Source organism: Marinobacter sp., assembly GCF_052094685.1.
Classification (GTDB): Bacteria; Pseudomonadota; Gammaproteobacteria; order Pseudomonadales; family Oleiphilaceae; genus Marinobacter.
In genome coordinates this window covers 1-55,554 of the sequence record NZ_JBQDKB010000004.1, presented here as the reverse complement: position 1 = coordinate 55,554, position 55,554 = coordinate 1, and the positions used below count along the sequence as shown (strand labels likewise).

The 55,554-nt window shown below is 52.2% G+C and carries 56 protein-coding genes, 1 tRNA gene and 1 pseudogene (1 of these 58 only partly in view); 24 read left to right on the top strand and 34 right to left on the bottom strand.

What is annotated here, in order from left to right:
- The 4 genes and pseudogenes from lolA to cobA form a co-directional block, all read left to right on the top strand.
- Positions 1–604 carry the 3' portion of an outer membrane lipoprotein chaperone LolA gene (gene lolA, locus ACTH3S_RS01730; protein WP_441807296.1) on the top strand. 44 nt of this gene lie to the left of the window's left edge, so the window shows 604 of its 648 coding nt (coding positions 45–648); its start codon lies off the left edge, out of view; its stop codon occupies positions 602–604.
- A 1-nt stretch (position 605) separates the two neighbouring features.
- On the top strand, positions 606–1,943 hold the full coding sequence (locus ACTH3S_RS01725) for a replication-associated recombination protein A (protein WP_441807295.1): 1,338 nt from the start codon (positions 606–608) through the stop codon (positions 1,941–1,943).
- A 102-nt stretch (positions 1,944–2,045) separates the two neighbouring features.
- Positions 2,046–3,320 (top strand): serine--tRNA ligase, encoded by a 1,275-nt coding sequence (gene serS, locus ACTH3S_RS01720; RefSeq protein ID WP_441807294.1) that lies wholly within the window; start codon positions 2,046–2,048, stop codon positions 3,318–3,320.
- Positions 3,321–3,415: 95 nt separating this feature from the next.
- Positions 3,416–4,174: pseudogene (gene cobA / locus ACTH3S_RS01715) on the top strand (uroporphyrinogen-III C-methyltransferase); the annotation flags it as partial.
- Positions 4,175–4,272: 98 nt separating this feature from the next.
- Here cobA and ACTH3S_RS01710 read toward each other — a convergent pair.
- Entirely contained in the window at positions 4,273–5,349 is a 1,077-nt protein-coding gene (locus tag ACTH3S_RS01710) for a 3-deoxy-7-phosphoheptulonate synthase (RefSeq protein WP_441807293.1), read from the bottom strand.
- A gap of 174 nt (positions 5,350–5,523) precedes the next feature.
- Here ACTH3S_RS01710 and ACTH3S_RS01705 point away from each other — a divergent pair, with 174 nt between their 5' ends.
- Together ACTH3S_RS01705 and ACTH3S_RS01700 are read left to right on the top strand one after the other, a co-directional pair.
- Positions 5,524–7,347 (top strand): DUF1631 family protein, encoded by a 1,824-nt coding sequence (locus tag ACTH3S_RS01705; RefSeq protein ID WP_441807292.1) that lies wholly within the window; start codon positions 5,524–5,526, stop codon positions 7,345–7,347.
- A gap of 34 nt (positions 7,348–7,381) precedes the next feature.
- A complete protein-coding gene (locus ACTH3S_RS01700; RefSeq protein ID WP_441807291.1) occupies positions 7,382–7,795 on the top strand; it encodes a PilZ domain-containing protein in 414 nt (137 codons plus the stop codon).
- A gap of 55 nt (positions 7,796–7,850) precedes the next feature.
- Here the strand turns inward: ACTH3S_RS01700 and ACTH3S_RS01695 are convergent, their stop codons facing one another.
- From ACTH3S_RS01695 to gloB, 7 genes are all read right to left on the bottom strand, one after another.
- Positions 7,851–8,636, bottom strand: coding sequence for an enoyl-ACP reductase FabI (locus tag ACTH3S_RS01695; protein WP_441807290.1), 786 nt, complete (start codon positions 8,634–8,636; stop codon positions 7,851–7,853).
- Positions 8,637–8,702: 66 nt separating this feature from the next.
- Entirely contained in the window at positions 8,703–10,319 is a 1,617-nt protein-coding gene (locus ACTH3S_RS01690) for an ABC transporter ATP-binding protein (RefSeq protein ID WP_441807289.1), read from the bottom strand.
- 10 nt (positions 10,320–10,329) lie between these two features.
- Entirely contained in the window at positions 10,330–11,355 is a 1,026-nt protein-coding gene (locus tag ACTH3S_RS01685; protein WP_441807288.1) for an ABC transporter permease, read from the bottom strand.
- A gap of 1 nt (position 11,356) precedes the next feature.
- On the bottom strand, positions 11,357–12,442 hold the full coding sequence (locus tag ACTH3S_RS01680) for a microcin C ABC transporter permease YejB (RefSeq protein ID WP_441807287.1): 1,086 nt from the start codon (positions 12,440–12,442) through the stop codon (positions 11,357–11,359).
- A 15-nt stretch (positions 12,443–12,457) separates the two neighbouring features.
- Positions 12,458–14,305: an extracellular solute-binding protein gene (locus ACTH3S_RS01675; RefSeq protein WP_441807286.1), complete on the bottom strand. Its 1,848-nt coding sequence runs from the start codon at positions 14,303–14,305 to the stop codon at positions 12,458–12,460.
- A 24-nt stretch (positions 14,306–14,329) separates the two neighbouring features.
- Positions 14,330–16,039 carry a LysM peptidoglycan-binding domain-containing protein gene (locus ACTH3S_RS01670; RefSeq protein WP_441807285.1) on the bottom strand — a complete coding sequence of 570 codons (1,710 nt, stop codon included), beginning with the start codon at positions 16,037–16,039 and terminating at the stop codon, positions 14,330–14,332.
- A 155-nt stretch (positions 16,040–16,194) separates the two neighbouring features.
- On the bottom strand, positions 16,195–16,989 hold the full coding sequence (gene gloB, locus ACTH3S_RS01665) for a hydroxyacylglutathione hydrolase (RefSeq protein ID WP_441807284.1): 795 nt from the start codon (positions 16,987–16,989) through the stop codon (positions 16,195–16,197).
- Positions 16,990–17,114: 125 nt separating this feature from the next.
- On the opposite strand from gloB, the gene ACTH3S_RS01660 reads away from it, so the two are divergent.
- From ACTH3S_RS01660 to ACTH3S_RS01645, 4 genes are all read left to right on the top strand, one after another.
- A complete protein-coding gene (locus ACTH3S_RS01660) occupies positions 17,115–17,906 on the top strand; it encodes a class I SAM-dependent methyltransferase (protein WP_441807283.1) in 792 nt (263 codons plus the stop codon).
- Between the two features lie 46 nt (positions 17,907–17,952).
- The gene (rnhA, locus tag ACTH3S_RS01655; RefSeq protein WP_441807282.1) at positions 17,953–18,396 is read left to right on the top strand and encodes a ribonuclease HI; all 444 of its coding nucleotides are present in this window, start codon (positions 17,953–17,955) and stop codon (positions 18,394–18,396) included.
- Positions 18,397–18,428: 32 nt separating this feature from the next.
- Positions 18,429–19,139 carry a DNA polymerase III subunit epsilon gene (gene dnaQ / locus ACTH3S_RS01650; RefSeq protein WP_441807281.1) on the top strand — a complete coding sequence of 237 codons (711 nt, stop codon included), beginning with the start codon at positions 18,429–18,431 and terminating at the stop codon, positions 19,137–19,139.
- A 144-nt stretch (positions 19,140–19,283) separates the two neighbouring features.
- Entirely contained in the window at positions 19,284–20,990 is a 1,707-nt protein-coding gene (locus tag ACTH3S_RS01645) for a chemotaxis protein (RefSeq protein WP_441807280.1), read from the top strand.
- Between the two features lie 78 nt (positions 20,991–21,068).
- Here ACTH3S_RS01645 and ACTH3S_RS01640 read toward each other — a convergent pair whose 3' ends face one another.
- Complete coding sequence (locus ACTH3S_RS01640) at positions 21,069–21,383, bottom strand: SCP2 sterol-binding domain-containing protein (RefSeq protein WP_441807279.1); 315 nt, start codon at positions 21,381–21,383, stop codon at positions 21,069–21,071.
- A 229-nt stretch (positions 21,384–21,612) separates the two neighbouring features.
- Here ACTH3S_RS01640 and sohB point away from each other — a divergent pair, with 229 nt between their 5' ends.
- Both sohB and ACTH3S_RS01630 read left to right on the top strand, forming a co-directional pair.
- Positions 21,613–22,677 (top strand): protease SohB, encoded by a 1,065-nt coding sequence (gene sohB / locus ACTH3S_RS01635; protein ID WP_441807278.1) that lies wholly within the window; start codon positions 21,613–21,615, stop codon positions 22,675–22,677.
- A gap of 22 nt (positions 22,678–22,699) precedes the next feature.
- A complete protein-coding gene (locus tag ACTH3S_RS01630; protein ID WP_441807277.1) occupies positions 22,700–23,698 on the top strand; it encodes a YhdH/YhfP family quinone oxidoreductase in 999 nt (332 codons plus the stop codon).
- Between the two features lie 145 nt (positions 23,699–23,843).
- On the opposite strand, the gene ACTH3S_RS01625 is transcribed toward ACTH3S_RS01630, so the two are convergent.
- From ACTH3S_RS01625 to metH, 4 genes are all read right to left on the bottom strand, one after another.
- Positions 23,844–24,350 carry a DUF934 domain-containing protein gene (locus ACTH3S_RS01625; RefSeq protein WP_441807276.1) on the bottom strand — a complete coding sequence of 169 codons (507 nt, stop codon included), beginning with the start codon at positions 24,348–24,350 and terminating at the stop codon, positions 23,844–23,846.
- Complete coding sequence (locus ACTH3S_RS01620; protein WP_441807275.1) at positions 24,343–25,995, bottom strand: nitrite/sulfite reductase; 1,653 nt, start codon at positions 25,993–25,995, stop codon at positions 24,343–24,345. The genes ACTH3S_RS01625 and ACTH3S_RS01620 overlap by 8 nt, the downstream gene beginning before the upstream one ends.
- Positions 25,996–26,392: 397 nt before the next feature.
- Positions 26,393–26,629: a DUF2970 domain-containing protein gene (locus ACTH3S_RS01615; protein WP_441807274.1), complete on the bottom strand. Its 237-nt coding sequence runs from the start codon at positions 26,627–26,629 to the stop codon at positions 26,393–26,395.
- A gap of 33 nt (positions 26,630–26,662) precedes the next feature.
- Positions 26,663–30,361 (bottom strand): methionine synthase, encoded by a 3,699-nt coding sequence (gene metH / locus ACTH3S_RS01610; RefSeq protein WP_441807273.1) that lies wholly within the window; start codon positions 30,359–30,361, stop codon positions 26,663–26,665.
- Positions 30,362–30,604: 243 nt separating this feature from the next.
- Between metH and nfuA the strand changes: the two genes are divergently transcribed.
- The 3 genes from nfuA (at position 30,605) to ACTH3S_RS01595 (ending at position 33,053) form a co-directional block, all read left to right on the top strand.
- Complete coding sequence (gene nfuA, locus ACTH3S_RS01605; protein WP_441807272.1) at positions 30,605–31,192, top strand: Fe-S biogenesis protein NfuA; 588 nt, start codon at positions 30,605–30,607, stop codon at positions 31,190–31,192.
- Positions 31,193–31,428: 236 nt separating this feature from the next.
- Positions 31,429–32,628, top strand: a complete 1,200-nt coding sequence (locus ACTH3S_RS01600; RefSeq protein ID WP_441807271.1) for a DUF445 domain-containing protein — start codon at positions 31,429–31,431, stop codon at positions 32,626–32,628.
- 83 nt (positions 32,629–32,711) lie between these two features.
- The gene (locus tag ACTH3S_RS01595; RefSeq protein ID WP_441807270.1) at positions 32,712–33,053 is read left to right on the top strand and encodes a hypothetical protein; all 342 of its coding nucleotides are present in this window, start codon (positions 32,712–32,714) and stop codon (positions 33,051–33,053) included.
- Positions 33,054–33,055: 2 nt separating this feature from the next.
- Here ACTH3S_RS01595 and ACTH3S_RS01590 read toward each other — a convergent pair whose 3' ends face one another.
- From ACTH3S_RS01590 to ACTH3S_RS01570, 5 genes are all read right to left on the bottom strand, one after another.
- On the bottom strand, positions 33,056–33,382 hold the full coding sequence (locus ACTH3S_RS01590) for a TusE/DsrC/DsvC family sulfur relay protein (RefSeq protein WP_441807269.1): 327 nt from the start codon (positions 33,380–33,382) through the stop codon (positions 33,056–33,058).
- A gap of 3 nt (positions 33,383–33,385) precedes the next feature.
- Complete coding sequence (tusB, locus tag ACTH3S_RS01585) at positions 33,386–33,670, bottom strand: sulfurtransferase complex subunit TusB (RefSeq protein ID WP_441807268.1); 285 nt, start codon at positions 33,668–33,670, stop codon at positions 33,386–33,388.
- A 36-nt stretch (positions 33,671–33,706) separates the two neighbouring features.
- Positions 33,707–34,057, bottom strand: coding sequence for a DsrE family protein (locus ACTH3S_RS01580; RefSeq protein WP_441807267.1), 351 nt, complete (start codon positions 34,055–34,057; stop codon positions 33,707–33,709).
- A gap of 2 nt (positions 34,058–34,059) precedes the next feature.
- Entirely contained in the window at positions 34,060–34,476 is a 417-nt protein-coding gene (gene tusD / locus ACTH3S_RS01575) for a sulfurtransferase complex subunit TusD (protein ID WP_441807266.1), read from the bottom strand.
- Positions 34,477–34,595: 119 nt separating this feature from the next.
- Entirely contained in the window at positions 34,596–35,315 is a 720-nt protein-coding gene (locus ACTH3S_RS01570; RefSeq protein ID WP_441807265.1) for a Bax inhibitor-1/YccA family protein, read from the bottom strand.
- A 257-nt stretch (positions 35,316–35,572) separates the two neighbouring features.
- On the opposite strand from ACTH3S_RS01570, the gene ACTH3S_RS01565 reads away from it, so the two are divergent.
- Positions 35,573–35,663: transfer RNA gene (locus tag ACTH3S_RS01565), tRNA-Ser, on the top strand.
- Positions 35,664–35,937: 274 nt separating this feature from the next.
- On the opposite strand, the gene ACTH3S_RS01560 is transcribed toward ACTH3S_RS01565, so the two are convergent.
- Positions 35,938–36,309 carry a hypothetical protein gene (locus tag ACTH3S_RS01560; RefSeq protein WP_441807264.1) on the bottom strand — a complete coding sequence of 124 codons (372 nt, stop codon included), beginning with the start codon at positions 36,307–36,309 and terminating at the stop codon, positions 35,938–35,940.
- A 328-nt stretch (positions 36,310–36,637) separates the two neighbouring features.
- Between ACTH3S_RS01560 and ACTH3S_RS01555 the strand changes: the two genes are divergently transcribed.
- From ACTH3S_RS01555 to ACTH3S_RS01540, 4 genes are all read left to right on the top strand, one after another.
- A complete protein-coding gene (locus ACTH3S_RS01555; RefSeq protein ID WP_441807263.1) occupies positions 36,638–38,242 on the top strand; it encodes a DUF4041 domain-containing protein in 1,605 nt (534 codons plus the stop codon).
- Positions 38,243–38,372: 130 nt separating this feature from the next.
- Positions 38,373–38,573, top strand: a complete 201-nt coding sequence (locus ACTH3S_RS01550) for an addiction module protein (RefSeq protein WP_441807262.1) — start codon at positions 38,373–38,375, stop codon at positions 38,571–38,573.
- On the top strand, positions 38,573–38,869 hold the full coding sequence (locus ACTH3S_RS01545) for a type II toxin-antitoxin system RelE/ParE family toxin (protein ID WP_441807261.1): 297 nt from the start codon (positions 38,573–38,575) through the stop codon (positions 38,867–38,869). Before ACTH3S_RS01550 ends, ACTH3S_RS01545 begins: the two co-directional genes overlap by 1 nt.
- Positions 38,870–39,241: 372 nt before the next feature.
- Positions 39,242–39,460 (top strand): hypothetical protein, encoded by a 219-nt coding sequence (locus ACTH3S_RS01540; protein WP_441807260.1) that lies wholly within the window; start codon positions 39,242–39,244, stop codon positions 39,458–39,460.
- 73 nt (positions 39,461–39,533) lie between these two features.
- Here the strand turns inward: ACTH3S_RS01540 and hemH are convergent, their stop codons facing one another.
- The 4 genes from hemH to ACTH3S_RS01520 form a co-directional block, all read right to left on the bottom strand.
- A complete protein-coding gene (hemH, locus tag ACTH3S_RS01535; protein WP_441807259.1) occupies positions 39,534–40,643 on the bottom strand; it encodes a ferrochelatase in 1,110 nt (369 codons plus the stop codon).
- A 45-nt stretch (positions 40,644–40,688) separates the two neighbouring features.
- Positions 40,689–41,117 (bottom strand): TIGR01244 family sulfur transferase, encoded by a 429-nt coding sequence (locus ACTH3S_RS01530; RefSeq protein WP_441807258.1) that lies wholly within the window; start codon positions 41,115–41,117, stop codon positions 40,689–40,691.
- A gap of 96 nt (positions 41,118–41,213) precedes the next feature.
- A complete protein-coding gene (locus ACTH3S_RS01525) occupies positions 41,214–41,678 on the bottom strand; it encodes a DUF6691 family protein (protein ID WP_441807257.1) in 465 nt (154 codons plus the stop codon).
- Between the two features lie 4 nt (positions 41,679–41,682).
- A complete protein-coding gene (locus ACTH3S_RS01520) occupies positions 41,683–42,120 on the bottom strand; it encodes a YeeE/YedE family protein (protein ID WP_441807256.1) in 438 nt (145 codons plus the stop codon).
- 341 nt (positions 42,121–42,461) lie between these two features.
- On the opposite strand from ACTH3S_RS01520, the gene ACTH3S_RS01515 reads away from it, so the two are divergent.
- On the top strand, positions 42,462–42,878 hold the full coding sequence (locus tag ACTH3S_RS01515; RefSeq protein WP_441807255.1) for a phasin family protein: 417 nt from the start codon (positions 42,462–42,464) through the stop codon (positions 42,876–42,878).
- 39 nt (positions 42,879–42,917) lie between these two features.
- On the opposite strand, the gene ACTH3S_RS01510 is transcribed toward ACTH3S_RS01515, so the two are convergent.
- The 10 genes from ACTH3S_RS01510 to ACTH3S_RS01465 form a co-directional block, all read right to left on the bottom strand.
- A complete protein-coding gene (locus ACTH3S_RS01510) occupies positions 42,918–43,547 on the bottom strand; it encodes a TetR/AcrR family transcriptional regulator (RefSeq protein ID WP_441807254.1) in 630 nt (209 codons plus the stop codon).
- An 18-nt stretch (positions 43,548–43,565) separates the two neighbouring features.
- Positions 43,566–44,378 (bottom strand): exodeoxyribonuclease III, encoded by an 813-nt coding sequence (xthA, locus tag ACTH3S_RS01505; protein ID WP_441807253.1) that lies wholly within the window; start codon positions 44,376–44,378, stop codon positions 43,566–43,568.
- 93 nt (positions 44,379–44,471) lie between these two features.
- Complete coding sequence (locus ACTH3S_RS01500; RefSeq protein WP_441807252.1) at positions 44,472–45,215, bottom strand: hypothetical protein; 744 nt, start codon at positions 45,213–45,215, stop codon at positions 44,472–44,474.
- Positions 45,212–45,733 (bottom strand): DUF2878 domain-containing protein, encoded by a 522-nt coding sequence (locus ACTH3S_RS01495; protein ID WP_441807251.1) that lies wholly within the window; start codon positions 45,731–45,733, stop codon positions 45,212–45,214. Before ACTH3S_RS01495 ends, ACTH3S_RS01500 begins: the two co-directional genes overlap by 4 nt.
- A complete protein-coding gene (locus tag ACTH3S_RS01490; protein ID WP_441807250.1) occupies positions 45,730–47,004 on the bottom strand; it encodes a class I SAM-dependent methyltransferase in 1,275 nt (424 codons plus the stop codon). Before ACTH3S_RS01490 ends, ACTH3S_RS01495 begins: the two co-directional genes overlap by 4 nt.
- Complete coding sequence (locus ACTH3S_RS01485; protein ID WP_441807249.1) at positions 46,992–47,876, bottom strand: DUF1365 domain-containing protein; 885 nt, start codon at positions 47,874–47,876, stop codon at positions 46,992–46,994. The genes ACTH3S_RS01490 and ACTH3S_RS01485 overlap by 13 nt, the downstream gene beginning before the upstream one ends.
- 2 nt (positions 47,877–47,878) lie before the next feature.
- A complete protein-coding gene (locus ACTH3S_RS01480) occupies positions 47,879–49,144 on the bottom strand; it encodes an NAD(P)/FAD-dependent oxidoreductase (protein ID WP_441807248.1) in 1,266 nt (421 codons plus the stop codon).
- Positions 49,141–49,941, bottom strand: a complete 801-nt coding sequence (locus tag ACTH3S_RS01475; RefSeq protein WP_441807247.1) for an SDR family NAD(P)-dependent oxidoreductase — start codon at positions 49,939–49,941, stop codon at positions 49,141–49,143. Before ACTH3S_RS01475 ends, ACTH3S_RS01480 begins: the two co-directional genes overlap by 4 nt.
- The gene (locus ACTH3S_RS01470; protein WP_441807246.1) at positions 49,938–50,405 is read right to left on the bottom strand and encodes a nuclear transport factor 2 family protein; all 468 of its coding nucleotides are present in this window, start codon (positions 50,403–50,405) and stop codon (positions 49,938–49,940) included. Before ACTH3S_RS01470 ends, ACTH3S_RS01475 begins: the two co-directional genes overlap by 4 nt.
- The gene (locus ACTH3S_RS01465; RefSeq protein ID WP_441807245.1) at positions 50,402–51,358 is read right to left on the bottom strand and encodes an acyl-CoA desaturase; all 957 of its coding nucleotides are present in this window, start codon (positions 51,356–51,358) and stop codon (positions 50,402–50,404) included. Before ACTH3S_RS01465 ends, ACTH3S_RS01470 begins: the two co-directional genes overlap by 4 nt.
- Before the next feature lie 119 nt (positions 51,359–51,477).
- Here ACTH3S_RS01465 and ACTH3S_RS01460 point away from each other — a divergent pair, with 119 nt between their 5' ends.
- Complete coding sequence (locus tag ACTH3S_RS01460) at positions 51,478–52,521, top strand: NAD(P)/FAD-dependent oxidoreductase (protein WP_441807244.1); 1,044 nt, start codon at positions 51,478–51,480, stop codon at positions 52,519–52,521.
- On the opposite strand, the gene ACTH3S_RS01455 is transcribed toward ACTH3S_RS01460, so the two are convergent.
- A complete protein-coding gene (locus tag ACTH3S_RS01455) occupies positions 52,511–53,995 on the bottom strand; it encodes an HD domain-containing protein (RefSeq protein ID WP_441807243.1) in 1,485 nt (494 codons plus the stop codon). The genes ACTH3S_RS01460 and ACTH3S_RS01455 overlap by 11 nt on opposite strands.
- A gap of 113 nt (positions 53,996–54,108) precedes the next feature.
- On the opposite strand from ACTH3S_RS01455, the gene ACTH3S_RS01450 reads away from it, so the two are divergent.
- Both ACTH3S_RS01450 and ACTH3S_RS01445 read left to right on the top strand, forming a co-directional pair.
- Complete coding sequence (locus ACTH3S_RS01450; protein WP_441807242.1) at positions 54,109–55,329, top strand: PP2C family protein-serine/threonine phosphatase; 1,221 nt, start codon at positions 54,109–54,111, stop codon at positions 55,327–55,329.
- Positions 55,330–55,343: 14 nt separating this feature from the next.
- The coding region (locus tag ACTH3S_RS01445; RefSeq protein WP_441807241.1) for an STAS domain-containing protein at positions 55,344–55,554 on the top strand (211 nt) is incomplete at its 3' end.

Genomic DNA, 55,554 nt, shown 5'->3' with positions numbered 1-55,554 from the left:
CCTTTTGTTCAGCAGCTCATTGATGGCCGCCGACAACCAGGATTCGGCGGAAGAATTGGCTACTATGCTAACAAGCTATGAAACCTACCAAGCTGACTTTATTCAAATTGTGGTAAACGACAGCGGCAACAAGGTTCAGGAAACCCGCGGCTCCCTGAAGGCCAAGCGGCCGGGTCTATTTTACTGGGAAACCCGTGCGCCCATGTCGCAGTTTGTCGTCAGTAATGGGAGCAGTGTTGAAGTCTATGATCCAGACTTGGAGCAGGTCACCGTACACAACTTGGACGATCGGGTTCAGACCACGCCTGCACTGCTGCTAAGTGGAGAGGTTGATAACTTGGAGGAAACCTACCGGGTGTCCAGTCGTCAGGTTAACGATGATACCCAGGAATTTACACTGGAACCGAAAAGCGAAGATTCGCTGTTCGTGTCTTTGCGGCTGACGTTCTTCAAGGAGGAGCTTCAGGAGATGCGTATGCAGGATTCTCTTTCACAGCTTAGCGTGTTGAGCTTTGATCACATTCAGCTTAACGACCCCGTCGACGAGAGTGCCTTTGCGCTTGAGTACCCGGAGGACGTTGACGTAATCCGAGACGAAGGCTGAAATGCAGAATAACCTGTTCACAGAGCAGGTCGGGTTCCGGCCTCTAGCGGCGCGTATGCGCCCGGAATCCCTTGAGGACTATGTGGGGCAGATGCACCTCGTAGGGCCGGGGAAGCCGCTCCGTAGAGCCGTGGAGCAGGGGCAACTCCACTCTATGATTCTCTGGGGCCCGCCGGGGGTTGGTAAAACCACTTTTGCAAGACTTTTGGCGAGCGTTGGTGATCTCAGTTTTGAGACGGTTTCTGCGGTTTTAAGTGGCGTTAAGGACATTCGCGCGATTGTTGAGCGAGCGCGCAACCGCAAGCAGTCTCAAGGCCAAGACACGCTATTGTTTGTGGACGAGGTGCACAGGTTCAACAAGAGCCAGCAGGATGCATTTCTGCCACACATTGAAGATGGCACCTTCATTTTTGTCGGTGCTACCACTGAAAACCCCTCCTTCGAACTCAACAGCGCTTTGCTCTCCCGTACCCGTGTGTATGTGCTCAAAAATCTCGAAGAAGCTGATATTCTCCGCATGCTCAGCCGGGCTTTGACGTCAGAGGATGGCTTTAGCGGCCAACTTGCAGTGTCTGACGAGGTGCTGAATGTGATGGCATCGGCATCTGGTGGCGATGCCAGGCGAGCGCTGAACATTCTTGAGATTTCTGCCGATTTGGCGGAGCCAGACAGCGACGGTAAAAACCGAGTTAACCCGGAGCATCTTGAGCAGGTGATGCAAACCAGCTTGCGGCGTTTTGATAAGGGCGGAGACGTTTTTTACGACCAAATCTCAGCCTTGCATAAATCCGTCAGGGGCTCCGATCCAGATGGCTCGCTGTACTGGTTGTGCCGTATGCTTGATGGTGGGTGCGACCCTTTGTACGTCGTTCGCCGTTTGGTGCGCATTGCGAGTGAGGATATTGGCAACGCCGATCCCCGCGCTCTGCAGCTGAGTATGGATGCCTGGTTTGCCCAAGAACGGTTGGGGAGCCCTGAAGGTGAGCTGGCCTTGGCTCAGGCCGTAACGTATCTTGCGCTTGCGCCGAAAAGCGACGCGGTTTACAAGGCGTTCAACCAGTGCATGGCAGATATACGGACGGATCCGGATTACGAGGTTCCCGTGCACTTGCGTAATGCGCCCACAAAGCTGCTGAAAAGCATGGGGCACGGCGATTCCTATCGTTATGCGCACCATGAACCGGATGCATTTGCCGCTGGAGAATCCTACCTGCCCGACGCCATCCACCAGCGCAGGTACTATGAGCCAGTCAACCGTGGTTTAGAGATCAAGCTCTCCGAAAAGCGCCAGCGGCTGGATGCCCTTAATGAACAAAGCCCCAGAAAACGCCATACCTGAGCTCGCTGCAAGGTAGCCCGTCAGCGCTAGCCACCAGCGTTGGCACAGGTATAATGGCGAATTAATTTACATACATCGAAAACCGGAAAATCCAGGATAACCATGCTCGATCCCAAACTCGTCCGTAACCAGACTGAAGAGATCGCCCGACGGCTGGCCATCAAAAACTTCGTTTTTGACATTGCCGCCTTTGAGAAACTTGAAGAGCGCCGCCGAGCCATTCAGGTAAGCACGGAGACCCTTCAGGGCGAGCAGAACAAAAAGTCGAAGTCCATTGGTAAAGCCAAGGCTGCTGGCGAAGACATTCAGCCGTTACTGGACGAAGTGGAGAGCCTGAAATCCCGTAAGTCGGAAGCTGAAGAAGAATTGCGCACCTTGCAAGAAGAGCTCAACAACTTTCTTGCAGGTATTCCCAACCTACCGGACGATAGCGTAACCACGGGTGACAGCGAGGACGACAACGTTGAAGTTCGTACCTGGGGTACGCCTAGATCCTTTGATTTCGAGCCAAAAGATCACGTGGAACTGGGTGATGCCCTTGGTGGACTGGATTTCGAAACTGCCACGCAACTTGCCCACTCACGATTTGCGGTGATGCGAGGGCAGGTGGCGCGCCTGCACCGTGCACTCGCGCAATTTATGCTAAACCTGCACACCGATGAACACGGTTATTCCGAAACCTATGTGCCTTACTTGGTAAATGCGGATGCGCTGTATGGCACCGGCCAACTGCCGAAGTTTGAGGAAGACCTGTTCAAGATGCAGGGAGAGCACCCGCTTTATTTGATCCCAACGGCGGAAGTGCCGGTTACCAACCTGGTTTCAGATACCATTCTTGATGCTGCAGAACTGCCCATGAAAATGGTGTGCCATACGCCTTGTTTCCGTAGTGAGGCTGGATCTTACGGTCGTGACACTCGCGGCATGATTCGCCAGCACCAGTTCGACAAGGTTGAGTTGGTACAGGTGGTTCGCCCTGAAGACTCAGATGCGGCGCTGGAAGCATTGACCGGGCACGCTGAAAAAGTTCTTCAACTGCTTGAGCTTCCGTATCGGGTGGTAGCCCTGTGCGGCGGCGATATGGGCTTTTCTGCTGCAAAAACCTATGACTTCGAAGTCTGGCTACCGGGGCAGAATAAGTTCCGGGAAATCTCGTCCTGCTCTAACACTCGGGATTTTCAGGCTCGCCGTATGTCTGCGCGCTGGCGCAACCCGGAAACAGGCAAGCCAGAGCCGGTACATACCCTGAACGGTTCTGGCCTAGCGGTAGGCCGTGCTTTGGTGGCCGTTATGGAAAACTATCAGCAGGCTGACGGCAGTATTCTTGTACCCGATGTGCTCAAGCCTTACATGGGCGGTATTGAGCGTATTCAATGACAAATAGGGCCCAACAAGTCGTAGGCGCGGGCGTTGGCGTAACACCCGCGCCGGTTCGCTACAGGGCTAACCCGGTTACTTCAAACCCGAACAGCTCCGCGGGAGAGGTGGCGCTTGTGGGGGCCGGCCCAGGCGATCCGGAACTGCTTACACTGAAGGCTTGGCGCCTTATTACGTCGGCAGAGGTGGTGCTTTATGACCGGTTGGTATCACCGGACATTCTTGCACTGATTCCCGAAGCAGCTGAAATGATCCATGTGGGAAAAGAGCGGGCTAACCACGCGTTACCGCAGGATCAGATCAATCAGCGGTTGGTGGATCTGGCGAAAGAAGGTTATAAAGTGGTTCGGCTGAAGGGTGGGGACCCGTTTATATTTGGCCGTGGTGGTGAAGAAATTGAAACTCTGGCTGCGGCTGGCATACGATTTCAGGTAGTGCCGGGCATTACGGCAGCCTCCGGTTGTGCGGCTTATGCGGGTATTCCCTTGACCCACCGTGATTACGCCCAGTCCGTACGGTTTGTAACTGGTCATCTAAAAAACAACACCTGCGATTTGCCCTGGAAGGACTTTGTCCAGAACAACCAAACACTGGTGTTTTATATGGGGCTGGTTGGCTTGCCGATTATCTGCGAGCAATTGGTATCACACGGCATGGCGCCAGACATGCCGGTGGCGTTGATTTCTAAAGGTACAACCCGGGATCAGCAAGTGGTTACCGGTAATTTAGAAACGATTGTGCTACGGGTAAGCGAGGAAAAGGTGCAGGCACCCACGCTCGTTATAGTTGGCCACGTGGTTGCGTTGCGAGATCGGCTGGATTGGGTAGGCGGCCTGCCGATACCGACTGCTTAATATGTGATGTTAGTCATAAACAAAAACGGGGAGCTTTAAGCTCCCCGTTTTTGTTCGTATAATGGCGCTAAGCTCACTACATTTTCCTATGTCAGGATTTAGCCTGCAATACGGCCTGGCAGAACATCCTTAAGCCTGTTACGCATATCGCGAATGGCTTTTTCTGTGGTTTCCCAGTCGATACAGGCATCGGTCACTGATACGCCGTACTTTAGTTCTTCCAGATTTTCGGGAATAGACTGGTTGCCCCAGTTGATGTTGCTTTCAATCATCAGGCTCTGTATAGACGTGTTGCCTTCCTGGATCTGATGGCTAACGTCCTGCATAACCAGCGGCTGAATAGCTGGGTCTTTGCTGGAATTGGCGTGGCTGCAGTCCACCATGATGGACTTGCGCAATCCCGCTTTATCAAGCGCTTGTTCGCAAAGGGTTACGTTGACTGAGTCGTAATTTGGCTTGCCACCGCCTCCTCGCAGAACCACGTGTCCGTATTGGTTGCCCTTGGTGCGGATAATGGCCACTTGGCCTTGTTGATCAATGCCCAGGAAATTGTGGGAATAAGAAACAGACTTCATGGCGTTTACAGCAACATCCAGGCTGCCATCGGTGCCGTTCTTGAAGCCGATCGCCATTGAAAGACCACTGCTCATCTCACGGTGAGTTTGGGATTCCGTGGTCCGGGCACCAATCGCTGACCAAGCAATTGTATCTTGCAGATACTGAGGCGAGATTGGGTCGAGAGCTTCGGTTGCGACCGGCAGCCCGAGCTCGTTGATGTCGAGCAGAAGGCGGCGACCCAAGTGCAGGCCGCGTTCGATATCAAACGTGTCGTTCAGGTGCGGGTCGTTGATCAGGCCTTTCCAGCCAACCGTTGTTCGTGGTTTTTCAAAATACACACGCATAACAATGAGCAAGGTGTCGCTGACTTCATCCGATAGTTTTTTGAGTCGTGCAGCGTAATCCCGTGCCGCCTCAGTATCGTGAATAGAGCAGGGGCCTACGACTAGAAACAAACGATGGTCTTTACCGTCGATAATGTCGTAAATCGCCTGACGGCCATTGGCAACGGTTTGTGCTGCATTGCCGGCGAGCGGCATGTCTTGTTTGAGCGTTTCAGGGGTAATCAGTGCTTCCTGACTCGCCACGTTCAGATTCTCAAGTTTATTGCCGGACATGTTCTGCTGTTTCCCCGATTCTTACCATTGCCGCCCGGCTGTTTTGTTCAATAATCCAGCAGGACTGAAAATTAGCGCGATTGGCGCCGGACCCGGTTGTGGTCAACCCCGGCGAGTTGGTTATACTGCTTTATTTACTGGGCCTTTTCAACGCTTCTTGAGCACGGGGAATGGATGTCACACAGCAGGCCGAAGTCGCACCAAGTGGCCTCACGAAAGGCAGCCGCCAAGAAAATTGACGATGTGCTCGCCGGCATTCGTGTCCCGGACCTGCCTTATCCTGCAGGAAAGCTGGCGCCAGAATCCGTAAGTGACTGGCAGCCTTTATTGTTTTCGTGCTGGACAGAACAACGAGACGAGCGCGTAACTCACGTTCTACGCTCCGTACATCTCAACTGGTCCGTGCGTCAAATCAATGCCGCCTATGTGGCCGATCGCATCATGGACGTATTCCTGAAAACCAGTGGGCTGCACACCGCGCTTGTCAGTCGTATTGCACGGTTGCGGTTTTATCTCGCTTGGCGCATGAACCTTGACGGCCACCAGGCGTTTAGTGACACATTACTTGTTTGGCTCGACAGCTTTCAGGAGTGGCGGGGGTGGAGTAACTCTGGCGGGCGTTCATCCAAGTCTCTGCTTGATCAGTTGGATGCGTTGGTTATCGCAGTTTCTGTAGGTTTTGAATCTGGCACTACCGAGGCTGTCGATGTCTTTTGTGGGCAGTGGCAGGATGATTCTGTAAAGCGTAACGCTCAGACAGGTAAGCTGCGCGAGCGTTTGTTGGCAACCGAACAGGGTGCGGCACGCCAGAGACGAGCAGATCAAACATCACGGGCGCTGATTGGCCGTGCTCTGCAGGGGCGAAAGTTGCCACAGCCGGTACTCCATTTTATCTTTGATCGCTGGCAAGGGTTGCTGAAACAAGCTGTATGGGACGCTGGTGTTAACGGTGAGACCTGCCGGCACGGCAACAAGCTGCTTGAATGGCTGGTTTGGGTGGGCGACCCATCGCTGTCTGATAAGGACCGAGACCGGTTATATCATGTGGGTGAGCATCTAGGTGACCGGCTTGTGGAGGTGTGGAACCGCGTATTTGATCGTCCGCTTACGCCCAATGCACTGGCCGGAATCGGCACCGTTATGATGTCAAGATTGCGTGGAGAGACCCCCGAACTGGTTGATGCCCTATCGAAAACTGACAACTTTCCATGGAACCCGGTCTGGCTTGGTTTTGAAGCGATACCGCTGGAGGCGTTCGAGCCTTTTGAGGGCCGATGGTTTGTTGAGGGTGAAGGCGCGGCCGAGCAGCGTCGGTACTTTTTCGCCCTACTTGAAGAGACCGCTGAAATCCTTTGGACAAACGGCGGTGGGGTGAAACTTGGCCTTCAGCCCTGGCAAGAGTTCTGTCAGGCACATAGTGGTGGAGGCATTCGTCCTCTGCCGGCTCAGACACCGTTTGGTGAGGTGCTTGAGGACACCGTAGAGTTGTTGGCGGGAGCATGTGAAAAACAGCGTAAACAGCGCGAGCAAGCGGCTGAAGCAGCTAGAGCTCGTGCAGATGCTCTGCGAAGAGAGAGAGAGGCGGTAGAATTGAAGCGCCAGGAGCAAGAAGCTGCGCGAAAAGCAGACTTGGAGCGCCAGCGTAAGGACGCAGAAGAAAAGCGGTTGGCTAACGAACAAGCCGAACATGAACGTGTGTATAGAGAAAAAACACTACTGGCACAAAAGCATGTGGCCGAAATCAGTCTTGGTGGATGGGTTTTGGTGGATGCCGACCGGCCGGAGAAAGAAGCCAGCAGGCTCAAGTTGGCCGTTCGCACGAACGCGTCCCGTAAGCTGATATTTGTCGATAAGTTGGGGCTCAATCGCCGTGAATTCCTTGACGATGAACTGGTGCTGGGCATTGTTGAGGGCAAAATTCGTGTATTGGGTGGTGCGGCTGAATTTGATGACACGCTAAGCCAAGTGGTAGGCCGGATTCGTGGCGGACGAAGCTGATGGGTCAGTTAACAAAAAGAAGCCAGGACGAGCAATGAAAGAGACTGATTATACGTTTGGAACACTGGATGGGGCGACTACTGGGCCAGACAATCGCATGCAGTACCGTTTGACAGCTCGTGCACGGGTAACTCTGGAGCTAGAAGCCAGTTTCCCCGGAGGTGAGCACGTGCCATGCACACCGGGGCGTGAGATGGTTTGCGAGATTCGTGATATTTCTACAAATGGGCTAAATCTGATCTCCAGTGAGCCGCTTTCTCCCGGTGCTCTGTATCCAGCTACTGTTTCATTAAGCGCTCAGGCAGAACCCTTTTTCCTTACGTTAGAGGTGGTCTGGTGCTGTGCTGATGAGCCAGATTACTTGGCGGGGGTTCGGATAATCGAATCCGATCAGACAGCGTATGTAGAGTGGGTAGAAGCTGTCGCAAATGCTATGGCAGCGCCTTAGCTAGCAAAAAGCCAGCGTGTAGCTGGCTTTTTGCATGAAACGTAACTCGAGCTGCTTATTCTTCGAGTTCGCCCATGCCGGTAATGTTGAACCCGGCATCCACGTACATAATTTCACCGGTAATACCGCTGGCCATATCGGAAGTCAGGAAGGCTGCGGCGTTGCCCACTTCATCTGTGGTCACATTCCGACGTAGCGGAGCGCGCCTGGCGTTTTCGGAGAGCATCTTGCGGAAGCTTTTGATGCCAGAAGCCGCCAGTGTCCTGATTGGCCCTGCAGAAATACCGTTCACACGGATACCATCACGGCCCAGGCTTGCTGCCATGTAGCGCACGTTGGATTCCAGCGACGCTTTGGCGAGGCCCATCACGTTGTAGTTCTGAAGCACTTTCTCAGCGCCCAAGTAGCTCAACGTGAGCAGGGAGCTGCCTTCGTGCATCATGGAGCGTGCGCCCTTGGCCAGGGCAACAAAGCTGTAGGAGCTGATATCGTGGGCAATTCTGAAGCCTTCACGAGTTGTTGCATCCACGTAGTTGCCGTCTAGTTCATGCCCGGGCGCAAAGCCAACAGCGTGAACGATGATGTCGATGTTGTCCCAGTGCTTGCCCAGCTCTTTAAAAACATTCTCGATTTCTTCATCGCTGGCTACGTCGCAAGGGAAGGTCAATTCGCTACCCCATCCTGCGGCGAATTTTTCTACTCTAGGCTGAAGCTTTTCATTCTGGTAGGTGAAGGCTAATTCCGCGCCTTCGCGGGCAAAGGCGTCCGCAATGCCGTATGCAATAGACAGTTTGCTGGCTACGCCAACAATCAGCGCTTTCTTGCCACTGAGTAATCCCATGGGTGATTCTCCCTGTGTTCCTGATTTTGGTGCATTATCCCCGAAGTATCCCGGCAGGCGTAACGCTCAAATAGTCGTAGTGATAGTGACATCTTTCTGATGATAGAAAAACGCCGCGTGAAGTAACTCTTGTGTGTACTGTTCGGCCGGCGCCCGGAAAATGTCACCAGCATCTCCGTATTCCACAATATCTCCCTGCCGGAGCACCAATAACTGATGACTGAGTGCCCGAACAACGGCCAGATCGTGGCTGATAAAGATATAGCTTAGACCATAGCGCGCCTGAATATCCTGAAGTAGTTCTATGACCTGTTTCTGAACCGTGCGATCCAATGCCGATGTGGGCTCATCCAGAATCATAAGGTCTGGCTGCAGAACCAGGGCCCGGGCAATGGCAATGCGTTGACGCTGCCCTCCAGAAAACTCGTGCGGGTAGCGGTGCCTTGCCTCAGGATCCAGGCCCACATCGCGCAGTGCAGTTATCACTTTCTGATCATGGTGTTCGTGGTTTTCAGAATCATGAATTTCCAAGCCTTCCCGAACGATTTCAGCAACGGACATGCGTGGGCTTAGGCTGCCAAATGGATCCTGAAAAACAATCTGAACCCTGCGCCGCCAAGGTCGAAATGCGTTTTGGTCTAGTCCCGCCAGTTCCTGCCCATCTAACTCTATACTGCCAGTGCTGGCGGTTAATTTTACAAGGGCGTGGCCTATAGTGGTTTTCCCGCTACCACTTTCACCCACAATGCCAAGAGTTTGGCCGCGATTGAGGCTGAAGCTGACACGTTTAACCGCATGGAAATAATCTTTCACTTTGCCGAACAGCCCTTTGCGGACAGTAAATCGTACATCCAGGTTACTTACATTCAGCATAGGTTTGTCACCTATGGCCTGAGCTAGGGGCGCCTCGGGCGGCTCAGCGTTTAGAAGCTTGCGGGTGTAAGCGTGGTTGGGCGATGCAAACAAGGCTGACGTTTCCTGCTCTTCAATCAGTTTACCATGCTCCATAACCGCCACCCGGTTGGCGTAGCGGCGCACGATCGTGAGATCGTGAGTAATCAGCAAAATAGCCATGCCAAGCTTCTGCTGCAAATCTTGCAGTAATTCCAGTACCTGTTTCTGAACCGTTACGTCTAGAGCCGTGGTTGGCTCGTCAGCGATCAATAAATCTGGCTCGTTGGCCAAAGCCATGGCAATCATCACCCGCTGTTTCTGACCGCCGGAAAGCTGGTGAGGGTAGGAGCCGAGGCGACTTTCTGGGGTCTCGATGCCCACCAGCTGCAGCAGCTCCAAGCAGCGTTTTTTGGCTTGAGGGCCGCGCATGCCTTTGTGAAGCTCAAGGGTTTCGCTGATCTGCTTCTCCACGCTATGCAGTGGGTTCAGGGACGTCATGGGTTCCTGGAAAATCATGCTGATCTCCCGCCCGCGAACCTGGCGCATCCGTTTTACCGATGCCTGAAGCAGATCTTCGTCCCGGTAACGGATTTCGCCGCTCGGGTAGCTCGCATGCCGCTCATCCAGCAACCGCAGAATAGATAAGGCAGTGACAGATTTACCGGAACCGCTTTCGCCAACCAAGGCCAGAGTCTCACCCGGTTGCAGACTGAGTGATAGAGAGTCCACTGCCTTTTGGCCCTGATTAAAGCAGATTGAGAGATTGGTTATCTCTAATAACTCGTTCATATCCCTTCTCTCATCCATTTTTGCGTGGGTCGAAGGCATCACGCACGGCTTCACCTACAAAAACCAGCAGGGTCAGCATCAGTGATAGAGACACAAATGCCGATATACCCAGCCAGGGAGCGTGTAGGTTGGCCTTGCCTTGGGCAATAAGCTCCCCGAGGGACGGCGAGCCCGAAGGCAAACCGAAGCCCAGAAAGTCCAGAGAAGTGAGGGCGGTAATTGCGCCGGTGAGAATGAACGGCAAAAACGTCAGCGTTGCCACCATAGCGTTGGGCAAAATATGCCGGAACATGATCTTCCGATTATTAAGTCCCAATGCTCGGGCCGCTTTCACGTATTCAAAATTTCGGGCTCTCAAAAACTCTGCTCGAACCACATCCACTAGCCCCATCCAGCTGAACATCAACATGATGCCCAAAAGCCACCAAAAGTTCGGCTGCACTATGCCGGAAAGGATAATCAGAAGGTATAGAACCGGCAGGCCGGACCAAATTTCGATAAAGCGCTGGCCGATCAAATCAATCTTACCGCCGTAGAAACCCTGTATGGCACCCACGATCACCCCAACGATACAGCTGGCAATGGTGAGTGTTAGCCCGAACAAAACGGATATACGGAAACCATAGATCACCCGCGCAGCAACATCACGGCCTTGATCGTCCGTGCCTAACCAATTTTCAGCGCTCGGTGGTGCAGGCGAGGGCACATCAAGGTCGTAGTTAATGGTGTCGTAGCTGAAGCGGATAGGGGGCCAAACCATCCAGCCATTGGCTAGAATTTCGTCAGCGATGAAAGGATCCCGGTAATCTGCATTCGTAGGCAAAAACCCGCCAAAGGTCTCTTCTGGAACATTCTCCACGACTGGAAAATACAGCGTGTCTTGGTACGAAATAACAAGCGGCTTATCGTTTGAGATCAACTCCGCTACCAGTGTCAGCCCAAAAATCGCCAGAAATGCCCATAGCGACCAGAAGCCGCGGCGGTTGTTTCGGAAGTTTCGTAGACGGCGTTTCTGAATCGGGGTTAGCGCCTTCACGTTACGCCCCCTCCCGGCTTTCAAAATCTATGCGGGGATCAACCAGCACGTAGGTGATGTCGCTGATCAACTTGAGCGCCAAGCCCATCAGAGTGAATATAAAGAGGGTGCCGAAGATGACTGGATAATCTCGGTTCAAGGCGGCTTCAAAGCCCAGAAGGCCAAGGCCATCAAGGGAGAAAATAACCTCAATCAGCAGCGAACCCGTAAAGAACAGGGAAACCAGCACGCCTGGCAGGCTGGCAATCACAATTAGCATGGCGTTGCGGAATACGTGGCCATACAAAACCTGGTTTTCGTCTAGGCCTTTGGCTCTAGCCGTTACCACATACTGCTTGCCGATTTCGTCAAGGAACGAGTTTTTCGTAAGTAGGGTGAGGGTGGCAAAGCCGCCGATCACGTTAGCGGTTACCGGCAGTGCAAGATGCCAGAAATAATCTCCGGCCTTTTGATACCAGTTGAGCTGATCGAAGTCTGAAGAGGTAAGTCCTCGCAGTGGAAACCAATCGAAGTAGCTGCCGCCAGCAAAGAGAACGATCAGCAAAATGGCGAATAGGAAACCGGGGATAGCATAGCCGATCACGATGGCAGAACTGCTCCACACATCGAAACGGGAACCGTCTGAAACCGCTTTTCGGATTCCCAAGGGTATGGAAATAAAATAGATAACCAGCGTGGACCAGAGACCCAGAGAAATAGAAACAGGCATTTTATCGAGAATCAGCTCGGTCACGCTTCTATCGCGAAAGAACGAATCGCCAAAATTGAAGGTGGCGTAGTCTTTGAGCATTTTGAAGAAACGCTCATGAGCCGGTTTATCGAAGCCATACATCACTTCGATTTCTTTCAGCATGTCATCGGGAATGCCGCGGGAGCCTCGCCGATCACTGGAGGCACTGGAAACCTCTGCGCCTGTGTCGCCACCAGAAGCCCGTGCCAAGGCATTGCCACCATGGCCTTCCATCTCTGCAATCAGCTGCTCAACAGGGCCGCCAGGGGCTGCCTGTACGATCACAAAGTTGAGCAGCAGAATGCCGATCAGAGTAGGGATTATCAGCGCCAGGCGCCGGAGTATATAGATGCCCATTTAGCGGCAGCTTCCTCAGGGCTCAGCCCACCAGTTATCGAGGTCCGTACCGTTTTTGGGTGTTGTCTTCGGATGCTTCAGGTGGCTCCAGTAGGCGACACGATCTTTTGCCAGGTGCCAGAGGGGAACTACGTAATATCCGTTAAGCAAAACCCTGTCGAGAGCGCGGGTGCGTTGCACCAACTCATCCCGGTCTGGGGCTTGTATCACCAAGCTCACGAGCTGATCGACCACCGGATCGCTCACCCCGGCGTAGTTGCGAGAGCCGTTGGCGTTTACCGTGGATGAGTGCCAGTACTCTCTCTGCTCATTGCCTGGGGAGTCGGATTGGCCGATGCTCTGAGTGATCATGTCGTAATCGAATTCACGCACACGTTGAACGTATTGGTTGCTGTCTACCAAGCGCACTGACACATCAATGCCGAGCCTGGCCAGATTGTTTTTAAAAGGCAGCACAACTCTTTCAAAGGTTTTCTGGAACAGCAGGATCTCGAACGTAAGAGGCTTGCCGGTTTCGACGTGTATCATCTTGCCATCACGAACCTCATAGCCGGCTGAGCGCAAAAGACCCATGGCCGTGCGTAAGTTATGCCTGAGGCCTTGCTTACCATCAGTGGTGGGTGCTTTAAACGGCTTGGTGAAAATATCTTCATCTAGCTGCCCCCGGTACTTTTCGAGAATGTCCAGCTCCCGGCCCGATGGCAATCCAGTTGCAGCCAGTTCACTGTTCTCAAAGTAACTGTTGGTGCGGGCATATTGGCCATAGAACAGGTTTTTGTTAGTCCACTCGAAATCAAAGCCGTAGGTCAGTGCTTCCCGGACTCGCGGGTCTTTAAAAACATTTTTTCGGGTGTTGAACACGAACCCCTGCATGCCAGTGGGACGGTGGTGTTCAATGGCTTCCTTAATGATCGCGCCGTCATCAAATTTATCGCCGGTGTAGGCCGTGGCCCAGTTTTTGGCTGATGTCTCTACCCTGAAATCAAAGCTGCCGGCTTCGAAGGCCTCTAGCGCAACTGTGTCGTCGGTATAGTAGTCGTAGCGAATTTGGTCGAAGTTAAACCTGCCTTTTCGAACCGCAAGGTCTTTTGCCCAATAATCATCCAGCCGTTCATACACAATAGAGCGACCAGCTTCAAAGTTGCCTATACGATAGGCACCACTGCCCACGGGAGGCGTAAGGCCGTTCTTCCCAAACTCTCGATCCTCCCAGTAGTGGGCGGGCAAAATGGGTATTTGTCCGAGAATCAGAGGCAGTTCGCGGTTGCTCGTTTTCTTGAAATCAAAGCGAATACGGTGGTCGTTTTCAACCGTCACCTTGCTCACATCCGCATAATAATTCCGGTAAAATGGGTGACCTTTGGTGGTTAGGATTTGGAATGAAAACTTCACGTCTTCTGCAGTGATGGGTTCGCCATCCTGAAAACGAGCTGCTTTTCTTAGATTGAAAACCACGTAGCTACGGTCTTCTGGTGTTTCTAGCGATTCAGCAATGAGACCATACATGGAAAATGGCTCATCCGCTGAGTATTCAAGGAGGGTGTCGTAGAGATAGTTACTAATTCCCGCTGCAGCCACGCCACGAATATCGAATGGATTGAAAGAATCAAAACCGTTGGCGACTATCGCCATTTTCAGAGCGCCGCCTTTGGGTGCCTCGGAGTTGATGTAATCGAAGTGGCTGAACCCTTTAGGGTATTTTGGCTCCCCATGCATGGCCATACCATGAACAGCTTGTGGAGCCAGTTCTGAGGCTTGGGAAGCAGGTGCTGAGCTGTTGGCAAAAACAACACCGGGGCTGGTCAGCAGGGCCAAGAATGAAAAAACCGATGCAAGACTTGAGACTGTTCGTATTGTTGTCATAGGTCTCTCGTAAACCGATGATTTTTAGGGGCTGTTCCGAATGTCAACGTAGAGTACCAGACTTTGCCAGGGTTGCAGATAACGAGAGGTGTTCAGATCGTTCCAGCTTGCGATGTCCCGCACATTCACCGAAAAACGATTGGCAATGCGCGCTAAGGAATCACCTTCGCGTACGCGGTACCCCACCTTACGAACCATGGCTTTACCGCGAGTGCTGCCGGCCGATGCAAGGGTAGGTTGAGCAGTCTTTGACCAGATTACCAGTTCTTTGCCGGGAATAAGGGGGTCACCAGGCGCCATGCCGTTCCACGCAGAGACTTGCCGCACGGTAGTCCGATGCTCGCGAGCAATATCCCAGAAGGTGTCGCCCCGGCGTACGGTGTAGCGCAGTTTGTTGCCGTCCCGTTTTTTGGCTTGTTTACGTTCAAGTCGTTTGGATGCGCTCAGCGCATAAGTGTCGGAGTTTTTGGAGGCCGATGGAATCATCAGCCGCTGACCAATACGGATAAGGTCGCTATTGAGACTATTCACCTGCAGGAGCACCGCAGGCGTGGTGGAGAATTTGCGAGAGATGGTGTTTAGGCTATCGCCGGACTTAACCACATAATTGCGCCAGGACACTCGCTTGTCTGCGGGAATGTCTGCCAGGGCCGTACGGAAAGTATCGGCATTCTGATGCGGTACCAGCAGGCGGTGAGGCCCTTCCGGCGACGTCGCCCAGCGGTTATAGGAAGGGTTGAGTAGATAAATCTCGTCAATATCCACACCTGCGAGTTCGGCAGCCTGGGCCAAGTCTAGCTGCCCACCTGTGTCGACCACATCGAAATACGGCTCGTCCTTCAGTGCGGGAAGCTCAATGCCATAGGCTTGTGGGTCGTCAAATATTTTTGCCAAAGCGATTAGCTTGGGTACGTAATGCCGGGTTTCTTGTGGCAACTGCAAAGACCAAAAATCTTGTGGTTTATTGCTTTTTCGATTACGGCGCATGGCTATGGAAACCGTGCCGCCGCCGCTGTTATAGGCAGCCAAGGCCAGGGTGTAATCGCCATCAAACCGGTTGGTCAAACGGTCGAGATAGGTGAGGGCCGCGTCAGTAGCGGTAATTACATCGCGACGGTCGTCGTGCCACCAGCTTTGGGTAAGGCCGAAGTACTTGCCGGTAGATGGTATGAACTGCCAGAGTCCAGCGGCACGGCCATGGGAATAAGCGAACGGGTCGAAGGCACTTTCAACAATGGGCAGCAGGGCAAATTCTGCAGGCAAGCCTCGCTTTTCTGTTTCGTTCACTATGTGGTGCAGGTATCGGCTGCCGCGTTCGACTACCCGATTGATATAGTTTGGGTGTCGCGCGTACCAGTTCAGTTGTTCCTGAACGCGTTTGCTGTCCACGTCATGGTCAAGAACGAAACCAGCCCGCAGCCGATCCCACATATCCGCCTGTTCAGACGTCTCATCCGCAACCTTCTGTTCGGGATTGTCGAGTTTCTCTCGAGCTTCCCGTGCTGCTGCCTTGAGTTCTGGCGCTATGGCGTCATCAAGCGGTTCGTCCCGCATGGAATCGCTGTCTTCGCCGGTTTCAACGGATTCTTTCAGTCCCTCGTCGCCGGCCGCAAGAGTTACCTCGTCTGAATCAAGGGGGCTTTCTGAGGCTGTGTCTGCTGCTAGATAAAGAGAACTGCAGCCGCCTGCCAGGGTGCCAAGAAACATTAGCAGGGGTAATCGTTTAACCGACATAGGCGATTTCCGGATCTGATTTAATGCTGGGTTTTATGTCTAAAAACCCGGCATATTTAGTAAGTTACGAGCAAGAGGTTAAACAATTCTATGGGAGCGTCTTTCCAGTGGTCAACAGCTCTCTCGTTACGGTGGTGAGAGAAAATGTTAACTGCTCAGAAATTATCTTTGCCGTGTCGTATGGCAGCGAAAATTGCACGCTCAGAATCTGCTGGCAGGCCTTGCTCTGAACAGTACTGTTTCGCCGCCGTCACGACGGCAGGATCGTCCCAACGCAAAAACGGGTTGAGCTGTTTCTCATCCGCAAGAATTGAAGGCACGGTCGGTTCGCCGTTATCTCGGCGCTTCATACACTGACGTTCAAAGGCTTCGAGTTTACTGTCGCCTGGTAGCCAGCTCCGGGCGAAGCGAAGGTTGGCCAGAGTGTATTCATGGGCACAATATACCGCCGTGGTGTCAGGCAGTTCCCTGAGAGACCTTAGGGACTCCATCATCTGGGCTGCGGTGCCTTCAAAAAGGCGGCCACAGCCACAGACGAAGAGCGTGTCGCCACAAAAGAGGGCCGGGCGACCGGCAATTTCAGCATCGGTAAAGAACGCAATGTGATCCAGAGTATGCCCAGGCACACTCATGACTTGGAATGTGACATTTTCCCACACGGCTTCATCGCCCGGGTGAACAAAGCTGGTGCTACCCTTAAAAGGTGAGTCGGCCGGCCCGATGACACGGGAATCAGGATAGTCCTGAACCAGTGCCTTTACGCCGCCTACGTGATCCGGGTGATGATGGGTAACCAAAATGGTATCAAGTGTCAGCCCATGCTCAGCAAGGTAGTCTTGTACTGGTTTGGCCTGGCCTGGATCTACAATCAGCGCTTTACCTGTGTCTGGGTCTGCAAGACACCATATATAGTTGTCACTGAATGCCGAGATGGCAGAAATGGTGAGCATCAGATGTCCCCGTATGTGCTTGGCAAGTGTGCCTGATATGATAGAGCATTAACTCCATAGTCCCAACAACCTCTGAGCTTGAGACCCTCCCAAAGGTTCCTTGCTAACGCGGGAGTAAAGGCAGTGTGAAGAAAAGCCAGGTCGTTGATTATTCATCTCGGAACGAGAGCTTTGAGAACTGGTTTCAGACGCCCCTGGGGCGAGCGTTGCTGGCAGATCAGCGCGGCTTTCTTGAGCGCAGGCTCGCCCGTCTGACGGGAGCGAGGCAGCTTCAAGTAAGTGTTAGTCACCGGTTGCCCCTTACCAGTGGCACTGATTTTTCACAGAAAATAATGACCACGCCTAGGTGCTTCACCGGCATACCCGATGGGGTCGTGGTGTGCGATGCGGACGAGCTGCCATTCCCCGGAGGCTCTATGGATTTGGTTGTGCTTCATCATACTGCTGATTTTTCTGATTATCCTCATCAGGTTTTGCGAGAGGCTTCGCGGGTTTTAAGGGGCGACGGCACCATCGCTCTGATTGGTTTTAACCCCGTTAGTTCTTGGGGGGTGCGCAGAGTTATCTCGCGGCACCATACTGGACCTTGGGGCGGGCGCTTTCTTTTGAGGGGGCGTATGGAAGACTGGCTGCGCCTGCTTGATTTCCAGATCGAGGTGTCTGTGACACGACTTTTCCGTTTGCCTTTCCAGCGCCATGGCCGCAAGGCTTCGGGCCATTTCAGCGAGCGGTTATCCCGTTACGGATTCCTTCCGGTTGGCGCGTATTACTGTATCCTTGCGAAAAAACGGGTTTGCGCCCCGATTTCACAACGGAGCTCATGGCGCCAGAGCAAAGTCATGGGGTTGTCGGGAAGCGGCACAGTAGGCGCATCCAGAGGCTGTCCCTCACAGACCCTTAACCACTCTGAAGAGTGATCGGCCATTGCTAGGCCACCATACCAAGATAGAGGCTAGAATTTTAATGTCCGAAAAGGTGATTGTGTATACCGATGGCGCCTGCAAAGGTAATCCGGGGCCCGGCGGCTGGGGCGTTGTGCTCCGCTACGGCGGTTCTTGCAAAACCCTGCATGGCGGTGAGCGCCAGTCCACGAATAACCGAATGGAGTTGATGGCTGCGATTCAGGGCTTGAAAGCGCTTAATCGCGGCTGCCAAGTCGAGTTGTATACAGATTCTCAGTATGTGCGTAAAGGCATTACCGAGTGGCTTTCTGGCTGGAAGCGAAACGGTTGGAAAACCGCGGCGAAAAAGCCGGTGAAAAACGATGACCTGTGGCGCGAGCTTGATTTGGAAACCGCAAAGCACGAGGTTAACTGGCATTGGGTTAAAGGCCATGCGGGTGTGCCAGATAACGAGCTGGCAGACGAGCTTGCGAACAAAGGGGTTGCCGAGCTGATCGGCAGCTGAAACGCGCTCTGAACTTAACTTGTGTGGGGCATATGAGACAAATTGTACTGGATACCGAAACAACGGGGATAGATCCCGCCGAAGGGCACCGAATTATCGAGATTGGTTGTGTTGAAATGATGGAGCGCCAGCTAACCGGCCGCAACTATCATGTTTACATCAATCCAGAGCGGGAAGTTGAAGCAGAAGCCATTACTATCCATGGGATTACCAATGAGTTTCTTTTAGATAAACCAAAGTTTGCTGCTGTCGCGGATGAGTTTTTTGAGTTTATCAAAGGCGCTGAACTGGTTATCCACAACGCTGCGTTTGATATCGGCTTTATGGATTCGGAGTTTGCCCGGGTGAAGCCTGTGCGTAAAACCGCCGACCATTGTGGGGTTGTAGACTCTCTTGCCCTTGCTCGGGCAAAGCATCCAGGTCAGAAGAACAATCTGAACGCCCTGTGTAAACGCTATGGCGTTGACAACAGCAACCGGGAACTCCACGGCGCGTTGCTGGATGCGGAAATTCTAGCGGAAGTATACCTTTTGCTCACAGGCGGACAAACTGCATTATCCCTTGATGCTGGGTCTGAAAGCGCGGGTGGGTCCGGAGGTCTCCGCAGATTGAACTCGGACCGGCCTGAGCTGGCTATCATTAAGGCGACCGAAGCTGAGAATGAAGCTCATCAGGCATTCATGGCCACCCTTGAGCAGAAGGCAGGCGGAACAGTCTGGAGCAAGTTGGAAGGCGCAGAATGAGAACTGTGTCTGCCTGTACCAATTGTTACACTCCAGCCTTGTTGAGGTCCTTGATCTTTATGTTATAAGTAATGGCTGGTTCGTCATTTTTTGGTCATGCAACAAGGTCGGGAGGGGTTAGCCGACTCATAATAGGAAGCGTTTATGGTTCAATCGTCTCTGGCGACGAAATCGCAGTCGTTTGATCTGGTCAAAAGTGAAATTGAGCAGACCATCAAACAGGCAGAATCTAGTCTTGAGCGCTTTCAGGAAAACCGTGAGAGTGGGGAGGATCTGCAGAACTGTCTGGATTTCTTGAATCAGCTTCGCGGCATCTTTATGTTGGTCGAGCTTCGCGGCGGTACGCTGCTATGCCAAGAAGCGGTTACTATGGCAAACGATGTTCCGGTCGGCGCAAACGACGACAAGAACATTCTGCTCACCACCTTGAACAACGCGCTATTTATTCTTCGTCGCTACGTAGAATACTACCACCAGCAGCGTGCGGATCACCCCGAACTGTTGCTGCCAGTTATCAACGAACTGCGTGAAGCCCGCCGTGAAAAGCCCTATCCGGAATCCTGTTTCTTTGAAGTAGATGTAAAAGACCAGCCTGATTTTTGCTCGGGCCTGTCGGTTTCTATTTTTGAGGGTACAGACGCTGAATATGAAATTGTTGCCCGGCGCATGCGCCTGACGTTCCAGGTGGCCCTGCTGGGCATACTCCGTGATCGTAACCCAGTGGTCAGCCAGAAGCTTATAGGCCGCGCCGCGCGGGGGCTTTTCCGTTTGTGTCAGGGGGCGCCTATGGGGCAGATGTGGTGTCTGGTCGCAATTGCAGCAGACACTATGGTAGATCGTGCCATGACGTTCACCAAAGCCCGCAAGCGTATGTTTATGCGTATCGAAAAGTATGCGCGGGAAATGGTTTATGTGGGAAAGATTACAACGGCTAAAGACGCGCCTGACTCGATCATTCGTGATCTTGTTTACCTGGTTTACCGAAGTGGTTCCGGCAACCCTGAGGCTGCTCGTGTTCTGTCTGCTTTCCAGTTAACTCCCGCAGAGTTTTCAGATTCCATCCTTGAGGCCCACTCACGACGTTTGTATGGCCCGGGCACGGATGTGCTCGAATCTCTTTCCGAAGCCTTGCAGGATGAGCTCAATCAACTCAAAGATAAACTCGATATCATAGAGCGTGGCATTGAGCCTGATTTGGCTGAACTTTCATCTATTGCGGATACCTTGGAGCGTCTTGGCAATACATTGGTCATGCTGGATCTTAATCGGCTAGCAACCATTGCCCGCGAAGAAGCGGTTAGGCTTCGCGCGTGGGAAGCTGAATCCCGGCTGCCCGGCGAGGAAGAGCTTTTTCGCCTCGCAGACTCGGTACTGGGTATTGAAGATGCGGTTATGCAAATTGTTAGCCGCGGCATCACAGCAGAAACAGACGCGCTGGCCGGCAGTGAGCGAAGCCGTGAGGAGTCCATTTATCTTAAAGAAGCGGTCTATGTGGTGGCCGACGAAGCTCGTGGTGCACTCACGTTAGCCAAGCGCGCCATCACAGCTTTTGTAGAATCGGACTACGACAAGCTTCACCTTGCCAATCTGCCAGCCACTTTGCACAGTATTTGGGGTGGGCTGCAGTTGGTAAACGACCCAGGCGCGGCCCACGTACTTGAGCGTGCAGCTGCGTCTATTCAGGAGCGTTTATTGGACGCCCGTGAAGCGCCGGAAATTCAGGTATTGGAAGCGCTGGCAGATGCTCTGACATCCCTTGAGTACTATATTGAAAGCATTGGTAAGCGTGAAGAGAGTAATGCTGATTTGCTTCGGCTAGCGGAAACATCGCTGGATGAAGTGGGGTTGTAACGTTGCTCTGATGATATGGCTTTGGATAATAAAAACCCGCGCGATGCGCGGGTTTTTTATGAGCTCAAAGGGGCGGTATTAGCCCATGTTGAACAGCTCACCCAGCTTAGTAGCCAGCATCATGTCGCCTTCGGCGCGAAGCTGGCCTGCCATGAAAGCTTGCATGCCGTCTGTTTCGCCGGACACGATACCTTCAAGGGTTTCAGCATTCATGATCAGGGTTACCGAAGGGTCAGCGTGAGCGCCTTCATTTAGTTTGCAAGTGCCGTCGTTGATAACCAAGTTGTAGCTCTTGTCATCTTCGATATCAAACTGGAATACAAGGTCTAGGCCCTGAGCTGCGTCTGCGTTGAAATTTTTCTCAAGTTTCTCAAAGATTTGATCTACAGACATTATTTTACCCTTATTTGATGGTTGTCTTGTCGTGATAACGGCTTTACGTGCCTGGCTTTCGCAGCCTTGGCGTTAGCCGGGTAGAGCCGACTTCGCAAATCGACTTTATGGTGAGACGTTATCCCTGTCAAGCTCGATCGAACGCTTGTTTTAATTTTTTTGCTCTGCTTATCACCAGAGTTTCGGTAAGTTACACTCTCGTGCTTGCTTAACTGCCTGGAGAAGCGTTTTGGAGTTCCTGACTGAATACGGTTTGTTTTTAGCCAAAGTAATCACCTTCGTTGTTGCGGCCGTGGTGGTTGTGTCCATTATCGTCTCTGCTACTCAGAAAGATCGGGACGATCACGAGGACGATGGTGAGCTGCAAATCCTTAAGCTCAACGACAAGTACCGCAAACTTCGTGAGGCCATTCAGGCACGGCTCATGACCGACCACGAGCGAAAAGCCTGGAGCAAAGCAAGAAAGAAAGAAGACAAAGCCGAAAAGAAAGCTGAAAAAGCAAAGAAAGACGAGGCCGACGCTGTTAAAGATGCGCCAGGGCGCATCTACGTGCTGGATTTTGACGGTGACATCAAGGCCAGCGATACAGACCCGCTTCGCCGTGCTATCTCTGCGGTGCTCAGTGTTGCCGAACCCGGTAAGGATGAAGTCGTTATTCGCCTGGAAAGCGGCGGCGGCCTTGTACACTCCTACGGCCTTGCGGCAGCACAACTTGACCGTATCCGCAGCAAAGGCATCCACCTTACGGCCTGTGTCGATAAGGTCGCGGCAAGTGGCGGTTATATGATGGCCTGTGTAGCAGATCGGATCGTTGCTTCGCCTTTCGCTGTTCTTGGCTCTATTGGTGTCGTTGCTCAACTACCGAACTTTCACCGCTTGCTCAAGAAAAATAACGTGGATTTCGAAATACTGACCGCCGGTGAGCACAAGCGCACCATGACCGTGTTTGGCGAAAATACCGACAAAGGCCGTCAAAAGTTCCTGGAAGACCTGGAAGATACCCACGGGCTGTTCAAGGACTATGTCAGTGAGCGCCGTCCGGAGCTGGATATTGCAGCGGTAGCAACGGGCGATATTTGGTTCGGTAAGCGGGCACTTGAGGTAAAACTCATCGACGAGATTAAAACCTCCGACGAATATCTCATTGAAGCGTGCGACAGGGCAGACGTAGTCTCTGTAGCGTTCCAGCGCAAACGAACCCTACCAGAGAAACTTGGGCTGGCAACCAGTAGCGCACTCGAGCACACGGTATGGAAGGTTCTAAGCGCATTTCGCAACCAGAAAATCCAGTAGCCAATAAAACGTGGGGAAGAACATGACGAGCGATACCCAATTCAAAGCCTGGCGTGTTGAAGAGCAGGATGGCAATTATAAAGGTGCTGAGCAGACCCTTAGCACCAAGGATCTTCCAGCGGGTGAGGTTCTGATAAAAGTCAGCCATTCCTCGCTGAATTATAAAGACGCGCTTTCGGCCTCGGGCAACAAAGGTGTTACTCGCTCATTCCCCCACACACCGGGCATAGATGCCGCCGGTGAAGTGGTCGAATCCGCCACCGGAACCCCAGCTGTTGGCAGCCAGGTGATCGTAACCGGCTACGACTTGGGCATGAATACCGACGGCGGATTTGGCGAATACATCCGCGTTCCGTCCGCCTGGTGCGTAGCCATGCCTGCCGGTTGGAAACCTGAGACGGCGATGATCTACGGCACAGCTGGCCTCACAGCCGGCCTGTGCGTGCAGAAGCTGCTCACCATGGGTGCTAGCGCTGAGCAGGGCAAAGTTGCCGTTTCAGGCGCCTCTGGAGCGGTAGGCAGCGTTGCGGTAGAGCTTCTCTCAAAACTGGGTTTTGATGTTGTAGCCATTAGCGGTAAAGCCGGTCACGCCGGAAGCTTGAAAGAACTCGGTGCTGCTGAGGTAGTGGGGCGTGATGCCTTGGCTGAAGATAAGAAGCCAATGCTAAAGCCGGTCTTTGCTAACGCCGTAGATACAGTTGGCGGGTCGCCTCTTGCTGAATTGCTGAAACAGATCCAGCCAGGCGGTTCCGTTTCCTGCTGCGGCCTAGTTGCCGGGCCACAACTCCAGACCACGGTTTTGCCGTTTATCCTGCGTGGTGTAAACCTGCTGGGTGTAGATTCGGTTGAAATCCCGTTGACCGAAAAAGAGGCCGTTTGGAAGAAGTTTTCAGGTGATTGGAAGTGCCCGAAGGCTGAAGCAACTGCAAAGCAGATTGGCCGTGCCGATCTTAATGAAGCGCTGCAAGCTTTTCTGAAAGGCGAATCAGCCGGAAAAATCGTTCTGGATCATAAGATTTGATCCGGTGAACCTCGAGCATACAGGGGCGGATGACCAGTCAAAACACGCTGTGAATACATCCTTGTACGCTCGGCTCCGCCATCCATGGCTCCGCACGGTTTTGACTGGTCATCCGCCCCTGTATGCGTACTTGAGGGCAAATGTACTAAGAAGCCCGACGCCGAAACAAAGGCAAATTCGTATCCGTAGCCGCCTGATACCCCTGACTAAAGAAATTCAGCGAACGAGCCGCCTTACGAATATCCTTATCAGGCCGCAGATCATAGGTATCAAAGCCACAGCGCTTCATAAACTGAAGCTGATCCAGCAATACATCGCCAATCGCCCGCAACTCATTTTTATAGCCAAAACGCTCCCGCAGCAGCCGTGCAGTGCTATACCCCCGACCATCGCTAAACTTCGGAAAGTTCACCGCGACCAAAGACAACTCGTGAACGTGATCTGCAAGAACTCCCGGCTCATCATGGCTATCCAACCAAACGCCGATATTGTCCTTTCCCGCAAACTGTTCACGATCCGCAATCCAGAGATCCGCCGGAATCAGGGCAGGTTGCTGCTCAGGAATATCCAATGATTCGCCGCTTTCAGGGCGCTGAATCACAACCCACTGGTTTTGACGGATGCTGCCATCCCGAAAAATAATATCAGGCATAAACCCGCTCCTTGAAAGGACTGATTCCAACACGGCGATAGGTATCCACGAAAGATTCCTCCTCGGTGCGCTTTTCGACATACACATCAATAATCTTCGCGATCACATCAGGCATATCATCTTGAGCGAACGACGGCCCCAGAATCTTGCCGATAGAGGCATCGTGCTGTGACGCGCCACCAAGACTCACCTGATAGAACTCCTGGCCTTTTTTATCGACACCCAAAACACCAATGTTGCCCACATGGTGGTGGCCGCAGGCATTCATGCACCCTGAGATGTTCAGGTCAATGTTGCCAATGTCGTACAGGTAATCGAGGTTATCAAAGCGGCGCTGAATGGCCTCGGCAACGGGAATCGACTTGGCATTTGCCAGTGCACAGAAATCGCCGCCGGGGCAGCAGATAATGTCTGTTAGCGTGTGCAGGTTGGCAGTGCCAAAGCCGATGGGGCCAAGCTTCTGCCAAAGTTCAAGCAGGCGATCCTGGCGTACATCGGCGAGTACCACGTTCTGATAGTGTGTTACCCGGGCTTCACCAAAACTGTATTCGTCTGCCAGGTCTGCGATCTGTTCAAGTTGTTGGTCGGTCACGTCTCCCGGGGGCGTTCCGGTTTCTTTCAACGTCAGCGATACAATTGCATAGCCGGGCTTTTTGTGGGTGTCTACGTTGTGTTGTAGCCACTGATCAAACCCGCGGTTTTTGAATCTCTGCTGTGCTAGCGACTCAGTCGCATTGTTCAGTTCGGCATACTCGGGCTCGGTAAAGTAACCCTGGATGCGCTCGATGGCTTCAGGCGTGAGCCGGGTAGGGGAATCCTTAATGTGTGCCCATTCCGTTTCGACCTTCTCTGCAAATCCTTCTGGAGTCAGAGCCTTTACCAAGATCTTAATACGCGCCTTAAACTTGTTATCACGGCGACCGTAACGGTTATAAACCCTAAGCACAGATTCTAAATAGGTCAGTAGATCGAGTTCTGGCAGAAATTCACGGATTACCGGGGCTACCATCGGTGTGCGACCCAAGCCGCCACCTACGTGTACTCGAAAGCCCAGCTCGCCAACTTCATTGCGAACGATCTGAAGGCCAATGTCGTGTACCTGAATGGCCGCCCGGTCAGTATTCTCCGATGCATTCACCGCTACCTTGAATTTTCTTGGCAGATACGCGAACTCTGGATGGAACGTCGACCACTGGCGAATAATTTCGCAGTAAGGGCGGGGATCCGCAATTTCGTCAGCCTGCACGCCCGCAAACTGGTCTGTGGTGGTATTTCTTATGCAGTTGCCGCTGGTTTGGTTGGCGTGCATTTCTACTTCTGCCAGCTCGGCCAGAATGTCAGGTACATTTTCCAATGCAGGCCAGTTCAGCTGCACGTTCTGACGCGTGGTGAAGTGTGCGTAGCTTTTGTCGTAATCCCGCGTAATACGCGCGAGACGACGCAACTGAACAGAGCGCAGCATGCCGTACGGTATGCAGATACGCAGCATGGGCGCGAGCCGCTGAATGTAAAGCCCGTTTTGAAGGCGCAGAGGCAAAAATTCGTCTTCTTCCAGTTCTCCGGCAAGCGCTCGCGCGGTCTGATCCCGGAACTGTGCAACCCGCTCGGTGGCCATTTGCCGATCGTGCTCGTCGTATACGTACATAAAGGAAAGTCCTGCATAATAACGTCGTAACGGCATGCACCCGAAGAGTTCCGGTTCCGGACTGTCGTCGGGTGCGCCCGAAAACCGGGGCCTTATATCTGAAACGAAGGATAGCAGGCCCTTCTTATTCTAGAAATGATTATTTCAAGATATGTTTATCGATTCAGGCGATAAGCCGGTACGTTGCGAGCTGGACGAATGTCAATTTGCTGCTTTACTGATAGGGGAAGCGTTGGCGAGGGCCCGTTTCACCAAAGACTGATGAGCAGACTCTAAAAAAGGGATAAGTAATGAAGAAGCTAATGCAATCAGATAGCCAGGTCGACGCCGTAGCTGCCGTACTGATTATTGCACTTGTGGTCTCATTTGCGGTGGTGTGGGTTTCCGGTCAGTAGCGCTACTGACCGGATAGGACAACCTGCACAACCAGAACGAGCGTGCCGATAAATAGAGCTGTGAACAGCAGGCCGCCGATAATGTAGGGCCAGGGGCTGTGGCTACCAAAATCTTCTTCGCGACGTTTGCTGGACTGAACCCCCAGCGCACCCGCCGCGACGGTTTGCATCACCTTGAAAACACTGGGGCCTTGAGGCCTTTTGTTTTTATCTTTCTCCGTACCAGGCGACTTTGCCATAAACCCCATCCTGTCTGTGTGCGAGCTTAGCCTTTACTCATCGGGATCGTAGGCGAGGCTGGGTGCCAGCCACCGTTCCGCATCTGCTTTGGAAAGGCCTTTACGCTCAGCATAGTCTTCAACCTGGTCTACGCCAATTTTACCCACCGCAAAAAACTTGGATTCCGGGTGTGAGAAGTACCAGCCCGATACCGCTGCGGTTGGGAACATCGCAAAACTTTCAGTGATCTCGATGCCCGTTTGTGCGGTGGCGTCCAGCAGTTTGAACAGGGTCGCCTTCTCTGTGTGATCAGGGCAGGCGGGGTAGCCAGGCGCTGGGCGAATCCCGTGATAGCGCTCTTTGATCAGGTCTTCGTTGCCGAGCTGCTCATCGCTGTTATAACCCCAGAACTCTTTCCGCACTCGCTGGTGCATGCGTTCCGCAAAGGCTTCTGCCAGGCGGTCTGCCAGGCCTTTCACCATGATCGCGTTGTAGTCGTCGTTAGCATTTTTGTATTCCAACGACATTTCTTCGGCACCTATGCCGGTGGTCACTGCAAAACCACCAATGTAGTCACAATGCTCTGTACCTTCTTCAGCCACAAAGTCAGACAGCGTCATCATGGATTGATTCGGAGCTTTGTCATCCTGCTGGCGCAAGTGGTGCAGTGTGGTTAGCTCTTCGCTACGGCTGTCATCTTTATACACCACAATGTCGTCGCCACGGCGGTATGCCGGCCAAAAACCGATAACACCTGAAGCCCTTACGCGCTTTTCATCAATCATTTTGCGTAGAATGATCTGGGCGTCGTCAAACAGATTTCGGGCTGCTTCGCCGCGCTTTGGATCGTCAAATACCTGTGGGTATTTGCCGGCGATGTCCCAGGAAATAAAGAACGGCGTCCAGTCTATGTAAGGTTCCAGCTCACCTAAATCATAGGATTCAAACAGCTTGGTACCGGTGAAAGCAGGCTTGGGCGGCACGTAGTTTTCGAAGTTGATTTTTGGAGCCCGCGCCCGTGCTTCTTTTAAACTCACTAGCTTGGTGCGGTCGCCCCGTTGCTTACGGCGTTCGCGAATTTTGTGGTACTCCTCGCGAGCATCGTTTACCAATTTGGGTTTTGCCGTTTCGCTGAGCAGCTGTGAGGCAACGTTTACGCAGCGAGAGGCGTCCGACACGTACAAGGCAATGTCGTTTTTATAGTGGGGCTCAATTTTTACCGCGGTATGCGCTTTGGAGGTAGTGGCACCACCAATCATTAAAGGCAGGTGGAAATCAAGACGCTGCATTTCCCGGGCAACGTGCACCATTTCATCCAGTGATGGGGTAATCAAGCCGCTTAGCCCAATAATATCTACGTTGTGCTCTATGGCGGCGTCGAGGATTTTGTTGCAGGGCACCATAACGCCCATATCTATCACCTCGTAGTTGTTGCACTGCAACACCACGCTTACGATGTTTTTGCCTATGTCGTGCACATCGCCTTTTACCGTGGCCATCAAGATTTTGCCTTTGGCCCGCTGGTCTTCAGACTTCTCCGCTTCAATAAACGGAATCAGGTGCGCCACTGCCTGTTTCATGACCCTGGCGCTTTTTACCACCTGGGGCAGGAACATCTTGCCATCGCTGAACAGGTCGCCGACCACGTTCATGCCGTCCATCAACGGGCCTTCGATTACGTGAATAGGGCGCTCTGCCTGTTGGCGACACTCTTCTGTGTCTTCAATAATAAAGTTGGTAATACCTTTGACCAGTGAGTGTTCCAGGCGTTTAATCACGGGCCACTCGCGCCACGCCAAGTCTTCCTCCTGCGTTTTACCGCCTTTGCCTTTGTAACGTTCGGCGATGTCTAGCAGGCGGTCTGTGGCGTCGTCGCGGCGATTGAGCACAACATCCTCAACCAGCTCTTTCAGTTCTGGGTCGATTTCATCGTAAATCACCAGCTGGCCAGGGTTTACAATGCCCATGTTCATGCCGGCTTTAATGGCGTAATACAGAAACACCGAGTGAATGGCCTCGCGTACCACATCGTTGCCACGGAAAGAGAAGGAAACGTTGCTCACGCCACCCGAAATAGACGCGTGGGGCAGGTTTTCCCGGATCCAGTGTGCGGCATTGATATAGTCCACCGCATAGTTGTTGTGTTCTTCAATACCTGTGGCGATGGCAAACACGTTCGGGTCGAAAATAATGTCGCTAGGGTTAAAGCCAATGCCGACCAGAACATCGTAAGACCGCTTGCAGATCTCGGTTTTGCGCTCAAAGGTGTCTGCCTGCCCGTCTTCATCGAAGGCCATCACCACCACGGCAGCGCCGTATCGCATGCAGTCTTTGGCGCGGTTTATGAACGCTTCTTCGCCTTCTTTCAGGCTGATAGAGTTCACCACCGCCTTGCCTTGAATGCAGCGCAGCCCCGCTTCGATTACGTCCCATTTGGACGAGTCGAGCATAATCGGCACCCGGGAGATATCAGGCTCGGAGGCAACCAGGTTCAGGAATTTGACCATCACCTCCTTGGAATCCAGCATGCCCTCATCCATGTTGATGTCGATAATCTGGGCGCCGTTTTCTACCTGATCCCGAGCCACGCTCAAGGCTTCTTCGTACTGTTCTTCTTTAATCAGGCGCAGGAATCGCTTGGAGCCGGTTACGTTGGTACGCTCGCCCGCGTTAATAAACAGGGTGTTTTCATCACCGGTAAAGGGTTCAAGACCGGAAAGGCGCAGCGCTTGTGGGCGTTCAGGTATTTTACGCGGTGGGTATTTTGATACAGCTTTTGCGACCGCTTCTATGTGTTCTGGAGCAGAACCACAGCAACCGCCAATGATGTTTAAAAAACCATCCCGCGCGAAACCTTCAATGGTTGCGGCCATTTCTTCCGGCGTTTGGTCGTATTCGCCAAATTCGTTAGGCAGGCCCGCGTTGGGGTGTGCGCTAACATAAGTGTTGGCCTTGCCTGACAACTCTTCCACATAAGGGCGCAACGCATCTGCCCCCAAAGCACAGTTCAGGCCAACAGAAATTGGACGGGAGTGGGCGATGGAATTCCAGAACGCTTCCGTGGTTTGCCCAGACAGCGTACGGCCAGAGGCGTCCGTAATGGTGCCGGAAATCATAATCGGCAGTTCGGTGCCACTGTCTATAAAATACTGCTGAGTGGCGTAAATCGCTGCTTTTGCGTTCAGCGTATCGAAAATAGTTTCGATAAGAATGATATCGCAACCGCCTTCAACCAAGCCTTCTACCGACTCGTAGTAATTGTCGACCAGCGTTTGAAAGTCGGTGTTACGAAAGCCAGGGTCGTTCACATCGGGCGATAGAGAGGCGGTTTTGGACGTGGGGCCCACAGCGCCAGCCACAAACCTGGGCTTACTGGGATCTTTGGCGGTGTATTCGTCCGCCACCTCTCGCGCCAGCTTTGCGGCCGCTATGTTCAGCTCTTTTGAAACCTCTTCCAGGCCATAGTCAGACTGAGACACCCGGGTAGAGTTGAACGTGTTGGTTTCAATAATATCTGCGCCAGCGTCCAGATAATCTGCATGAATGTTCCGCAGAAGGGCAGGCTGGGTGAGGTTCAGCAAGTCGTTGTTGCCTTGCACCTCACGGTCATAGTCGGCAAACCGATCGCCCCGGAACGCTTTCTCGTCCAGTTTCAAATTCTGGATCATGGTTCCCATGCCGCCGTCGAGAATCACGATGCGCTCTTGCAGGGCTTTGTGAAGTTGTTCCAGGCGAGTGTTGCGATCGGTCATAGTCAGTATTCCGGATGTCGGTATTAACGGCGTATTTGCTTCAATGGCGCGGGATGATAGCAAAATTGCCGGTGCCAGTCGTAGTGCCGGCAGCAGTTATTCTTCACTTGCGTCAAGTTTAACTCGAGGCGAGCGTGGTAAGGGAGAGTATATTGTGAATGAAAGACCCACTAATTTACTTGGTCTTTCATGTTGCCGCGAACTCCCTTAAAATGAACTTAAACTTACCAACGGGTTGAAAACATGGCATTGGTTACTGTGACAGATCCCGCACGGGATTATCTTGCGCAACTTATTGAAAAGCAGGATGTGGAAGGCATGGGTGTGCGAATTTTCGTAACGCAGCCAGGCACCAAAAATGCTGAAACCTGCTTGGCTTATTGCCCGCCCAACGAAATTGTACCCACGGACGAACAGGTGGATCTGGAGAAATTCACGTTATTTCTGGATCACAACTCCGTACCGTTTCTCGAAGAAGCGTATGTGGATTACTCCAAGGATCAGATGGGTGGCCAGCTGACAATCAAAGCGCCGAACGCTAAAGTTCCAAGCGTAGATGAAAATGCGCCACTGCCAGATCGTGTGAACTACGTGCTGGCCTCAGAAATCAATCCAAACCTGGCTTCCCACGGCGGCGATGTTTCATTGGTTGAGATCGTAGATGAATCTGTTGCAGTTCTGCGCTTTGGTGGCGGTTGTCAGGGCTGTTCTGCAGTGAGTCTTACCCTGAAGCAGGGTGTCGAGACGACGCTCAAAGACAGGGTGCCTGAAATAACAGCCGTTCGTGATGTGACGGATCACACACAGACTGAAAACGCATACTACCAGTAGGCGTCGTTTGCTCGACTCCGGAAGTATCTGTAGAGGAATTTGCAGGTGTTTTCGGAGCACCAACCCTTGTCCTGTCAGTAACATTCTGAAAACCTGCTTGAACGCCAAGTTCAGCCCCAAAATTTCGTTGCCGCACTTTTTCTGTAGGACAATGGCGGCTCGGCCAATGTTACAGAGCTTTGACTGTCGCATGATCGGCAGATTCTTCATCTGCTTTTGTATAACCGGGGTTCCTCTTGTTTGACGCTGCGCTTCTGTCCGTGCCCATCATGGCCGCTGTGGTAGGCTGGTTTACTAACTGGCTTGCCATTCAGATGTCATTTTATCCGGTACAGTTTATTGGTGTTGGCGTCATTGGCTGGCAGGGTGTTATACCGCGCAAGTCCGAGAAAATGGCCCACATCTGTATCGACCGAACGCTTCGGCAATTCGGCGACCTAAACGCTGTTTATCAAAAGCTTGAACCCCAGCGCATTATCGAACAAGTAATCTCCCAGGTTACGCCCAGGTTGGATGAGTATATTAATGAAGTTATGTACGAAATCCAGCCCGTTCTTTGGGATAACTTGCCGTTATTTCTCCGTCGCCGGATTTACCAGTGGGCCAGGGAACAATTACCGGCTCGGGTCGAAGATCTGGTTGATGATTTTGGGGATGATCTTGATGAGCTTGTCGACCTAAAAGTCCTGTTGAGCCGCGAGCTGAAGCAGCACCCGGATCTGATGAATCGCATATTTCAGCAGGCGGGTTCGGTTGAGCTCAGGTCGGTTATCAATCGTGGGGCAATTATTGGTGGACTGCTGGGCTGCGGCCTTGCGCCAGTCTGGTCGATCTATCCAACACCTTGGCTTTTGCCAGTTGGCGGGTTTGTGATCGGCTTTATTACGAACTGGCTTGCTATCAATCTGATTTTTGCGCCGTTAAAGCCCCGTCGATTTCTGTTCTGGAAGATTCAGGGCTTATTTTTACGACGCCAGCCAGAAATTAGCGAAATCTGGGCAAAACTGGTTGCCGAGGAGTTGATCACGGTAGAGAAAGTGGCCGACGCTATGATTAGTGGTAACCGGGGTGATCGCACAAGAGCCATTATACAAAAGCATCTAAGGCCTTTGTTGGATAACTCTCTGTTGATGAAACTCGGAGCCCAGGTAACCGTGGGTATGAGTGGCTATACCGAGCTGAAGAAAGCGATGAATGAGCAGGCGATACTTGCCACCCACGATGTGTTCAGCGATCCCGGTTTCAACAAGGAGCGGGCGCCGGTTGTCGCGGGGGTATTATCCGGGCAGATGAAGGCGCTTCGGCCAGCCGAGTTTCAAGATATACTTCGCCCCGCATTTCGCGAAGAAGAGGTTCAGCTCATGTTTATAGGTGGCATATTCGGGGCGCTGGCTGGGGCTGCTCAGTTCTTTGCGCTTACCTATCTGCCAATATAGGCTCCGAGCTATTCAACGGTTACTGAGCCATACAGGCCACTACAGATCATCGTGCACATAGCATTGATCAAAAGGAGAGCGCCATGTCTGCCTGGGCATTACTCATTGCGCAGTTTTTTGTGACGGCTGTTGCCGTCTTTGTTGTTCTTTGGGGCTTCTGGGCGCAGGCGATTCGGCCCTATCTGGATCGAAAGGTAGCAGAGCTTATTGCGGCATCAGAGGAAATTGAACCACGAGTGGCGCTCGGGGTAAAAAAGGGTGTGGCTGAAACCATCCGGGAAATGCCCGAAAGCGCTTGGGACGGCACCGCAAAAGAATCTACCCGGCAGTTCCTCAAGTTCGGTTCGGGTCTGTTCGAGAATGGACTTAGTAGTCTATTGGGTGGTGCTGCCGATATGGAGCAGCGAAAGCCGCCACCAAAATAACCCTACAAGCAGTTAGTTGGTCTTGGTAGGCCTGCTATCCGGCAGGCTGTTTTAGCAGGGGTGCCCGGAAACAGTTGCATAAGATATATACTATTTCCTTTGTCTTCACCGAAAGCCTCCTTTACCGCTTTTACAAACAGCCGGTTAGAGGGAGGTGATATTTCATGTGCTTTATAAAATGAGCGCAGGAACTCAATGATTTCAATGTGTTTTTGTTCAAGAGTTATGTGATTTTCTTCGGCAATAGCCGCTGCAACTTCGGGCGTCCACGCATTTGCGTTTTCGAGAAAACCCTCATTGTTTCTTGCGGGCATTATGGCATCTGTCATGGATCACCAGCTGATTACGTTCTGGGCCTGAGCCGTCAAATTAACCATGGCAGGGTAATCCACCAACGTGACGTCCCCGCTACATTGTCCAACACCGCGGGCAGTAGCGTCTTGTGCTAGAGCATACACGGGGATGGCGAGGTTGTGGTCGCGTGGCGTTGGCAGGGCCAACACGGCGCTCTCAGTGAGCAGTAGCGCATCGCCCGGTCTGAGCGCATGCCGGCATTTTGCGGTGCGGGGATGCTCGGGTGCCTTGTTTAGAATGTGAAGGGTATAAATGGGTATCATAACGGGTTCCGGCTCTGTTAGAGCGTGATTAGAAAATCAACCGGCAAAGGCAGTGTGTGTGTGTTGTTGCAGCAGTTCGGCGCTGCTCTGAGCTAAGGCCACACCGGCCACCATGTCTTCCAGAGTAAGCCCATATTGGGCACAGGCTGCTGCGTCTGCGTACAGGGTTTCTACGCCAAAAATTGGTGCTGCGCAAAGGTTCTTTTCCACAGACTTCTGTGCAATTTCGCCTGTCTCTTGGTTTTTTCGTAGCCAGTTAACCCCCGCCCCCATAAAAAGCATCGATACGGACTGATCAAACGCAGACAGAGAAAAGGCCATGTCGAGGGCTTCGCGCCCAGCCCAGTTTCCGTATGGAGGTTGGTCAATTACAATTAGCGTGTTCATGTTCAGCCTCCTGCGTGGAAATATAGAACCCGGGACGACGCCATAGTGCCTTCAACCCACTCACCAAGCCCGGCAATAATGAATGGTTTCAGAAGGTTGTTGGCCGGCAGTTCATAGCGTTTTTGCTCTGCACTATCTACCAGCCCACGCCTTAATGCGGAGGCGATACAGGCAAACCCGGGTATAGCGTTATCCTTCAGGAATCTTGCCCACTCGCTTGGCCAATGGGTTTCATCGGAAGGCGGCGCGCAGAGTGCGGAGGCAAGATGAACTCCATCACCATAGAGAAATACCCGGTCTAGTGTATGGCCTGCAGTAAGCGCAGCCCGAGCGAATGACAAGGCTGTTTGTGGCGCCTGAGAAGAATAGGGCGCTCCGGTGATGACCAGGGTGTAGTTTTGTAGTGGGATAGCAGTCATGGTTCCAGTTTTTTGCCTGAGTGCAGTTTCAGCCTGAGATACGTCCAGTGTACCAATAGCAAAAACCCCGGCAAAGGCCGAGGTTTTTGCAAACTGAGTGGCGCGAAGTACGCCGGATATTAATCGTTGCCGGAGAAGGCACCGATAAGGTGCAGCAGGCTCACGAACAGGTTATAGATGTTCAAGTACAGGCCAGTGGTTGCCATGATGTAGTTGGTTTCGCCACCGTTTACGATACGGCTAGTATCATACAGGATGAAACCGGACATCAGGAATACGATCGCAGCACTGATGGCCAGGCTGATAGCAGTGATCTCAACGCCGAACATTGCAGCCACCATAGAGCCTAGGGCTGCAACCAGTACCACAACAAGACCGGCAACCAGCATGCCGCGCATGAAGCTGAAGTCTTTCTTAGTGGTCAGCACATAGCCAGACAGGGCGAAGAACACGAGCCCAGTCCCACCAAGGGCCTGCATGATGATTTGCCCGCCGTTAGAGAACTGTAGGTAGTACATCAGAATCGGGCCAAGAGACATTCCGAGCAGGCCCGTGAAAGCGAACACAACAGCAATGCCGGCAGAGCTGTTAGCAGTACGTGGCAATACCAGCCAAATCAGAGCGAGTGCGCCCAGGCTGCATACGAGGCTTGCGCCTTGGCTGAGGCCGATAGACATGGAAACACCTGCCATAACCGCACTGAATACCAGTGTCATTGCTAGCAGGGTGTAAGTGTTTCGCAGAACTTTGGTCGCAGAAGCACTGATAGGTGCGGTAGCGGACCCGCGGGCAATCATGCCGTTGCGGTTCTGCTGAACATTGTACTGTCTGTTTTGCATTCTGATCTCCGGTTTAATCCAGCTTATTTGGTTACTGGCGTCAGGCACAGAGCCTGATAAACGCCAATCACCTGGAATTACAGTCCATAATAATGTCGAATTCTGAACTTTCAATCATTTAGGACAGGAAAGTGGTCGCCAGATTCCATTAAAGACAGTTAATGTTTAAATATCCATGGAGTTTTGTGCAGGGCGTTGACAGCACAGACAATTCCGGTATGATGCACACCGCTGTCGCTAGGCAGCGATGGAAAAACGGTGGGCTGGCAGAGTGGCCGAATGCAGCGGTCTTGAAAACCGCCGAAGGTTTGTAGCCTTCCCGGGGTTCGAATCCCTGGCCCACCGCCATTTTCCCTTTCAAAGCAGCCTCTTACATTATCTCGCTAACCCCGCCGAAAGGCTCCCTAAACAGCTTGTATAAAACGGTTTTTATACAGTTGTATAAAGTGATTTCCGGAAACCCCTCTATATAACCTGTATTATTTGGTCGCTTTTTGGCGAATAAAAGGCGTTATCTATATCCGCTTTCGGGATCTGGGATAGGTCTTGGTCGTCCGACTATCGTCATGAAGCAGGTTGTCTGTAGCGTTTCCGCCGGCCTCGTCCAGCTCAGTGGCGTGTTTCAGTCGTGTTCGGTGAATCTTTCCGTAAGCTTCGTTTCCTCAAGCACTTTGGGCATACTGGCGCCCCAGCGGTTGTCAAACGCTGAATCCTTGGCCGGTTTTTCGAAACGGTCGCACACAAGGCTCAACCCCTGCTTTGCGTTGCCGGCTTTCAGATCCGCAACCGCTTTTCTCAGCTCTGGAATCCAAGCGATAATACCGCGCCTGCCAGTTTTTCTGGTTTTAACGGCAATGCCATCCTCCCGCACTGCGTTTAAGGGCTGGATTATTCCGGCGGCTGGGATGGCAATGCCTTTTGGGCCGGAATGGTGGTTTGCTTTAACCAGCGACAGTTTTGCGGAAGTGAGCGGCGCAATGCAATGAATTGTCAAATTATCAGTGCACACAGTTTGCAGGTAAAAATAAAACCGTATGGTAGGTGTGAATTTAGCGGAAGAGGCGCTCACTCAGTTGGCGGCATAAAGTACGCAGTCTTTGGCTGGCGACCTTGATTTAACTATTAGTTACTGCGAAACCGACTGCCCTGCGGATACGGTCAGAGTCCAGTTTAATGAAAAATGTCGGGACGGCGCTGTTGAAAAATCCGCAATGAATGGGCGACGTGAAGGCAGATAAGCTCAAGGTAGTTTTCGAGGACTAAGGGGCCATCGCGTTGTCTCGCTCGTTACTGGAAAACTAAAGCCATAAAAAGGATAAAGCATGGAAGTAACAACCCCAGCAGTTGATGCCATCGTCGTCATCGTCACCCTTTTAATGTTCTTCACTCCGGTTGCGGTCGCGTGGTTTTCGAGGCGTAGCCGAAACGCCATGAAGAAAAGTCTCGTCAAAGCGACAATGGCTTTGAAGAAGGCTGAAGAGCGAAAGAGGGGCGCCGAGCAATACAGTACTGAACTCAATGCCAAGTACAAGCCAATTACCGACATGGAACAGCAAGTGCAGCTGTTACTTGATAAAGCAGAAATGCAGGCACGGGCAATTAAAAGTGACGCGGACCGCCTGTACTCGGAAGCTGAGCAAAGGCTGGGAGCGGCGAAAGAGGAAGCTGGCCATATCAGTACTGAAGCAAAAGTCGCTCTCAAAGATGCAAAATTGAGAGCTGAACAGATTGAGGCGTCGGGTCGAGGGGAGTCAGAGAGGATACTCGATTTTGCGAGGCGTCAGGCTGAGGAGGTGGCTGGGGATGCAATGGCTGCCAAGGGTAAGGCTGATCTGTATGAAGCCACGGTGGTTGCCATGCGGAACACTATTCAGGGCTACAAAGATGACTATATCATTCCAAACCATGCGGTTTTGGATGACCTGGCGGACGAATACAGCCATAAAGAAGCGGGCAAACAGCTGAAACGGGCCCGGAAGCGCGTTCGCGATATGGTGAAACATGGGAATGCGGGGGCTTGTGACTATGCGGAAGCGAACCGTCGAGCCTTTGCAATACACTTCGCGGTGGATGCCTTCAACGGTAAGGTTGATTCAGCAATTGCCAAGGTAAAGCACGACAACTATGGCAAGATTAAGCAGGAAATTCTGGATGCTTTCGCCTTGGTGAATCACAACGGCATGCCCTTCCGAAACGCCCGAATTAATCAGGAATACTTTGAAACTCGGTTGGACGAACTCCAGTGGGCAGTTGCGACTCATGAACTAAAACAGATCGAGCGTGAGGAGCAGCGGGCCATTCGCGAGCAAATGCGAGAGGAAGAAAAAGCTCGCCGTGAAATGGAAAAGGCTATTAAGGAGGCTGAAAAAGAAGAGCGCATGCTACAGAAGGCCTTGGAAGCTGCCCGAAAAGAACTGGCCTCTGCTCACGGTGAGCAGAGGGCGGAGTACGAAGCCCAACTTGCGGAACTGGAGACCAAATTGGGTGAAGCGGAGAGCAGGGGGCAGCGGGCTATTTCGATGGCACAGCAAACAAAACGTGGCCATGTCTACGTTATCAGTAACATCGGTAGTTTTGGTGAAAACGTTTTTAAAATTGGCATGACGCGCAGGCTGGAGCCCAAAGATCGGGTTAAAGAGCTGGGTGATGCCTCCGTTCCATTTGATTTCGATGTCCACGCGATGATCTACAGTGACGATGCTCCGGCGCTGGAGAAAGCATTGCATCGGCGGTTTGATGATGCTTCGGTAAACAAAGTAAATTCTCGAAAGGAGTTCTTTAATCTGAATCTGGCCGAGATTCGACAAGCCGCAGAGCAGCATGACATGAATGAAATACACTGGACAATGAAAGCAGAGGCGGCTGAATATCGGGAATCTTTGAGCATCTCCAGTAAGCAAGCTTTGGAGGCACCAGTTACGGCATGAATTTCGGCGCTTTGGTCATTGTGTGAGGAAAGGGCTGTAAGATGTTGATCGTGGGTTTGTCACCCAGGATCTTAACCTCAAATGCTGTGTGGTAGGATTGATTTTGAACTGTTCTGAATAGAGGTGAATTATGGAAATTCAATCATTGACCATTTCTGAACGCATTATTCTCGCAGAAGCGCTGTGGGACAGCGTGGTTGCGGAAGGTTCGGAAATCGAACTTACTGAGCTCCAGAAACAGGAGCTCGACCAGCGATTGCAGTCATTTGAGTTAGATCAGAAGTGCGGAGACGCATGGGCCGCTGTTAAAGCTCGAATTCTGTCAACGTAATGGATTACACACTTACACTCCGAAAAGACGCAGAACTTGATGTCGGCGCACATTTCGATTTTTACGAAAAGAAGCGAGAGGGCCTTGGTCACGATTTTCTTCTTTGTGTTGAGGAGGCCCTCGACAATGCTCAGAAAAATCCTTTCATTTACCGAAAGATCTATAAAGAGCTGAGGCGCATTCCAGTGCGCAGGTTTCCGTACCGCGTTTTCTTCTTGGTTCAAGGCCTGGAAGTTATTGTTACCGCAGTTTTCCATGTTCGAAAAAATCCCTCCTCTTGGTCCGGCCGCGCATAGGCAGTTCAATCTGTAACCCCTGTGATGCATTATTAAATTATCGAATAAACAGTCGGTTGGATTATCGGGTCAGGAGGGCCGTGGCCGGTATCTTCATTCACTTTACCGACTAAAGTGAAGAGAGTCATGGGCTACCGACAACTAACCCAAGCACAACGATACCAGATTTCGGCCTTCGTGCGAGTAGGCTAGGGCTCGAGATCGATCCCACAAGCGCTGTGTTGTTACAGTTGAATCATTGCTGGGAACTTCGCTGTAATCTAGGCCCAGTGGGTTGTGACCCCGGTCGTGAGGGCCCGAATCGAGCCGATTTCTGTTGTATGCTGAGGATGTAGTGACGGCTATCGATGCAGGAATACTAGGGAGAAAATCATGTTAATGGATAGAGAAAATACAGATAAAAACACCGACACCGTCGGTCGTCGGAATCGTAAATTTGCTGTTTCTACTAATCGTGGCAAAGCCAGCCACCGGGTGCGCTACGTGGAAGCCGGCGGAGCAGGTGTGGATATTGATGAATGCACATTTTGCGAGTCCATGCCGGATCTTTCAGATACGGAGCAGGAGCAGAAGGGTAAAGAGGGAGAGTAGGGCGCTAGGTAGTCTGTGACAGACCTAGGCCACGGCTCAGAAGCGCCTTAATCGGCGCCACCGAGTTGTGTATTCAAAGATTTCGGCCGGGGTATATGGCGTCTTTTTGCCTGTCTGAGAGCTGTTGTCGAGTAGCCAGCGTTTCAGGCTGGTTATCCGGAGACTGCCAGCCTTGCAGGTTCTCTTCTATTAATTGTACCAAAGCATCAATGTGCCCGGGTGTCGCATTCAGAGCGGTGATATAGCTGAAGCCTTCACCACCGGCTTCCATAAAATAGCCGCGATTCTCTTCATCAATTTCTTCAATGGTTTCCAGGCAGTCGGCTGAGAAGCCTGGGCAGAACACATCAATGGTTTTCACTCCCTGGCCGGGAAATGCTTTAAGCGTTTCGTCGGTATAGGGCTTGAGCCATTCCTCTTTGCCAAAGCGGGACTGGAAGGTGGTTATATAGTCTTCTTCTTCCAAGCCAAGCCGCTCTGCCAGTAGCCGAGAAGTCTTGTGGCACTCACAATGATAGGGGTCGCCCTTGGTCAGGTATTTCAGTGGCACTCCATGATAGGACAGCACAAGTTTTTGGTTGCGACCGTGGCTGGCCCAGTGGTTTTTGATATGCTGAGCCATTGCCTCAATATACGGCGCGTAATCCGGATAATGAGAAACAAATCGGAAATCCGGCAGCCAACGGAGCGTCGAAAAGTATTTTGCTATGGCATCAAAGGTGGAGGCCGATGTGGAGGCGGAGTACTGCGGGTAAAGTGGTAGCACTACCAGCTTTCTCACGCCCTGCTGCTGCATTTCGTCAAGCACCCTCGGAATAGAGGGGTTGCCATAACGCATCGCAAATCCCACAACTACGTCCGAACCATACTTCTTTTTCATCGCATCCTGTATGCCTTCTGCCTGCTTTGCAGTATGGATCAGCAGTGGCGATCCTTCGGGCTGCCACACACTGGCGTAGGCCGCAGCGCTGCGTTTTGGGCGGATGCGAAGAATGACCCCATGCAATATCAGCCACCACAGTACGCGAGGCAACTCAACAACCCTGGGATCGGAGAGGAATTCTGCTAAATATCGCCTTAGAGCGGAAGGGGTTGGGGCATCTGGCGTACCCAGGTTGGTTACCAGCACGCCAATCCGCTCCGATTTGTTGTGTCGGAAGTTTTCTGAACCTTTGTATTGCATGGGAGGGTGAATCCTAAGCGTTGATCGTTTGGAACTGGTCGGTAATTACTGGTTCTCAGACTGCTGAGCCATGCGCGGGGCAAGTCCGCTGATGTCGTAACCGGCACTGCGGGCTTTGTCGAAAATATCTTGGGCTGGAGAAGTGCGAACAGCATTCAGCGCCCAAAGCACAGTACAACGAGTTCCGGAACGGCAAAAAGCCAATACGGGCTTTTCAGAATCCTGGATCATTGCACCAAAACGATCAACGTCTTCGTCTGAGATATTCCCCGATTCGACGGGCATGTAAACCCAGGTCATGCCATTTTCGAGGGCCGCAGCTTCAATGTCCGCCATCGCAGGCTGGCCGAATTCTTCCTTATCCGGGCGGTTGGCAACCAGGGTTCTGAAGCCAAGCCTGGCTGCCTCTGCTACATCTGTGTAGGTAATCTGGGGAGCGACGGAAATTGTGTCATCGATTTTTCGGATATCCATGGGTTTTCGTCTCCGGATTCGGGAAATATGCAATGCCATCATCATCTCATAGCTGACGACATCTGTCAGAACGATACAAAGCCAATCAGCTCAGTCTTAAATCGTCGTGCTCAAGCCATCATTTGACTCACCGGAGCGGGCACCAGATCTTTTACGTTCAATCAGTTCAAATATACCCATACCGGCCAACATAGAGACCACGAATACAGCGGATTTTATTTCGCCCGCGCCTAGGCCCACCAGCCCTGGCCCGGGGCAGATGCCTGCGATACCCCAGCCAATACCGAATAGTAAGCCACCTATAACCAGGCGTTTATCTATCTGAGACTGGCCCGGTACTTTCATGTTCAGGCCGAGAAATGACAGCGTTCGTTTTCGTGCGATGGTAAATGCGACAACACCAACGAGAATGGCTCCTCCCATCACGAAACCAAGCGAGGGGTCCCATAGTCCTGTAATGTCGAGGAAGCCTAAGACTTTTTCAGGATTTGCCATGCCAGAGACAATAAGGCCAAAGCCAAAAAGCAGACCTGAAAATAATGCGGCAACAGCAGCTTTCATGACATTACACTCCCAAAACGTGTCGAATAACGAAAACGGTTACAAATCCCGCGAACATAAAGCTGACAGTTGCCGCCAATGATCTGGGCGAAAATCGGGATAGGCCACACACGCCGTGTCCGCTGGTGCAGCCCGAGCCATAGCGAGTGCCGATACCCACAAGAAGGCCAGCGATAATAAGGGCAGGGTATCCAGCCTCTATTTCAATGGGCGGTAACTGCGCGACCAGCATCCACAAAACTGGCGCACCGATAAGGCCCGCCAAAAAGGCAAATCGCCAACTTCTGTCGCCGGCAGAACGGGTAAGCAAGCCGCCCAGAATGCCGCTTATTCCGGCTATTCTGCCATTCAGAAGAAGAAAGCCTGCGGCGGCGAGACCCACTAGCACACCGCCAGCAAGTGCAGTCCAAGGAGTAAAATTACTCCAGGCAATGTCAATCATTAGGCATTCTCTAAATAAGGTTTATTGTGGAATAAGCATATAATATGCGGATATAACATTTAAAAAAAGCCCGGCTGGAAGGCCGGGCAGAGGCGTGCGAGTAGTATCCATTAAAGACTTCCAGACAAACCGGTGTCAGCAGGGACTCCGGTATACTCAAGTATTGACTATATTTTGAACACTTCAAGCTTGTTTCGGTTTTGCGTAGCAACATTTTGTCATATGGAAAGCGCCTTTATACTGAAGCCCGTGGCTATGCGGCTTTCAGCCGGACTGAATTTGGCCGCAAGCTGTAATATAATGGCACTTCAAGTGCATTTTTCCTTCCCAGAGGTTGTTACATGTCAGATGAAAACGACAAGAATCCCGAAAATGATCCGCAGTTGGCCGGAAAAATAAAAGATTCTGCCCGTCAGATCTGGCTTGCCGGCTTAGGTGCCTATAACAAGGCAGAGGAAGATACCGGCCGTTTCTTCGATCGACTGGTTCAGGAAGGTGAGCAGCTAGAAAACAAAACCCGCGGCGTAGTGGAGAAGCAGATCCGTTCAGTGGAAGATCGGGTTGAGGGAGTGCGCGACCGTGCAACCGGCACTTGGGATAGGTTAGAGCACCTGTTCGACGATCGGGTGTCTGGAGCGTTGCGCCGGCTAGGGATCCCTAGCAGGGAAGATGTTGAAGCGCTTGAGGGCAGAATAGAAGCGCTGGAAGCTGAATTGTCCGTGCTCAGAGACAGTAACGGCAGGGATGAAGAAGAGTAGTGCTGAGCTGTGACTTGCTACAGACTGAACTGTGACTAACTAAAGATAGTCCCGGCTGATCAATTTCGCGTGTTCTTGCTGCTCAGGTGCAAAATAGGGCAGCATCAAATGCATCATCTGGTACACGCCTCGGCCAGGGTCAACGGACTCCCGATTATCCAAGTGAGAGAGCGTATCGAATGCGCTCCAGTAACAAGCCGTCAGGGTAAGTTGCTCACACAGTGAATCCAGTTCTTCCGAATCAATACACATCATGTTCTGGCGCCGCAGGCTTTCGCAAATACTTCGGAATGCTGCTGTTTTTTTCTGCAAAACTCGCCTGAAGCGGATTTGTAAACGCTCATATCTAGACAGAACGTTAACCAGATCCTGGTACAAAAATCGGTAGCGGGCCACGGCTTCAAATAACAGGTGCAGAAAAAAGCTCTGTTGATCCAAGCTGATATCTACATCCTCCGGAACGGCAAGCAAGTCCAACATCTCCGCTTCAAACGCTGTAAACAGCTCTTCGACAATGTCGCCCTTGCTCTTAAAGTGGTAATACAAATTGCCGGGGCTTATATCCAGCTCATCCGAGATCAGCAACGTTGTCACGTTGGGTTCGCCCTTGCTATTGAACAACAGCAGGCTGGTGTTGAGTATGCGGTCCCGGGTTTTTACTTTTTTCATGTGGCGCCCGGTTAATCCTTAAAGGTCAAAGCTTGCCCAAACCGGGCAATGGTCAGATGGCCGTTCCATCCCACGAAAGCCTAAAGACACCCCCGCTTCCCGGGCTTTGGGTAACAGACTGTGGTTGGCCATAATCAGGTCGATTCGTAGGCCTCGCTTAGGGTCTTTATCAAAGCCTTTGCTGCGATAATCAAACCAGCTGAATGTTTGTGTATCTTCCGGGTGAAGGTGCCGGAACACATCAGTATAGCCTCGGTTTTCAATCTGGCTTAGCCATTCCCGCTCCTCGGGAAGAAAGGCGCACTTCCCGGTGCGCAACCAGCGCTTGGCATTGTCTGGGCCTATACCCACGTCTTTATCGGTAGGCGCTATATTCATGTCGCCCATGACTAACACGTGGCCGACCTGCGCTTTAAGCTCGTCCAGGTAGGCCATCAGATCAGCGTAGAACTTCTTTTTGGCAGGGAATTTTATTGGGTGGTCTCGGCCTTCACCTTGAGGAAAATACCCGTTGACCACCGTAAGCTTCTCACCGTTCACGGTAAACTGGCCGGTAATAAGCCGGCGCTGGGCGTCTTCGGTATCACCGGAGTAGCCTTTAAAAACCTGGTCTGGCTCTACTCGGGAAAGCAGCGCAACTCCGTAGTGGGTTTTTTGGCCGTGAAAATGTGCGTGATAGCCCAGTTCACGAATGGCCTCAACCGGAAACTCTTCGTCTCTTACTTTCGTTTCCTGAATGCCGATAACATCGGGGTTATGGCTTTCGATCAGAGCTTCAAGTTGGTGTAGGCGGGTACGGATACTGTTGGCGTTAAAAGACACAAACATCATGGCTGAAAGCTCTCCTGAAAACTCTCCGGCGTTGGTTGCGGCAGGAGTTTAACACATAGAAACCACGGTATTGCCTTCCCGAAGAGGACAGGTTCAAGGAGTCAGCTCACATTCCGGGTAAGTGCTAATAACATAGCGGATGGTTGCGGTGTAGTTCTGGTCAGCGTTTTCGCGCACGTTGGTAAGGCCTGAATAGGCTGTGAGGGCACCTTGGTTGTTGTAGCCGAGGACGATGGGGTCCACCAGAAACTTAAGTACGAAATTATCCGGGCGGATTTGCACCACGTAATCCGCGTTTACTGCATAGCTTTGTACGGATTCGAGAATAAACGCGTAATCCGTTCCCCGGGTTGGTGCCAGAAAACGAAAATTAACGGGTTCGCCGCTTACAACCCTGTCCCAATTCTGGCGCACCATGTTGTCAAAACCCGCATCAACCACAAGGTTATCTGAAATGTCTACGTTGGAGCGTTCTATATCGCCACTGGGCGGTTGCCATACAACGTTTACCGCCTCCGAGCCCGCATAGGATATTTTCAGGGACTCCTGAAAATTCGGTTGCTGGTAATTTACCGTGGGGCGAATGTCAGACTGGCTGTAATCGAGCTCTTTTTCAGCGAAGGTCTCTTCTCCTTCTTCAGCTTGGCGAACATACGTCACTCTGTGCTCAAGTGGTCGAAAAATCCCGTTATCGCAGGCGCCCTGGATCCTGTGTTGTTCTTCATAGAGCGCTTTCCCGTCCAGGGTTTGTGCAGATCCAGTAAACTGAAAAACGTCGGCAGACACAGGTACCGAAAGTGCGACCAAAACAGGTAAATACCCTGGGTTTAAGTTCACGATGACAGTTCCGGGTAAAGTGATTTGCGGGCAAACAGCAGAAGCGGGAACACCACCAGCCAACCAAGAGCCAATGCGATGAGTGAGGGGACCAGCGCGGGCAGCTCAACGCCACCGATTTTGCTGGCAGACCAATAGGCGAATGAACCGGCAAAAGGTGCAAACAAAAAAGCCAGCCAGACCTTGCGACTGATCCAGTTTAAGGAGTGGCTGAGGGTTGTCATGAAAATAGCCCAGATAGCGACCAGCCAGAGCGGAGTGATCAATACTGCTCCGCTGCCGTCGTCCAGTATTCCAAGCCGGAACCAGAGCCCATCGAGCAGCGAGCCTACAACTGTTCCCAGCCCTATAAACTGAAGTTCCTTAAAGCGATTTTGGCTCACAAACACAAAGTGGATGAGCAGGAACACCACAACCAATACCGGGCCAAGCATATCGGGGTAAACCACGCAGGCAAACCATCCGATCTGAAAAATCATAAAATTCAGCGCATTGCGAGCGGCTTCTGAAGTGATCATAAGCTCAGTATGTTCTGCCGCTTGTTACCGGGTTTGGCGAAAACCAGCTGCGACACGCCTATAGCACGCTCGTTGAACCCCGCCTCGCAGTAAGCAAAGTAGAAGTGCCACAGCTTACGAAAAGCATGGTCGTATCCCATGGATTCAAGCTTTTCACAGTTATTCATAAAACGATCACACCAGTCTCTGAGTGTGCGGGCGTAATGAAACCCCGCATCTTCTGAATGGGTAAGAACCAGGTTCGACTCGTTACGCACCGATTCCAGTATGGTGCCGAACGATGGGATGAAACTTCCGGGGAAAATAAAGCGCTGAATAAAATCCACGTTCTTTAATGCGCGCTGGTAACGCTGTTCCGGCATATTAATGGCCTGAACAAGGGCTAAGCCGTCTGGTTTTAGCAGGGCGTTAATTTGGCCGAAGTAGCTGTCGAGAAATTGTGGCCCTACGGCTTCGATCATTTCGACGGAAACCAACTTGTCGAATTGGCCTGAAAGATCGCGGTAATCATCGAACAACAGGGTGATTTTATCTTCCAGGCCTTCACTGCGAACACGCTCCTGAGCAAGTTCGAGCTGCTCTTTTGAGATTGTGGTGGTGGTTACATGGCAGCCATAGTGCTTCGCCGCGTGTATGCCAAAGCCGCCCCAGCCGGTTCCAATTTCGATCACCCGATCCGTTGGCCGCAAGTCCAGCTTCGTGCATATGGTGTCCAGCTTGTGAACTGCAGCTTCTTCGAGCGTTGATTCCTCGCTTGGGTAAATGGCAGAGGAATACATCATGGTAGGGTCGAGGAATGTCTCGAACAGATCATTACCCAGATCATAATGGGCGCTGATGTTCTTTCTGGAACCGTCTTTGGTGTTTCGGTTAAGCCAGTGCAGGCCTTTTAGCGCTGGCTTGGTTACCCAGCTGAACCGATCCTCAAATTCATTCATGCGATCAATATTGCGGGTAAAGAACCGGAGCAATGCAACCAGATCGGGTGACGACCAGTCACCGGCCACGTAGGCTTCGGCAGCACCAACGCTTCCTCCGGTTAGCAAATCCTGCCATGTGCTCTGATGATGAATAATCAGCTCTGCAGGTTGGTGATCGTTGTTGCCATCGCCAAAAACCAGGTCGTCCATGCTGGATTCCCGAATAGTCAATGTGCCTTCCCCCAACTGCCGGAGCTGCTGGATAACAAGTTTTTTGGCAACACGGCTGGCCAGGGAGTTGGCCTGTTGGGAGTTGGCGATACGACTGGCCGATGTGTTCATGTTCTCCATGAGCTTACCTTTCCTCGAGTCTTGTTTGAGTCGTCAACGCTGGTTACGTCTACACCGTGATCGACACTTCCAAGGCTGTAAGCCGGGTCACTTTCCGCCAGCTTGTCTGGATGGGTGTAGAACGGGGCGCCCTTAAGCTTTAGCTTCAGGGCGTGCCAGTAGATACCGGCGGCCACCTTGAGCGCTTCCACAGGGAACCGGCGCAAACTTTTATGAAGAGTTTTACGTGTTAGTGATGTTCGGTGGACGACCAGAGTGGCATCAAAATGCTTTTTGCCTTCTTCCAGCACGTTCATGTGGATTCTTAACTCTGGTCCCCGGAAGTTAAACGTCCACTCGTAGTGCTGCGCCATGGCGTTGAACGGCGAAACATGAAAGCGCTTGGTGAACCCGAACTTTTCGGTTCGCCAGCCAGCAGAGTTTGCCTCGCTGCCGACGCTTTCTAGGCAGTAAACATGACGTTCGTTCCAGGGTGTGTTGGTAATCTGTGCCAAAACTACAGCTGGAACGTCGCCATTGGCACCGCTTTCACCAGCGCTATAACAGAAGTAGAAGCTGACCGGATTAAACACATAACCGGCGTAGCGAGGGTGGGTAATCAGCTCCACTGCGCCGTCAGGGCGCCAGCCAGTTGCTGTTTCTACCTGTTCGCGTACAGCTTCTGATAAATCACCTGCCTCAGGTCGGAAATAGTCTTTGCGCTTCAGGGACATCCAGTTGAAACGCTCCAAGGAAAAAAATGGGCTTGCGTTGGCAACCTGGTGCCACTCGTCTGTGTCTAGTGCCAACATGCCGGTGTGGTATTCAAACTCATGCTGAACCGGATACAGGCGCCGGTGCCGAATTGAGCCTAATAGCCATTGGCTGCCCATTATCAGAGCTCCACTCCAAAATCATTGGTTACCCGCAGCGCGCTGCGCACGCCATCTTCATGAAAACCGTTGAACCAATATGCGCCGCAATAGTGTGTGCGGTTTTTATTGCCTATCTCTTGGTAGCGCTCCTGAGCCTCAACTGCGCCGAGCGTAAACACCGGATGAGCGTAACTGAAACGCTTAATTACCTTGTCTGGGGCAATGTCGTGACTGCGGTTGAGAGTGACGCAAAAGGTCTCCGGGGCATCGTGGAAATTTTGCAATGTGTTCATGTTGTAGGTAACAGACACCGGCTCAGTGCTGTGCATTGGGATAAAGTAGTTCCACGCGGCCCAGGCTCTGCGGTTTTCTGGCAACACGCTGTGATCTGTGTGAAGAACTACATCGTTCTTCTGATAGGGAATGGCGCCTAAGATGTCACGTTCTTGGTCGCTGGGATCTGTGAGCATGGCTAGGGCTTGATCGCTATGGCAGCCAAAAATAACGTGATCGAACTCGTGGGTCTGGCCTTCAGTTTTGATCGTAACGCCACTCTCGCTCCGGCTTACAGCTTGCACCGGTGTGTTCAGGTGCGTGCGGTCACCTAGGCGCTCCATCATGGCCTTTACGTACTGCTCAGAACCGCCAGAAATAACGCGCCAAGTGGGGCGATCGTCTACCGACAGCATGCCGTGATTGTTGAAGAACTGCAGGAAAAAACGTATCGGGAATTGCTCTAACACGATTTCTGGCGCTGACCATATTGCCGCGCCCATGGGGACAATATAGTTGTTTCGAAAATACCGTGAATAACCGTTACGGCTCAGGTACTCACCCAATGTTTCAGTGCGTTTAACCCTGCCGGCGGCCATGTCCGCGCGGGTTTCTTTGTTGAACCGCAAAATTTCCCGCACCATGTTCAGGAAAGGTAGGTTTAGCAGGTTCTTACGCTGGGCGAACAGGCTGTTCAAGCTGGTCCCGTTGTATTGCAGCCCCGTGGCGCTGGAGCCCACACTAAAGCTCATCTCACTGACTTCAGAGGGCACGCCCAAGCGCTCCATGAGGCGCATGAAATTTGGGTAGGTCCAGTCATTGAATACGATAAAGCCGGTATTTATTGGCCAGGTACGTCCATCTGCCTCGACATACTCCGTGTTGGTGTGGCCACCGGCGTAATCGTTCGCTTCGAAGATTTCTACATCATGCTTTTCCGCGAGAAGCCATGCCGCCGTGAGGCCAGACACTCCCGCACCGATAACAGCAATACGCTGACGTTCGTTGCTCATTCCTTTGTTTCCTGTTCGCTGGAGCTTTTGCGGGCCATGGAGGCGGCCATGCGATCAATCAATGACTGAGGCAGGGCGCCCAGGCACTTCAGAATCCATGTGAAGCGCTTCGGGAAGGCGATTTCGTTGTGGCCCTTGGCAAGGCCGCTGATGATGCGCTCGGCCGCATCCTCCGCCGTCACCAGAAACGGCATCGGGAAGTCGTTACGTTCGGTTAGTGGCGTTTTCACAAAGCCAGGAGACACTAAAACCACATCAATTCCTTCGGCAGAAAGATCCGCCCGCAAACTGTGTGCAAAGTAGGCCAATGCCGCTTTTGAGGCGCCGTAGCCTTCCGCCCGGGCGAAGGGGAACCACCAGGCTGACGAGCCCACAATTACCAACGTGGCGGGCAACCCTTTGGCGCGGGTGCGCCGTAACGCGGGCAGGGCGACCTCAACACAACGGGCCGTACCAACCACATTGGTGTCTATGTTTTTCTCGATCACATCGCTGCTGTAATCGGCGATATCGAGATACTCGCAGGTACCGGCGTTGAGAATGGCCATGTTCAAACTGCCGTGGGATTCCAGAAATGGCGCAATGGCTTGCAGGTTATCCTTGCTGGTAGTATCCGCCACGGCAGGCGTGATGCGTTCTGGCGCTAGGGTCTTTATCTGTTCCAGAGGCTCAGGCCGGCGGCCGGTAACGACAAGCTTATGCCCGCCACGAATCAGAGCGTGGGTTACGGATTCACCAATGCCGGAGCTGGCACCGGTAATCCAGATGTTGGATACGGTGTCGAGGCGCTCACTCATCCTGCATAACCTTTCACCCACCGGATAACGCCACCAACCACAGGTAGGTTTTCATAAAGTAGTTGGCCCGCATCAAAGTAATCCCGGTGATAGCAAACTTTGCCGTTTTTAACCTGCAAGTGACTAATGCCGGCTACCTGTATCTCGCGCCCGCCGCGAATACGTTTGTGACGCAGATGCATGACCCAGGGAATCGTGGCAAAGCTGTTCTGCACCACGGCATCCTTGTAGGCGAAGCGGCAGGAAATAACATTGGCGTAAGCTCCTGCAAAGTACTGCGTTAACGCATCAAGACCTTTCACGGCACCGAGCGGATCTTGGAACCCTATGTCCTCGCTGTACACATCTGGCAGTTTATTCAGATTGCCTTTGTCCAGTTCATTAAACAGGCTCTTGAATTTCTCCAGGGTGCCGGGCACGGCTGAATGGGGGCTGCCTACTTCAATTGTTGGGACGGTTGTCATTTATGCACCCTCCTCGTGTGGTCAAGTTGACGGGTCTCTTCTTGAATACGCTGAGGTATCGGGTTTAGCTCCCAGATAACGCCCATTTTTGACAATACCCAGAGCCCGTACCAGGTGACATCGATTTCGTACCAACGAAACCCCTGCCGAACGGATTGAGGCCAGCGATGATGGTTGTTGTGCCAGCCTTCGCCCAAAGTTAGCAGGGCAAGCCAGAAGTTGTTGCGGCTGTCGTCAGGGGTATCAAATCTGCGTTTGCCCCAGACGTGGGAAAGGGAGTTTATTGAGACGGTGGCGTGGAACAGCGCAACAGTGGATATAAAAAAGCCCCAAACCAGCATCTGTAAACCGTTAGTACCAAGCCCTGGCGCCCACACTGCAAGCGCTTCGCCCAAGCCGTAAATTAGAATGGCTGCTGCGGCCGGAACCAGTGCGTCGAAACGATTGATGAGCTTCAGCTCGGGGAATTTAAGCCAATCGCGTACACGCCGTTCATCTGTAACAAAGCCGGCATCGCAGGTAAACCAACCCATGTGCGACCACCAGAAGCCTCCCTGATGAGGGGAGTGCAGATCCTGTTCCCGGTCTGAGTGCTGATGGTGGTGCCGGTGATGTGCAGCCCACCAAAGGGGGCCGCGCTGTGCGGCACTGGCGCCGAGCACTCCAAATATAAACTGAGCGGCGCGACTGGTTTTAAACGTCTTGTGGGCAAAGTACCGATGGTAGAATCCGGTAATGGCAAACATTCTCACCCAAAAAAAGAAGACGGCAAACCCAATAGCAAATGCACTTGCGCCAGTGTAGAAGGCCAGCAGGCACGCCAGGTGTAATGCTAAAAATGGTATAACGCGAACAACATTGAAGGCACGGGAGTTTGCGTTTATGTGATCCGAACCGGCGTCCGAATCGAACCACCTCAGAATATTGATAAACAAGCTTTGCACTCGGGTCATACCCTGATTGCCCTTTTTGCTCTGAATTGAACCTGAGCACCGAGGTCTTCCGAATATACCGGCTCGGTTGCTTGATGGTTTGTACGCTCTGACCACACTACTTGGATGCACCATAAATCATGTTTAATGAGTCGCTTCGTAGCACAGATGTACGCCGCATTGCCGTTATTGGTTCAGGTCTCGCTGGCCTAACTGCAGCTATCAAGTTGAAACAACAGAATCACGACGTGACGGTGTTTGAAAAAAGCCGTGGCCCTGGCGGCAGGCTTGCTGCAAAACGGATAACAGATGGCTCCGCCGATATAGGCGCTCAGTACTTCACCTCTCGAAATCCAGAGTTTCTGCCGTTTCTTTCCGAGTTTGCCGGCGACAGCAGCTTTGCTGTCTGGAATGGTCAATTCGGGTTTCAGGACAAAGAAGGTCAGTGGCAAGCGTTCCCCGATGAGCCACGCTATGTAGGTACACCCAGAATGACCGCCATTTCTCGGGCGCTGTCTGCTCACGTAACCGTGGTTTCCGAAACTCGTATTGAGCGTTTGGCACCCATTGAAAAAGATTGGATTCTGTTTGATACCAACGGGCAACCGGTGGGTGAATTTGATCAGGTTATTATTACTGCGCCACCTGCCCAGACGAGGGACTTACTTAGCCAGAGTGATCTACCCGAACTGGCTGCTCAGCTCGATGATGCAGTAAGCCGTGTGTTGCCGTGTTGGGCCGTGGCCGCGCACTTTGAAGAAAACCCATGGCGCCACCACGAGGGAATGCGGTGCGATCACCCGGAGCTTTATTGGGTAGCGAACAACTCCAGCAAACCGGATCGCAAAAGGTCTGATGTGGAGGATAACGGCGCATGGTGGGTTCTTCACGCGAATGCAGAATGGACCGAGCGGAATGTAGACACTCCGCCAGAACAAGTAACAGAAAAGATGATAGCCGCATTCCGCCAATTGACCGGAACCGAGGTGGCGGTTACGGACACAGCCACCCATCGGTGGCTGTACGCCCGATCAGAAGGCGGCGCCAACCCTGGATACCTTTGGTTTAAAGAGCAGGGTATTGGCCTTGCGGGTGACTGGCTTAGCGGTGGTCGGGTTGAAGGCGCCTTCGACAGCGCCTGCAGCCTGGTATCTGCGTGCATGGAAAACGCGGTTAGCCCGTAATGCCTGGCGCGGTATTTTTTGTGATGTCTGGGCGGGTGTAAAAATGGCTAATGGTGCTGTCGTTAAATTTGCTGAAAAAGGCACTCACATCCGTGATCTTTTTCAGCGAGCGGGTGCGGTTAATGGGATCCCGAATCAGCACTTTAATGCCGTTAAAGTTATCCTGAATATTGGAGAAACGAGCGTACATGGAGCAGGTAACCACCTGAGCAGGGTTGAGCTCCATGGCCTCTGCCAGCCAGGCACTATGGCCGGCTATTTCGCTGGAAGAGAGGTCTTCACGGGTATCCAGATGATTCAGTTTTACGCGATTAACGATGCAGAAGGAAAAGCTTTCTGGCCGTCGGCGAGCCACCTTTCGGAAGGCTTCCCAGAAGAAGCTGTCGGTAAGCTCGGCGAAGTACTGCATGTTGCTCAAGCAGGTATCGATCCACTCAAAGCTTTCTGGATCTTCCAGAACTTCGTTGATTGCCTCGCGCAACAGCCAGTCAAACCCCAAGGCTGTTTTGTGGGCATACACCTTGCGGTACATCTGGTAGCGACTGTAAATAAAATCTTCAAGCGCCCCAAGGCCTTTTTGGGTGATGGCTAGACCCAACCAAGGTTTTGATTCATCCCAGCCAAAGCGCAGGTTGCTAAGCAAATGATCGAGATTGAGGCCGCCAATGGTGACAGACGAATGAAATCCGTCACGTAACATGTAATCGGCGCGGTCGGCGTCAATTTCCCCAGACACAATGGACGAGAGCAAGTCCAGCACCAAGCGTGGGATGTTTTCGCTGATCAGAGATCCGGCTTCGGCATCCGCACCCGCAATAAAGCTCCAAAATGTTCGTGCGTGCCGGCAAAATGTTTTGCTAGGCGTCACATCTGTGGTTTCCATGATACCGATGACGTCCTGAGCATGAATGCCGGCGCTATCCAAATCCACCGCCGATAACACATCGTGAGCAACCCGCACAGAATAGTGTTCATGTTCGAGTTCTTCTGGCTCTGCGCTGTGGTAGGCGGAATAATCAACGCCTTCCCACAAATCCGCAAACCGACCGGGCCGAGACATCAGTTTACGAATGCGCTGTGCCTGTGTGAATTGGTGCGAGAAACTGGAATGGCCACTGTCATGAAGCAGGCAGCCCAAGCGAATGGTTTTGGCTAAATAATCTATGGCATCCAACTGGCTCAGGCTTAGATCTGTCTGCTCGCTCAACTGACGCTCTCGGAGATAGGCATCAATCATCGAGCGAAACATGCGGGTGCCCACATGCATTACACCAATGCTGTGCAAGAAGCGGGAATGGGTTGCACCTGGGAAAACCAGGCTTAGGATGTCGTTTTGGCAGATATTACGTAGCCGCTGGAACAATGGGTGGTCAATCACCTGAATCTCATGCCTGTATAGCGGAATCGCGCCGTGAACCGGATCCATGATCAGCTTGTCATAGGCACCTAACAGGTCATTTACCGCTCTTCTCATTCGCAGGAATCTCCCGATTTCGCCAAACTGGCCTTGTTATATCACAAGGGCATGCCAAAATAGATTTTGACACGTCATTTTTCGTTTATCGCTGGTAGTTTAGGGCAATAGCCATGACCTCGCGCACCGAGCGCCTTTTAGTTCGAATACTGATAATTGATGCAGACGATAAGGCTCGCGCCGAACTTGCACGCTACCTAGAACCACGGGGGTTCTACGTTTCTGGTTACCCTAATCTCGTTACCGCGCTTGCGTCGTTCGACGATAGCACGCCCGACATTATCTTTGCAGACCTTGCACCGACGGGAATCCAGGAGCTTGCGGGCAGTCTAGATGAGGCTGAAACCTACATTCCCATCGTTGCTTGCTCTTCCACCGAATCGAGTACGGATGTGGTGGATGCTATTCGTGCCGGCGCTTCAGATTTTCTACTCAAACCCAGTTGTAACGACAAAAACGCGTTAAGTGATGTCATCCGTAAACTGCTTGAGCGGGTTCGAGTCAGGAGGCTAAACCAACTTTACCGGCAGGAACTCGAAGACGCGAACAGCGATCTCAGAGACGGCATCGCCGAATTACGTGCCGACCAGAGAGCGGGGCGCAAGGTGCAGTTGCGCATGTTGCCAGAAAAAGAACAGATGACTGGCGGACTGTATGTGGACCACCTGATTAAACCGTCTCTGTATCTGAGCGGCGATTTCCTCGATTACTTCCCGCTTACCGACGATAAAACCCTGGTTTACATAGCCGATGTGTCTGGCCATGGGGCCAGTTCTGCGTTTGTGACCGTACTCCTGAAAAACCTCAGCAACCGCCTGCAGCGCAACTTCCGCCGGGGGTCTAGCGACGACATCCTTTATCCCGATCGGTTTCTTGAACGAGTTAACTCAGAATTGCTTGATACCGGGCTGGGTAAACACGTCACCATTTTTGTTGGTATTATTTCTCTTAGTGAGCGTACATTAGAATATGCGGTCGGCGCCCACTTCCCGATGCCAGTATTATCGTTTGAAGATGGCGAAACCGCTTTTCTGGAGGGCAGTGGCCTTCCAGTAGGACTTTTTGAGACTCCACAGTGGGAAGTGTACAAGGTGCCGTTGGATAAACCCTTCCACTTGATTCTGTTCTCGGATGGCATTCTCGAAGTCATCCGCCAAAAGAGTCTTGATGAAAAGGAGCAGAGACTACTTGAACTCGTATCTGGAGGTCGTCACACTGTCGCATCTCTTAGCGAGGCTCTTAACCTCGACGAGATCACAGAGTTACCGGACGACATCGGTATTGTGACGGTTACTGATACGGTTTCAGTGTCAGACACCCCGTCGTTGAAATAGTGGCAGTGTGAGACATGGCTGGTTATAAAATCCTACAGGCTGAGAAACAGGGCATATACGTCCTGAAGTTTATTGGGGAAATCCGGCTGAACCTTTGTTGCACGCTGGACAATCTGGTGGACTCCATCACCCTGGATCCGCAATTCAAAACCGTGGTGATTGATCTCACGGAAACCGAAATCATCGACAGCACCACCCTCGGCCTGCTAGCCAAGATCGCCATGG

What these genes read in the sequence shown, in the direction of transcription:
- ACTH3S_RS01725 (WP_441807295.1), top strand. Translation starts at nt 606, where the DNA reads ATGCAGAATAACCTGTTCACAGAGCAGGTCGGGTTCCGGCCTCTAGCG.
- serS (WP_441807294.1), top strand. Translation starts at nt 2,046, where the DNA reads ATGCTCGATCCCAAACTCGTCCGTAACCAGACTGAAGAGATCGCCCGA.
- ACTH3S_RS01710 (WP_441807293.1), bottom strand. Translation starts at nt 5,349, where the DNA reads ATGTCCGGCAATAAACTTGAGAATCTGAACGTGGCGAGTCAGGAAGCA.
- ACTH3S_RS01705 (WP_441807292.1), top strand. Translation starts at nt 5,524, where the DNA reads ATGTCACACAGCAGGCCGAAGTCGCACCAAGTGGCCTCACGAAAGGCA.
- ACTH3S_RS01700 (WP_441807291.1), top strand. Translation starts at nt 7,382, where the DNA reads ATGAAAGAGACTGATTATACGTTTGGAACACTGGATGGGGCGACTACT.
- ACTH3S_RS01695 (WP_441807290.1), bottom strand. Translation starts at nt 8,636, where the DNA reads ATGGGATTACTCAGTGGCAAGAAAGCGCTGATTGTTGGCGTAGCCAGC.
- ACTH3S_RS01690 (WP_441807289.1), bottom strand. Translation starts at nt 10,319, where the DNA reads ATGAACGAGTTATTAGAGATAACCAATCTCTCAATCTGCTTTAATCAG.
- ACTH3S_RS01680 (WP_441807287.1), bottom strand. Translation starts at nt 12,442, where the DNA reads ATGGGCATCTATATACTCCGGCGCCTGGCGCTGATAATCCCTACTCTG.
- ACTH3S_RS01675 (WP_441807286.1), bottom strand. Translation starts at nt 14,305, where the DNA reads ATGACAACAATACGAACAGTCTCAAGTCTTGCATCGGTTTTTTCATTC.
- ACTH3S_RS01670 (WP_441807285.1), bottom strand. Translation starts at nt 16,039, where the DNA reads ATGTCGGTTAAACGATTACCCCTGCTAATGTTTCTTGGCACCCTGGCA.
- gloB (WP_441807284.1), bottom strand. Translation starts at nt 16,989, where the DNA reads ATGCTCACCATTTCTGCCATCTCGGCATTCAGTGACAACTATATATGG.
- rnhA (WP_441807282.1), top strand. Translation starts at nt 17,953, where the DNA reads ATGTCCGAAAAGGTGATTGTGTATACCGATGGCGCCTGCAAAGGTAAT.
- dnaQ (WP_441807281.1), top strand. Translation starts at nt 18,429, where the DNA reads ATGAGACAAATTGTACTGGATACCGAAACAACGGGGATAGATCCCGCC.
- ACTH3S_RS01645 (WP_441807280.1), top strand. Translation starts at nt 19,284, where the DNA reads ATGGTTCAATCGTCTCTGGCGACGAAATCGCAGTCGTTTGATCTGGTC.
- ACTH3S_RS01640 (WP_441807279.1), bottom strand. Translation starts at nt 21,383, where the DNA reads ATGTCTGTAGATCAAATCTTTGAGAAACTTGAGAAAAATTTCAACGCA.
- ACTH3S_RS01630 (WP_441807277.1), top strand. Translation starts at nt 22,700, where the DNA reads ATGACGAGCGATACCCAATTCAAAGCCTGGCGTGTTGAAGAGCAGGAT.
- ACTH3S_RS01625 (WP_441807276.1), bottom strand. Translation starts at nt 24,350, where the DNA reads ATGCCTGATATTATTTTTCGGGATGGCAGCATCCGTCAAAACCAGTGG.
- ACTH3S_RS01620 (WP_441807275.1), bottom strand. Translation starts at nt 25,995, where the DNA reads ATGTACGTATACGACGAGCACGATCGGCAAATGGCCACCGAGCGGGTT.
- ACTH3S_RS01615 (WP_441807274.1), bottom strand. Translation starts at nt 26,629, where the DNA reads ATGGCAAAGTCGCCTGGTACGGAGAAAGATAAAAACAAAAGGCCTCAA.
- metH (WP_441807273.1), bottom strand. Translation starts at nt 30,361, where the DNA reads ATGACCGATCGCAACACTCGCCTGGAACAACTTCACAAAGCCCTGCAA.
- nfuA (WP_441807272.1), top strand. Translation starts at nt 30,605, where the DNA reads ATGGCATTGGTTACTGTGACAGATCCCGCACGGGATTATCTTGCGCAA.
- ACTH3S_RS01595 (WP_441807270.1), top strand. Translation starts at nt 32,712, where the DNA reads ATGTCTGCCTGGGCATTACTCATTGCGCAGTTTTTTGTGACGGCTGTT.
- ACTH3S_RS01590 (WP_441807269.1), bottom strand. Translation starts at nt 33,382, where the DNA reads ATGACAGATGCCATAATGCCCGCAAGAAACAATGAGGGTTTTCTCGAA.
- tusB (WP_441807268.1), bottom strand. Translation starts at nt 33,670, where the DNA reads ATGATACCCATTTATACCCTTCACATTCTAAACAAGGCACCCGAGCAT.
- ACTH3S_RS01580 (WP_441807267.1), bottom strand. Translation starts at nt 34,057, where the DNA reads ATGAACACGCTAATTGTAATTGACCAACCTCCATACGGAAACTGGGCT.
- tusD (WP_441807266.1), bottom strand. Translation starts at nt 34,476, where the DNA reads ATGACTGCTATCCCACTACAAAACTACACCCTGGTCATCACCGGAGCG.
- ACTH3S_RS01570 (WP_441807265.1), bottom strand. Translation starts at nt 35,315, where the DNA reads ATGCAAAACAGACAGTACAATGTTCAGCAGAACCGCAACGGCATGATT.
- ACTH3S_RS01555 (WP_441807263.1), top strand. Translation starts at nt 36,638, where the DNA reads ATGGAAGTAACAACCCCAGCAGTTGATGCCATCGTCGTCATCGTCACC.
- ACTH3S_RS01550 (WP_441807262.1), top strand. Translation starts at nt 38,373, where the DNA reads ATGGAAATTCAATCATTGACCATTTCTGAACGCATTATTCTCGCAGAA.
- ACTH3S_RS01545 (WP_441807261.1), top strand. Translation starts at nt 38,573, where the DNA reads ATGGATTACACACTTACACTCCGAAAAGACGCAGAACTTGATGTCGGC.
- ACTH3S_RS01540 (WP_441807260.1), top strand. Translation starts at nt 39,242, where the DNA reads ATGTTAATGGATAGAGAAAATACAGATAAAAACACCGACACCGTCGGT.
- hemH (WP_441807259.1), bottom strand. Translation starts at nt 40,643, where the DNA reads ATGCAATACAAAGGTTCAGAAAACTTCCGACACAACAAATCGGAGCGG.
- ACTH3S_RS01530 (WP_441807258.1), bottom strand. Translation starts at nt 41,117, where the DNA reads ATGGATATCCGAAAAATCGATGACACAATTTCCGTCGCTCCCCAGATT.
- ACTH3S_RS01525 (WP_441807257.1), bottom strand. Translation starts at nt 41,678, where the DNA reads ATGAAAGCTGCTGTTGCCGCATTATTTTCAGGTCTGCTTTTTGGCTTT.
- ACTH3S_RS01520 (WP_441807256.1), bottom strand. Translation starts at nt 42,120, where the DNA reads ATGATTGACATTGCCTGGAGTAATTTTACTCCTTGGACTGCACTTGCT.
- ACTH3S_RS01515 (WP_441807255.1), top strand. Translation starts at nt 42,462, where the DNA reads ATGTCAGATGAAAACGACAAGAATCCCGAAAATGATCCGCAGTTGGCC.
- ACTH3S_RS01510 (WP_441807254.1), bottom strand. Translation starts at nt 43,547, where the DNA reads ATGAAAAAAGTAAAAACCCGGGACCGCATACTCAACACCAGCCTGCTG.
- xthA (WP_441807253.1), bottom strand. Translation starts at nt 44,378, where the DNA reads ATGATGTTTGTGTCTTTTAACGCCAACAGTATCCGTACCCGCCTACAC.
- ACTH3S_RS01495 (WP_441807251.1), bottom strand. Translation starts at nt 45,733, where the DNA reads ATGATCACTTCAGAAGCCGCTCGCAATGCGCTGAATTTTATGATTTTT.
- ACTH3S_RS01490 (WP_441807250.1), bottom strand. Translation starts at nt 47,004, where the DNA reads ATGGAGAACATGAACACATCGGCCAGTCGTATCGCCAACTCCCAACAG.
- ACTH3S_RS01485 (WP_441807249.1), bottom strand. Translation starts at nt 47,876, where the DNA reads ATGGGCAGCCAATGGCTATTAGGCTCAATTCGGCACCGGCGCCTGTAT.
- ACTH3S_RS01480 (WP_441807248.1), bottom strand. Translation starts at nt 49,144, where the DNA reads ATGAGCAACGAACGTCAGCGTATTGCTGTTATCGGTGCGGGAGTGTCT.
- ACTH3S_RS01475 (WP_441807247.1), bottom strand. Translation starts at nt 49,941, where the DNA reads ATGAGTGAGCGCCTCGACACCGTATCCAACATCTGGATTACCGGTGCC.
- ACTH3S_RS01470 (WP_441807246.1), bottom strand. Translation starts at nt 50,405, where the DNA reads ATGACAACCGTCCCAACAATTGAAGTAGGCAGCCCCCATTCAGCCGTG.
- ACTH3S_RS01465 (WP_441807245.1), bottom strand. Translation starts at nt 51,358, where the DNA reads ATGACCCGAGTGCAAAGCTTGTTTATCAATATTCTGAGGTGGTTCGAT.
- ACTH3S_RS01460 (WP_441807244.1), top strand. Translation starts at nt 51,478, where the DNA reads ATGTTTAATGAGTCGCTTCGTAGCACAGATGTACGCCGCATTGCCGTT.
- ACTH3S_RS01455 (WP_441807243.1), bottom strand. Translation starts at nt 53,995, where the DNA reads ATGAGAAGAGCGGTAAATGACCTGTTAGGTGCCTATGACAAGCTGATC.
- ACTH3S_RS01450 (WP_441807242.1), top strand. Translation starts at nt 54,109, where the DNA reads ATGACCTCGCGCACCGAGCGCCTTTTAGTTCGAATACTGATAATTGAT.